This is a genomic window from Klebsiella sp. BDA134-6, assembly GCF_015601345.1.
In the GTDB taxonomy this organism is placed as follows: domain Bacteria; phylum Pseudomonadota; class Gammaproteobacteria; order Enterobacterales; family Enterobacteriaceae; genus Klebsiella; species Klebsiella grimontii.
The window spans coordinates 1,837,104-1,894,517 of the sequence record NZ_CP064784.1; the positions used below are offsets into that span (position 1 = coordinate 1,837,104).

Here is a 57,414-nt window from a genome sequence, read left to right on the forward strand (position 1 = left end):
TGCGGCTAACGCCTTACCCGGGCGACCAAATTGCATGAACTCGTAGCCCGGATAAAGCGTTTACGCCGTAATCCGGGATCGTTAGCTAAACAGGGCGCTAATCGACGCGCTGCCGAGGCTGTGGAAATGGACGTTAAAGCCTACCATCGCGCCGCTTGCGCCCTCATCGACGTCAATCTTTTCGACGTCCAGCGCGTGGACGGTAAAGATATAGCGATGGGTCTCGCCCTTTGGCGGTGCCGCGCCGCCGTACCCGGCCTGGCCAAAATCGGTGCGGGTCTGTATCGCTTCTTCGGGCAGTTCCGCCTGCCCGGAGCCCGCTCCCTGCGGTAGCACGCGGGTATCGGCCGGCAGGTTGGCCACCACCCAGTGCCACCAGCCGGAGCCGGTCGGCGCATCGGGATCGAAACAGGTCACCACAAAGCTTTTGGTTCCGGCCGGGACATCGTCCCACGCCAGATGCGGCGAAATATTATCGCCATCGTAGCCCATACCGTTGAAGACATGACGATTGGGCAGCTTCTCGCCATCCTGCAAATCATGACTGATTAATTTCATCGTCTCTCCTCGCATTAATTCACTGATTAGCAAAGAAGTGTAGCGCGTGAGGCGCGCCTTTACCGTCGCTTATTCGCTAAAAAATGTTTCATCCTGAACAGCGATGTTAACCGCCCGCGTCAGGCGGCTTAGCTGTGCCGGCGTAATGATGTACGGCGGCATCAGGTAGATAAGGCGCCCGAACGGGCGGATCCACACGCCTTGCTCGACGAAAAAGCGCTGCAGAGCGGCCATGTTGACCGGCCGATGCGTCTCGACCACGCCAATGGCTCCCAGCACCCGCACATCGGCAACCTGCGCGGATTCGCGCGCCGGCGCCAGCTCGGCGTTGAGCTGCGCTTCAATGGCCGCCACCTGCTGCTGCCATTCGCCGCTTTCCAGCAGGCGCAGGCTCTCGGTCGCCGCCGCGCAGGCCAGCGGGTTGCCCATAAAGGTCGGGCCGTGCATAAAGCAGCCGGCTTCACCGTCGCTGATGGTTTCCGCCACCTGACGAGTGGTGAGGGTGGCGGAGAGCGTCATGGTGCCGCCGGTCAGCGCTTTGCCGAGGCACAGAATATCCGCCGCGATAGCCGCGTGCTCGCAGGCGAACAGCTTACCCGTTCGGCCAAAGCCAGTGGCAATCTCATCGGCAATCAGCAGAATGCCTTCCCGATCGCACATCTTGCGGATCCGCCTGAGCCACTCGGGATGGTACATCCGCATGCCTCCCGCCCCCTGGACAATCGGCTCGAGGATCACCGCGGCGATTTCATGACGATGGGCGGCCATCAGCCGGGCGAACGGCACGATATCCCGCTCATCCCATTCACCGTCAAAGCGGCTTTGCGGCGCCGGGGCGAAGAGGTTATCGGGCAAATAACCCTGCCACAGGCTGTGCATTGAGTTCGCCGGATCGCAGACCGACATCGCGCCGAAGGTATCGCCATGATAGCCGTTGCGGAAGGTAAGAAAGCGTCGGCGCGGGTCGCCCTTCGCCTGCCAGTACTGCAGCGCCATTTTCATCGCTACTTCAACGGCGACGGAACCGGAATCGGCGAGGAACACGCACTCAAGGCTTTCCGGCGTCATCGCCACCAGCTGGCGGCACAGGGCGATCGCGGGAGGGTGAACGATCCCGCCGAACATCACGTGCGACATCTGCTCAATCTGCGCTTTCATCGCCGCGTTCAGCCGCGGGTGGTTGTAGCCGTGAATAGCCGCCCACCAGGACGACATGCCGTCAACCAGCTGCCCGCCGTCGGCGAGGGTCAGCTCACAGCCGTGGGCGGCCACGACCGGATAGACCGGCAGCGGCGAAGTCATTGAAGTGTAAGGGTGCCAGATGTGGCGCCGATCGAAAGCGAGATCGTCCGTTGTCATAATCGACTTGTAAACCATTTTGAAAACATTTAGGTTTACGAGTATAAACCGAACCAACAATTAACAAAACCCTTGGGAGAGGCTAATGGCTCACCACCTCCGCTGGACAATGTCGCAAGTTACTGAGTTATTTAATAAACCCTTTCTGGACCTGCTGTTTGAAGCGCAACAGATCCATCGCCAGCACTTCGACCCGCGCCAGGTTCAGGTCAGCACGCTGCTGTCGATTAAGACCGGCGCCTGCCCGGAAGACTGCAAATACTGCCCGCAAAGCGCGCGCTATAAAACCGGCCTCGAATCCGAGCGCCTGATGGAAGTTGAACAGGTCCTGGAGTCGGCGCGACAGGCGAAACAAGCCGGTTCAACCCGCTTCTGTATGGGGGCGGCGTGGAAGAATCCGAACGATCGCGATATGCCGTATCTTGAGCAGATGGTGAAAGGGGTGAAAGCGCTGGGGCTGGAAGCCTGCATGACCCTCGGTACGCTCAACGATAGCCAGGCGCAGCGCCTGGCCGGCGCCGGTCTGGATTATTACAACCACAACCTTGATACCTCGCCGGAGTTCTACGGCAATATCATCACCACCCGCACCTACCAGGAGCGCCTTGATACCCTCGACAAGGTACGCGATGCCGGGATTAAAGTGTGCTCCGGCGGGATTGTCGGGCTTGGCGAAACGGTTAAAGACCGCGCCGGGCTGCTGCTGCAGTTGGCCAATCTGCCGACGCCGCCGGAAAGCGTGCCGATCAACATGCTGGTGAAGGTTAAAGGCACGCCGCTGGCGGACAACGACGACGTGGATGCCTTTGATTTTATTCGTACTATCGCCATTGCGCGCATCATGATGCCAACCTCGCACGTGCGTCTTTCCGCCGGGCGCGAACAGATGAACGAACAGACCCAGGCGATGTGCTTCATGGCCGGAGCGAACTCGATTTTCTACGGCTGCAAGCTGCTGACCACGCCAAACCCGGAAGAGGACAAAGACCTGCAGCTGTTCCGCAAGCTGGGCATTAACCCGCAGCAGACCGCGGTGCTGGAAGGCGATAACGCCCAGCAGCAGCGCCTGGAGCAGGCGCTGATGAATCCGGATACCGAGGAATATTACAACGCGGCGGCGCTATGAGCTGGCAGCACCGTATCGAGCTGGCGCTGGAGGAGCGGCGAGCGGCGGATGCCTTGCGCAGTCGCCTACCGGTGACGCTGGGCGCAGGACGCTGGCTCAGCCGCGAAGGACGGCGCTGGCTCAATTTTTCCAGCAACGATTATCTTGGCCTCAGCCAGCATCCGGCTGTCGTCAAGGCCTGGCAGCAGGGCGCGGAGCGCTACGGCGTCGGCAGCGGCGGCTCCGGCCACGTCAGCGGCTATAGCGAGGCGCACCGCGCGCTGGAGGAGCAGCTGGCCGACTGGCTGGGCTATCCGCGCGCGCTGCTGTTTATTTCCGGCTTTGCTGCGAACCAGGCGGTAATTGCCGCGCTGGCGGGCAAAGAGGATCGGATTGTCGCCGACCGTCTCAGCCACGCATCGCTGCTGGAAGCCGCCAGCCTGAGCCCGGCGCAGCTGCGACGCTTTCAGCACAATGACTGCCGCCATCTTGACGAGTTGCTGGCGAAACCGCTTACTGGCCAGCAACTGGTGGTGACCGAAGGCATTTTTAGCATGGACGGCGATAGCGCGCCGCTGGCGGAGGTTTGCCAGGCGTCGCGGGTCGCGGGCGCGCTTCTGCTGGTTGACGACGCGCACGGTATCGGCGCGCTCGGCGAAGAGGGGCGCGGCAGCTGCCATACGCAGCAGATACTCCCGGATCTGCTTATCGTCACCTTCGGTAAAGCGTTTGGCGTCAGCGGCGCGGCGGTGCTGTGCAGCGAGGCGCTGGCGGATTATCTGCTGCAGTTTGCCCGCCATCTGATTTACAGCACTGCCATGCCCCCGGCGCAAGCGGTGGCGCTGAGCGCCGCGCTGGCCGTGATTCGCAGTGACGAGGGTCAGCAGCGGCGGGAAACCCTAGCCGGCCATATCGCCGACTTTCGCCGGGGAATGTCCCACTATCCCGGTGAACTCACCGATTCTGGCAGCGCGATTCAGCCTCTGATCGTCGGTGATAACGCGCGCGCGCTGCGGCTGGCGGCGCGTCTGCGCGAGGAAGGCTGCTGGGCGACGGCAATCCGCCCGCCGACGGTCCCCGCCGGCAGCGCGCGGCTGCGCCTGACGCTGACCGCCGCGCATAAGTCTGCCGATATCGCTCGCCTGCTGGAGGTGCTGCATGACGGCGGTGAATAAGCGCGCCATCGCGGCGGCGTTTGGCCGCGCGGCGGGGCATTATACCCAGCACGACGAATTACAGCGTCTAAGTGCCTCTCTGCTGCTGGAACAGCTGGATATCAAGACCTTTCCTGAGGTGCTGGACGCGGGCTGCGGCCCCGGCAGCATAAGCCGTTTCTGGCGCGATGCAGGGAGCCGGGTGACGGCACTGGATCTTTCCGTCGACATGCTGGCGGAAGCCCGCCGCGGAAACTGCGCGCACCGCTACCTGGAGGGCGACATCGAAGCGCTGCCGCTGGCGGACGGTAGTGTTGACCTGGCGTGGAGCAATCTTGCGGTTCAGTGGTGCGACAATCTCGCTACCGCCGTTGATGAGCTGTCCCGGGTGGTACGGCCCGGCGGGCGCGTCGCGTTTAGTACGCTGCTGTCAGGTTCTTTACCTGAGCTCAATCAGGCCTGGCGAGCCATCGATGCGCGGCCGCACGCCAACCGTTTTCTCAGCGAGCAGGCGGTGCGCCAGACGCTGGCCGGTCGCCGCGCCAGCGGCCACGTCCACGCCATCACGCTGCCGTTTGCCGACGCGCTCAGCGCGATGCGCTCGCTTAAAGGCATTGGCGCGACCCATCTACACCACGGGCGCGGCGCGGCTACGCTCAGCCGCGGCAAGCTGAGGCAGCTTCAGCTCGCCTGGCCGCAGCAGCAGGGCCAGTGTCCGCTGACGTATCATCTTTTCACAGGAGTTATCGAACGTGATTAAACGTTTTTTCGTTACCGGCACCGACACCGAGGTGGGTAAAACCGTCGCCAGCTGCGCTCTGCTGCAGGCGGCCAATCGCGAAGGATTTAAGAGCGCGGGCTACAAACCGGTGGCTTCCGGCAGCGAATATACGCCGCAGGGTCTGCGCAACGAGGATGCGCTGTCTTTACAGCGCAATAGCCGGGTGGCGCTACGCTACGAGCAGGTCAACCCGTTCACCTTTGCTGAGCCGACGTCACCGCATATTATCAGCGCCGAAGAAGGGAGGCCGATCGACGCCGCCGCGATCTCTGCAGGCCTGCGCGGTCTGGAAGCGCTGTCTGACTGGCTGCTGGTGGAAGGGGCAGGGGGCTGGTTTACGCCGCTTTCGCAGACGCTGACCTTTGCCGATTGGGTACGGGAAGAGCGGCTGCCGGTGATTTTAGTGGTCGGCGTTAAGCTGGGGTGCATCAACCATGCGATGCTTACCGCTCAGGCGGTGCTTCAGGCCGGGCTGCCGCTGGCGGGCTGGATAGCCAATGATATCCAGCCGCCGGGCAGGCGCCACTCTGAGTATCTGGCGACGTTGAAGCGCGTACTGCCCGCGCCGTTGCTCGGCGAGATCCCGTGGCTGGCGAATGCGGTTCAGCGTGAGGATCTGGGACAGTATCTCGACCTCAGCGCGCTGGATCGGGCGTCATCCACTTCGCCAGCAGTGGAGTATCCAGTTGGTTAACGTCGCCCTGAGCGACGCTGCGTCCGCAGTGCAGTAGACAGAAACGATCCGCCACCCGGCGAATAAACGGCAGATGCTGTTCGGCGATCAGCACCGTCAGGCCAATATCGCGGTTCAGACGCATCAGTAAATCCCCAAGTTTGTGCAGGAAACGCTGGCCGCCGCCGCGTGAGGGCTCGTCGAGGATCAGCAGGCGCGGGCGGGTTATCAGCGCTCTCGCCAGCGCCAGCTGGTACTGGTCGTCGGCGGTCAGGGTAATCCCTTTACTTTGCCGCAGAGCGTACAGCTCGGGAAACAGATCGTAAATCTCTCCGGCGACCGCTGATGCCGGTTCACCGCCCGCCGCGAGGGCGATGTGCAGATTTTCCTCGACGCTCAGCTGTGAAAAAATCCGTTTATCCTGCGGGACGTAGCCAATGCCTATGGCGCTGCGCGACTGCGCGGAGAGCGGCATCAGATCATAGGGCGCCGATCCGCCGTCCTGCCAGGTCATACTGCCGCTGGCCACCGGCAGATGGCCGGTAATGCAATTGACGAGCGTGGTTTTACCCATCCCCTGAAGCCCCATTACGCAGGTGCATTTACCGGGCCTGAGCTCGAGGTCGACATTCCACAGCGTGTGCTGGCTTCCGTAATAGTGATTCACGGCACGTAGACTCAACATAGACGTTTTCTCCTTTCCTGGGATAGCAGGCGACAAGAAGATTCTGCAAATCTCTTGCCAGGAAAAAGAACTCTCGGTATTTGCTGGTCTATACAGGTGCTGCCGGGCGAAAGCGGATCGGCCTTGCACTTTCCCGGTGCCCGCGCGCTGAAACGTGGTGCAAAAATCTCGCTACTCTTCGTCGATAAACAGCAAAAAAAATTCAATTAATTTTTTTCGCGGCGGGTTTTGCCGAGGCGATCGGTTTTGTGCGGGTGGCACGGGTCATGGGCTGCAGACAGTTATCCACTATTCCTGTGGATAACCTTGTGCATTAGAGTTAGAAAACTTGCGGTAAGCTAGAGAGTACGCGGCCTGCGGGCGAATTGGCGCGAAACCCGTCTTTTATTAAATTCTATTAAATATCAATTGATTAGATAAAAGCAATGCCTGTAAGAAAAGTGTCACCGGCTGCCATAAAACATTCATCCCCTCGCTTGACAAATGTTAAATGACAATACTTTTTGGGGATAACCCTACAGAGTGGCGGATTATCCCGTAAAGCGCTTTTTATTTGCCCATGTTGGCGGTAAAAAGCGCCAATTAGCCCGGATACGATAATAGGGTACTGGCTTTATATCCAGTGTTTTTTATTGGCAAAAGCTGAGCTGACGAGTAGAATTAAACACCTGCCGTTCAACCCTTCTTCAGGTTCTGATTGATGAGTAAACCGTTCAAGCTGCATTCTGCTTTCCGTCCCTCCGGCGACCAGCCGGAAGCCATTCGTCGCCTGGAAGAGGGGCTGGAAGATGGCCTGGCGCATCAAACGCTGCTCGGGGTAACCGGCTCAGGTAAAACGTTTACCATCGCCAACGTTATTGCTGACCTGCAGCGCCCGACGATGGTGCTGGCGCCGAACAAAACCCTGGCGGCGCAGCTTTACGGCGAGATGAAAGAGTTCTTCCCGGAGAACGCGGTGGAGTATTTCGTCTCGTACTATGACTACTACCAGCCGGAAGCCTATGTGCCAAGCTCGGACACCTTCATCGAGAAAGATGCGTCGGTGAACGAACACATTGAACAGATGCGTCTGTCGGCGACCAAAGCCCTGCTGGAGCGTCGCGACGTGGTGGTGGTGGCGTCGGTCTCCGCTATTTACGGCCTGGGCGACCCGGACCTCTATCTGAAGATGATGCTGCACCTGACGGTGGGCATGATCATTGACCAGCGCGCTATCTTGCGCCGCCTGGCCGAGCTGCAGTATACCCGCAACGATCAGGCCTTCCAGCGCGGTACCTTCCGCGTGCGCGGCGAAGTGATTGATATCTTCCCGGCGGAATCTGACGACGTCGCGCTGCGCGTTGAGCTGTTCGATGAGGAAGTTGAGCGCCTGTCGCTATTCGATCCGCTGACCGGTCATATCGAGTCGACGATCCCGCGTTTCACCGTCTACCCGAAGACCCACTACGTCACCCCGCGCGAGCGTATCGTCCAGGCGATGGAAGAGATTAAAGTGGAGCTGGCGGAGCGGCGTAAGGTGCTGCTGGAGAACAACAAGCTGCTGGAAGAGCAGCGCCTGAGCCAGCGTACGCAGTTCGACCTCGAAATGATGAACGAGCTGGGCTACTGTTCGGGGATTGAAAACTACTCGCGCTACCTGTCGGGCCGCGGCCCGGGCGAGCCGCCGCCGACGCTGTTTGACTACCTGCCGGCCGATGGTCTGCTGGTGATTGATGAATCCCACGTTACGATCCCGCAAATCGGCGGCATGTACCGCGGGGACCGGGCGCGTAAAGAGACGCTGGTGGAGTACGGTTTCCGTCTGCCGTCGGCGCTCGATAACCGGCCGATGAAGTTTGAAGAGTTTGAGGCCCTGGCGCCGCAAACTATCTACGTGTCGGCGACGCCGGGGGCCTATGAGCTGGATAAATCCGGCGATGAGGTGGTGGATCAGGTCGTCCGTCCTACGGGGCTGCTGGATCCGGTTATCGAAGTGCGTCCGGTGGGCACCCAGGTCGACGATCTACTCTCGGAAATTCGCATCCGCACCGCGATCAACGAGCGCGTGCTGGTCACGACGTTGACCAAACGGATGGCGGAAGATTTAACCGAATATCTGGAAGAGCACGGCGAGCGGGTTCGCTACCTGCACTCGGACATCGACACCGTGGAGCGCATGGAGATTATCCGCGACCTGCGCCTCGGCGAGTTTGACGTTCTGGTGGGCATCAACCTGCTGCGTGAAGGTTTGGATATGCCGGAAGTCTCGCTGGTGGCGATCCTTGATGCTGATAAAGAAGGCTTCCTGCGCTCTGAACGCTCGCTGATTCAGACCATTGGCCGCGCGGCGCGAAATATCAACGGCAAAGCGATTCTCTACGGCGATAAAATCACCCCGTCGATGGCGAAAGCGATCGGTGAAACCGAGCGCCGCCGTGAGAAGCAGCAGGCGTACAATGAAGAGCACGGCATTGTTCCGCAGGGGCTCAACAAGAAAGTGGTCGACATTCTGGCGCTTGGACAGAATATCGCGAAAACCAAAACCAAGGGGCGCGGCAAGTCCCGCTCACCGGTTGAGGCGGATACGGTCGCCCTCACGCCGAAGGCGCTTCAGCAGAAGATTCACGAGCTGGAAGGGCAGATGATGCAGCACGCGCAGAACCTGGAGTTCGAAGAGGCGGCGCAAATTCGCGACCAGCTTCACCAGTTGCGCGAGCTGTTTATCGCCGCTTCGTAGCGGAGTAATCGCCCGGGCCTTACAGGTCTTCGGGGTGATGGACGGGATGTGTTGTTCGCATGTCGGGTAAGGCGCTAGCCGCCACCCGACAGAAAAGCGGGCCCTGCGACAAAACGAGGTGGCCGGAATGCTTTGGTTATTTATTGCCCCTCTGTCGCGATTTTCCCTGATGCTTAATGTTGGCTTAATCTTGTTTGGCGAAACTATCCTCACTTTACTGAGGATAGCGCCATGCAAAAATTAACCTTCCGCGAATACCTGGCAGTCACCTGCGCGTTTGTTATTGTCGTTGCCTTTTTCCATCAGTGGGTGCTGACGTTCTGACGCGAAGCTTTAGGGAAGAGTACCCAGGCGCGAACGCCGGGGCCGGGCTGACGGTTATGTAAAAAGAACTGCGCGTCGTGCAGCTGGGCGATGCGGGTGACGATGCTTAACCCAAGACCAATACCGCCGTAGCGGCTGTCCATGCGAACGAACGCTTTGCTTAATTCACCGCTTTTCGCCTCATCGATTCCCGGGCCTTCGTCTTCGATCGCCAGAATTGGCGTTGGGCCGGGCGCTATCGACACTTTAATCGTCGACCCCGTCGGGCTATAGCGATGGGCGTTTTCCACCAGATTTCGCAGGATTACCTGCACCAGCGTGGCGTCGCCCGAAACCACCGCTTCACCCTCTTTTTCGCTGAACACCAGCTTTTGCTGGCGCTGCTGCAGCATCGTTTCGAGCTCGTCCTGCAGCGGCTCGAAAACATCCTCTTTTAGCGCAACCTGCTGATAGCTACCGGCGGAGAATGACTGGCCGACGCGCGCCAGCTGAAGCAGTTGAGAAATGCTGTTGGTCATTTGATCGAGACGCTGTATCAGCGGGTCCACGCTAACGTTGTGCACTTTCGCCAGCAGCTCCAGGTGCAGACGCAGCCCGGCCAGCGGCGTGCGTAGCTCATGGGCGACGTCGGCGGTAAACAGACGCTCGCGATCGAGGGTTAAATTCAGGCGGGACACCAGCTGATTAATCGCGGTGGTCACCGCGGTGACTTCAGGAACCGATTCCTTCAGCGTGATAGGCTGCAGATTGTCCGGGGTGCGGCTTTCCAGCTCAAGCTGCAGTCTGGAAAGCGGCCTGGTGATTTTTTTAACCGCCAGCAGGGAAATATACAGCGCCAGGCCAATAATCAGCAGGCTCGGGATCAGCAGGCTGGCTACCGCTTCGCGAACCTCGTGCTCAATATGCTTCTGATTGTTATGCCCTTCGATGGCGCTGGCGACCAACAGCTGTATCTGTTCCTGGCTTTCATGCCACAGCCAGAACACGCTGATGAGCTGACAAACGGCCAGAATAACGCCAATTGTCAGCAGCAGCCGATGACGCATAGTCCAGTTTTCACTGACAAAAAAAGCCATAGCGTTATTCGGTCTCCGCGTTATCAACCAGCATATAGCCAAAGCCCCGAACGGTGCGGATGCGTGATTTGCCGACTTTATCGCGCAGATTATGGATATGCACCTCCAGCGTGTTGGTGGCCGGTTCGTTGTCCCAGCTGTAAATATCGTTATAGAGAATTTCGCGATGCACCGGGCTGCCCGCCTTCATCATCAGACGAGAAAGCAGGGCGTACTCTTTGGGGGTTAAATCCAGAGACTGTTCGCCGATCCAGACCAGTCGCCGGGTGACGTTCAGGCGTAAATTGCCGACGGTCAGTTCGTTATCGCCCTGATTGTTGTGACGACGCAGCAGGGCACGAATGCGCGCGTTAAGCTCTTCCAGCGCAAACGGTTTAACCAGGTAGTCATCCGCGCCGGTATCCAGGCCGCTGATGCGGTCATCCACGGTATCGCGGGCGGTGAGGATCAGCACCGGCTGGCTGAACTTCTCCCGTCGCATGCGCGCCAGGAAGTGCAGGCCGTCCTCATCCGGCAGGCCGAGGTCGAGGACCACCAGGCTATAGTGATTGCTGGCCAGAGAGAGCGCTGCTTCGTGGGCGGTTGACACGCCGTCGCAGACGTAACCCTCGCTTTGCATCGCCAGGATTAATCCCTGTAACAGGAGCGCATCGTCTTCAATGACTAAAATTTTCATCGGCCTGCCTCTCTACATGGCGTTAAGATATCGTCTGTTGCCTGGTACTCGCGGGTGCTGACCCCGAGCAGACCGAGCAGGGTGGAGAAGAGATTATCCTGCGAATACGCTTGCGTTTTCGCTTTTTGCTGCAAACACTGGCTGGACACGCCATAGCGCTGTTGATAATCCGCGGACAGCCACAGCAGCATCGGGACGTGTTTTTGCGTCTCCGGCGCGATGGACCACGGCAGCCCGTGCAAATATACCCCATCCTCGCCAAGCGACTCGCCGTGATCCGACAGATACACCAGGCTGGTGGTAAATTTATCCTGCTTTGACTGGAGTAATTTTATCGCTTTGTCGACCACATAATCGACATACAAAATCGTATTGTCGTAGGTATTGGTGAGCTGCTGCTGGGTACAGCTCTGAATTTCGTTGGTATCGCAGGTCGGCGTAAACTGTTTAAACTGCGCCGGATAGCGATTGTAGTAGGTCGGACCGTGGCTGCCGATGGTGTGCAGAACAATAATCCCGTCCTGCTGAAGATTGTCGATATAGCTATCCAGGTTATGGAACAGCACCTCATCGTAGCACTCGCCGTCGATGCACTGGCCGCTCAGCTTGAGATCGGTGACGTTCTGGTGCGGCACCCGATCACAGGCCCCTTTACAGCCGCCGTCGTTATCATTCCACTGCACCTGAATTCCCGCCCGCTGCAGGATATCCAGCACGCCTTCCTGGTGGTGCGCCAGCTCTTCATCATAGTGGGCGCGCGGCATATTAGAGAACATGCACGGCACGGAAACCGCGGTTGCGGTGCCGCAGGAAGTGGTGTCGGGGAAATAGATAACATTATCCTGTTTCAGGCGCGGGTTGGTCTCGCGGGTGTAGCCGTTCAGGGAAAAGTTGGCCGCCCTTGAGGTTTCGCCTAATACCACGATGGTCAGGTTTTTCCGCGGTCCGCTGCGCATCTCCGGTTTCTGAACCGCGTCTTCGCCAATTTTGACCAGCGGAAGATTGTCCATTCTGTTATGCGCATACCATGAATTCACCGCCACAATGCTGTTTGACGGGCTCAGGGACTTCACCAGCTCTTTGTTATTGCGAAACAGCGAGGCGTAATCCTTATAAAAAAATGCCGCGACCAGAATAATCAGCAGCGCTGAAACCACGATGCTCGCCAGCCTTACCGCCACGCTGCGCCACAGGGTGGCCGGTTTGCGGATTTTAACCCACCAGGCCGCGACCACCGCCAGCACGCCGGTGAGACCCAGTATCAGGACCATTCTGCCTGAGAGAAGCGCAAAGCTTTCGGCGGGCGTAGTATCAAGAATATTGGTGATCATCGCCCGATCGATAATCACCCCGAAGGTCCAGATAAAATACTGGGCCGAGGCGCTCAGCAAAATAAACAGGCTGATGACGAGGCGGTCAAGCTTCAGGAACGACGCTATCGTGGTGATGATATTCATCACGCTGATGGCCACAATCGGCATACTGAGGAACACCAGCCAGTTGTGCAGACCGTTGACCGGCAGCAGGGTAAACGCCTGGCGATAGAAAGCGATATTCAGCACCAGACCGATATAGCTGGCGAAAAGAATCAAATAGACCGTACGGTTAAGCATTGGCCGGCGTAAAGAAAATAACGACATAGCGAACGTCCACATAAAGAGATGTTCGCTATGCTGCCCGTTTTTTTTTAAGACAACCTTAAGATTTTAAGCCAGCCTGATTTTGTCCCGACAATAAGCCTGTTTTGAGGATTAGCCTAATGCCTGAATCGCTTTATCCAGCGCGCGGCGTAATAGCTGCCGATCGTGGCGGTAGGGCACATCGCTGGCGTCCAGGGGCGTCTGAATGACGACCCGATTTTCAATCCCTGCGACATCGGCCTTCGGGCCGACAACTAGCGCGTCAATCACCCGTTTACCGATCTGCTTTTCCATAATGGCCACTCTGTCCGCCAGCGTCAGGCTGGCTGCCGGGCTGTGCTCTTTGCCCAGGTTATCGATAAATACCATCGGCGCGGGCGTGCGGCGTAGCGCCTGCGCCATCTCATCGAGGAGCAGAATCGGCATCAGGCTGGTATAGAAGCTGCCGGGGCCAATCAGGATTAAGTCGGCTTCGGCGATGGCTTCTATCGCTTCGCGAGTGGTGGGGACCGGCGGCGAGAGCATAAGCTCGCGCGGCACGCTGGCAAGCTGATCGATATTCACTTCGCCGTAGACTTCATGCCCTTCGTGGTCAATAGCCATCAGATCGACCGGTTGTTCCGACATCGGGATCAGAAACGCGTCAACCTTAAGGAGATTTCTGATCAAATTGATCGCTTCAAGCGGCCGGACGCTCAAGTGATCCAGCGCCTTAAGCATCAAATTACCGAGGTTATGCCCGGAAAGTTCGCCGTTGCCGCTAAAACGGTACTCAAACATCGCTGACGCTACGCTAGGTTCGGCGATAAGTTGATTAATACAGTTGCGCATATCGCCCCAGGCGATGCCGCCTTCCGCGCGACGAATGCGTCCCGTAGAGCCGCCGTTATCGGTGGTGGTGACGATGCCGGTAAGGCGTGAACCGAGCGAAGAGAGGGATGACATCACCCGGCCCAGGCCGTGCCCGCCGCCGAGAGCCACAACGCGATCAAGATCGGCGAAAGTACGATTGCGCATAAAAATCCTTTATAACAATTAATCGGGCTCACAGTAACCGATCTACCCCTAAAAGACGATGGGCGGGACCTGACAAACTGACCGACATCAATGCAAAAGCGTGGTTTTTAGCTATTCTGTAGCGAAAATGCGCGATCGTAGCGATATGTAATTGAATATATAACGAAATCGGAAATGGCGAAACCGTTATTAAAGCGCTACTATCGGCATAACCCGTTAACACTCTAGCCTCTGTGCCTGTGTCAAAAGATATGGTGCTTTGGCCGTGACAACTTCGGTTGCCACCAGGGCGCGGAAAGAAATGACCGCGTCTCCCGTATTTGGAAAGGTGTCTATGGCTTCACAGCTTACCGATGCATATGCGCGGAAGTTTTACTATCTGCGCTTATCAATTACCGACGTCTGCAACTTTCGTTGCACCTACTGCCTGCCCCATGGCTATAAGCCCGGCGCCGTCACCAATAATGGCTTCCTCAGCGTCGATGAGGTTCGTCACGTCACTCGCGCATTCTCCGCCCTGGGGACGGAAAAGGTACGCCTGACCGGCGGTGAGCCTTCGCTGCGTCGCGATTTTACCGACATCATCGCCGCCGTGCGGGAAAATCCCTCCATTCGCCAGATTGCGGTCACCACCAACGGCTACCGGCTGGCGCGGGATGTTGAAAGCTGGCGCGATGCCGGGCTGACGGCGATTAACGTCAGCGTGGACAGCCTCGATGCGCGTCAGTTTCACGCCATCACCGGGCAGGACAAGTTTCGTCAGGTGATGGACGGCATTGATGCCGCCTTTGCCGCTGGCTTCGAAAAAGTGAAGGTTAATACCGTGCTGATGCGCGACGTTAACCATCACCAGCTCGACACCTTTCTGGCGTGGATCCAGCCGCGCCGCATTCAGCTGCGTTTTATTGAATTGATGGAAACCGGCGAAAGCAGCGATCTGTTCCGCCGCCATCATATCTCGGGCATGGTGCTGCGCGATGAGCTGCTGCGCCGCGGCTGGATCCATCAGATCCGCCAGCGTAGCGACGGCCCGGCGCAGGTGTTTTGCCATCCGGACTATGCCGGGGAAATCGGCCTGATCATGCCTTATGAAAAAGATTTCTGCGCCACCTGCAACCGCCTGCGCGTCTCTTCCGTGGGTAAATTGCACCTGTGCCTGTTCGGCGAAGGCGGCGTCGACCTGCGCGATCTTCTCGCCGATGAGCAGCAGCAGCCGGCGCTGGAGGCGCGCATATCCGAGGCGTTAACGCACAAAAAGCAAACTCATTTCCTGCATCAGGGCAACACCGGTATTACGCAGAACCTGTCGTATATCGGCGGATAATTCATTTTAAGGAGCGATCAGATGAGCCAGGCCAGCGCTGAGTTTATCCCGACCCGTATTGCTATTCTCACCGTCTCCAGCCGACGCGGCGAAGAGGACGACACCTCCGGCCACTGGCTGCGCGATGCGGCAGAGGAGGCAGGCCATGTCATCGTCGATAAGGCGATTGTGAAAGAGAACCGCTACGCTATTCGCGCCCAGGTATCGGCGTGGATTGCCGGCGATGAGGCGCAGGTGGTGCTGATTACCGGCGGCACCGGCTTTACCGACGGCGACCAGGCGCCGGAAGCGCTGCTGCCGCTGTTTGACCGCGAAGTCGAAGGCTTCGGCGAGGTGTTCCGCATGCTCTCATTCGAAGAGATCGGTACCTCGACCCTGCAGTCCCGCGCTGTTGCCGGGATCGCCAACCGTACGCTGATTTTTGCGATGCCTGGCTCAACCAAAGCCTGTCGTACCGCGTGGGACAATATTATTGCGCCGCAGCTCGATGCGCGTACGCGTCCGTGCAACTTTATCTCTCACCTTAAGAAGTAATTTATGTCACAGCTGACCCATATTAACGCCGCCGGCGAAGCGCACATGGTCGATGTTTCGGCGAAAGCGGAGACGGTTCGCGAAGCGCGCGCCGAGGCCTATGTTGAGATGCAGGCTACGACGCTGGCGATGATCATCGACGGCAGCCATCACAAAGGCGATGTCTTCGCCACCGCGCGCATCGCCGGGATCCAGGCGGCAAAGCGCACCTGGGAGCTTATTCCGCTGTGCCATCCGCTGATGCTGAGCAAAGTTGAGGTCAATCTGCAGGCGCAGCCCGAGTATAACCGGGTGCGCATTGAATCCCTGTGCCGCCTGACCGGGAAAACCGGCGTTGAGATGGAAGCGTTGACCGCCGCCTCTGTCGCCGCGCTGACGATTTACGATATGTGCAAAGCGGTACAGAAAGATATGGTGATTGGCCCGGTGCGCCTGCTGGCGAAAAGCGGCGGCAAGTCCGGCGATTTTAAAGTGGAAGATAGCCATGATTAAGGTTCTTTTTTTTGCTCAGGTGCGTGAACTGCTCGGCACCGATTCCCTGACGCTCGATCCGCACGGGCTTTCCACGGTTGAAGCCGTTCGCCAGCAACTGATCGCCCGCGGCGACCGCTGGGCGCTGGCGCTGGAAGAGGGCAAACTGCTGGCGGCGGTAAATCAGACGCTGACCACCTTCGATCATCCGCTGGCGGCCGGTGATGAAGTGGCGTTTTTCCCGCCGGTTACCGGAGGATAAGATGACGCAGACGCGTATTATCGTCAGCCATGACCGCTTTAAGGTCGGCGACGAATACCCCTGGCTGGCCGAGCGCGATGAAGACGGCGCGGTGGTGACCTTTACCGGTAAGGTTCGCAACCACAACCTTGGCGACAGCGTGAAAGCGCTGACCCTTGAGCACTATCCGGGGATGACTGAAAAATCGCTAGCGGAAATCGTTGAGCTGGCGCGCGAGCGCTGGCCGCTGGGGCGGGTCACGGTGATTCACCGTATCGGCGAGATGTGGCCCGGAGAAGAGATTGTTTTTGTTGGCGTCACCAGCGCCCATCGCGGCAGCGCGTTTGCGGCGGGGGAGTTTATTATGGATTACCTGAAAACCCGCGCGCCGTTCTGGAAGCGCGAGGCGACGCCGGAAGGCGAGCGCTGGGTTGATGCGCGAGATAGCGACCGTGAAGCGGCAGAACGCTGGTAGTGTGGTACGCTTAGAAGATAAATTTCGTTAATCAGGAGACAGTCATGGATAGATATCCTCGTTCCGGGGCGATCGTACAGGGTCGCAGCGGACTTCAAACTTTTATGGCGCAGGTGTACGGCTGGATGACGGTCGGGCTACTGCTCACGGCGTTTATCGCGTGGTTTGCGGCCAACACCCCTGCGGTGATGATGTTTGTTTTTTCCAGTAAAATAACCTTTTTCGGCCTGATCATCGCTCAGCTGGGGCTGGTATTCGTGCTCTCCGGCATGGTGCAGCGGCTGAGCGCGGGAATGGCGACCACCCTGTTTATGCTCTATTCGGCGCTCACCGGGCTAACGCTTTCCAGTATTTTCATCGTTTATACCTACTCGTCGATTGCCAGTACCTTCGTGGTGGCCGGCGGGATGTTTGGCGTGATGAGCCTTTACGGCTATACCACTAAACGCGACCTGAGCGGCTTCGGCAACATGCTGTTTATGGCGCTGATCGGTATCCTGCTGGCGTCACTGGTTAACTTCTGGCTGAAGAGCGAAGCGCTGATGTGGGCGGTGACCTACATCGGGGTTATCGTATTCGTCGGTCTGACCGCCTATGACACCCAGAAGCTGAAAAACATCGGCGAGCAGATTGACGTTCGCGATGCATCAACGCTGCGTAAATACTCGATTCTTGGGGCGCTGACGCTGTATCTGGACTTTATCAACCTGTTCCTGATGCTGCTGCGCATTTTCGGCAATCGTCGTTAACTCGTTCCCGAAGGCGATGCTGCGCATCTGTCCGGGCTACTGGATCTCAGACGGTGGTGAACCTGCAGCCCCGGTCAGCATTCGCGACCGGGGCTTTTTTTACTTTTCTCCCGCCAGCTTGCGCTGGTTTTTCTCCCGCAGATGTTTCGCCCGACTCTCCAGAATCAGGTAGCCGATGGTCGCCAGCAGCAGCGGCAGGAAGTAGTACAGCGCGCGGTAGGCGAGCAGGGCGGCGATAATCGCGCCGCGCGAAATCTCTTCCCCGGAAAGCATGGCGATAAACACCGCCTCTAGTACGCCAATGCCTGCCGGAATATGCACGATAACCCCCGCAATGCTGCTGACCAGCAGTACGCCGAGCACGAGGAAATAGTCCACCTGCGGCCCCAACAGCAGCCAGATAATCGCCCCCATCGCCATCCAGTTCAGGCTGGAAACCGCCATCTGCAATATCGCGAAGCGCCAGGACGGCAGAACCAGCCGCTGACCTTTTATCGTCAGATGGCGCTTTTTAGCAAAGGCGCAGGCCCACAGGTAAAACGCGGAAATCAGCAGTAAAACGACGCCCAGAATTTGCAGCGACGACTGGCTGATATACCAGCGATCGGGAACCTTCACCATACCGGAGCTAAAAATAATGCCGCCGAGCAGAATATAGCCCAGCCAGTTGGTGGTAATGCTCAGCGAAAAAATTCGGGTAATGGTCGCCCCGCTCAGGCCGAGGCGCGAGTACAGCCGATAGCGCATACCAATCCCACCCACCCAGGTACTGAGCGTCAGGTTAAAGGCGTAGCAAATAAATGACACCAGCATTACCTGGCGTTTAGCCAGCTTGTGGCCGCAGTAAGCGCGCCCAAGCAGATCGTAGCAGCCATAGATCAGGTAGCTGGCGATAACTAACCCGATGGCGCTGAGCAGCGCCATACGGTTGTAATCGCGAATCACTTTCCACACGTCCTGCCAGTCAATTTTCTGGGCGTAGACCACCAGCAGAACGACGACGGCGATAAAAAAGAGCACCGTCAGGATTTTTTTCGCCATCCGCCAGCGAGGGTGAGATTTCGCCATCAGGATTTCACCTCCTGATTTTCCGGGTCTACGCGATCCTGAGTTTCAATCTCCGGCTGTACCGGGGGCTGAACCCGCGACAGCAGCGGCGTATGGGCCGGTAGCCATCCGACCCAGGCAGGGAAGTGGCGCAGGAAGTGGAACGCCAGCACGCTAATACCGAGCCGCCACCAGGTGCGTTTCGACAAAATGCGCTTATCGACCTCGCGGCAGTCGTTAAGGATTAAGCCATTGAGATTATCGCGCAGCGTCTGGTTAAACTCGCGGTCGTGAATCACCAGATTAGCTTCCAGATTCAGCGACAGGCTGAGCGGGTCGAGGTTGCTGGAGCCGACGGTGGCCCAGTGGTCGTCCGCCAGCGCCACTTTGCCGTGCAGCGGACGGCGGCGGTATTCGAAAATCTGCACGCCGCCTTTAACCAGATAGTGATAGAGCAGGCGCGCGCCGAATTTGACAATGGGAATATCCGGTTCGCCCTGCACGATAAGCTTGACGCGCACGCCGCGTCGGGCAGCGTTGCGCATGGCGTGCAGCAGGCGATAGCCGGGGAAAAAGTAGGCGTTGGCGATAATCACTTCCCGGCGGGCGGTGGTCAGCATCTTCAGATAGTGACGTTCAATATCGTCACGATGATCCTGATTATCCCGCCAGATAAACAGCGCCTGGGCCTCGCCGGGGTTGCGGTTGATTTCAGGCTTATGCCGACGCCGCTGCCACCAGCGGCGGGTCGCCTCATTGGTGGGCAGGTTTTCCAGTTCAAATTGCAGGATATCGAGCACCACCGGTCCTTCGACCTGCACGGCATAATCCTGTTTGGCCTCCGGACCGTAATCGGTCATATGCTCGGCGGAGTAGTTAATTCCGCCAACGAAGGCGGTTACGTCGTCGATCACCACGATTTTACGATGCATGCGGCGGAATAAATTAGTGCGCATGCCGAGCAGTCGCGGGCGCGGGTCGTAGTAGCGAAAAATCACGCCAGCCGACGTCAGCTCGCCCACAAAGCTTTCGCTCAGATCCGGCGAGCCGTAGCCGTCCAGTAACACCTCGACGCGGACGCCGCGCTGGGCCGCTTTTAACAGAACGGCATGGAGCTGTTTGCCGACGTCATCTTCAAACCAAATAAAGGATTCCAGGATCACCCGCTGCTGCGCGCGACCAATGGCGGCAAACAGCGCCGGATAATAGTTATCGCCATTTTCTAATAGCCGAATGCGGTTTCCTTCCTGCCAGCTGCATTTCACAGATGTATCTCCACGCTAAGCGGTGCATGATCGGACAAATGACGCCACTGTTTTAACGCCAGCGCCTTTGGCTGGCTGGCATAGGCGTTTTTTACGTAGATGCGGTCGAGGCGCAGCAGAGGGAAGCTGACCGGGAAAGTTCGCGCCGGACGCCCTCTGGCGCGGGTAAAAATCTCCTCCAGCCCGGCCTGGGTTTTAAGCTGGCGGTTAGCCTGCTGCCGCCAGTCGTTAAAATCACCGGCCACCACTACCGGTTCGCCCGCGGGTAAACCGTTCACCCACTCCGCCAGCATCGTCAGCTGGGCCTGGCGCTGATGAGAACGCAGCCCCAGATGCGCGCAGATCACATGGATAGCGATCCCGCTTTCCGGCGGCACAATGCGGCAGTAAAGCAGCCCGCGCTTTTCGCTGTTGCCCACCGAAACATCGAGATTTTGATAATGTTCAATGGGAAAGCGGGAAAGTACCGCATTGCCGTGATGTCCTTCCGGATAAACGGCGTTGCGGCCGTATGCGTAATCGCTCCACATGGTATCGGCGAGAAACTCATAGTGGGTGGTATCCGGCCAGTTTTCGATATGCAGCGGATGAATTTCGTGCGCCCCCATCACCTCCTGCAGGCAAACAATGTCGGCGCTGACGCTGCGCACCGCTTCGCGTAATTCGGGCAAAATAAAGCGGCGATTGAACGCAGTAAAGCCTTTATGGGTGTTAATTGTCAGCACGTTTAACGAAAATCGCGGCATTTGTTCGTCCTTATTTCTCTGGGCAATGTCACTTTCCTGTAGGAAATAGTGTAGTAGAGGTCACAAAAAGATGCGGTGATACGGAATTTTCCGTAAAGTGCGGTACTCTGAGTAGCAGAGAAAAATCCTTCAGGAGAGAAGCCATGAAGTGGCAACAACGTGTACGCGTCGCAACGGGTCTTAGTTGCTGGCAGATTATGTTGCATCTACTGGTCGTGGCAGTACTGGTGATGGGTTGGATGAGCGGCGCGCTGGTGCGCGTCGGATTAGGTTTGTGCGTACTGTACGGCGTCACGTTAGTGTCGATGCTGTTTTTGCAGCGCCATCACGATGAGCGCTGGCGCGACGTCGGTGATTTCCTTGAGGAACTCACCACTACCTGGTACTTCGGTACCGCGGTGATCGTGCTGTGGCTGCTGTCGCGTGTACTGCACAATAACCTGCTGCTGGCCCTCGCCGGGCTGGCAATACTGGCAGGTCCGGCGGTGGTTTCACTGCTCGCGAAAGATAAAAACAGATACGCTAAATCGTTCGGGCTACAACAAGGCGGCAACGCAGCGAATCCCCAGAAGCATAGATAACTATGTGACTGGGGGAGCAAGGCGAGCCAACGCAGTTGTGGTTCGAACGATGACGAGTATTACGCGATCTTTCTTCGGAACATCGCATACGCCGCTGAGCCGGTGGTGGCCGCTATGACCAGTAGCGGCCACAAACTCCCCCACACGATTTCCAGACTCGCATCCTTCAGATAGATCTGCTTGGTGATATCGGTGAAATGACGTATCGGGTTTACCCACGTCAGGTTCTGCAGCCATACCGGCATATTCTCCACCGGCGAAACGTAGCCGGAGAGCAAGATCGCCGGCATCATAAAGACGAATACGCCGATAAACGCCTGCTGCTGCGTGGAGCACAGCGACGAAATCAACAGGCCGAATCCTACCAGCGACAGGCCGTAAACGATCATCGTGAAGTAAAACAGCAGCAATGAGCCGGCAAACGGAATTTGATAGGCCCAGATGCCAATCCCCAGCACGATGGTTGCCTGCAGGGTAGCGACGATCAGCGCCGGGACCGCTTTACCGATAAAGATTTGCCAGGTTGCCAGCGGCGAGACCAGCAGTTGGTCGAGCGTGCCCTGTTCGCGCTCGCGGGCAACGGAGAGCGAGGTGACGATCATAACGCCGATGGTGGTGATCATGGCGATCAGCGACGGCACCACGAACCATTTGTAATCGAGATTCGGGTTATACCAGTTGCGCACCACCAGCTCGCTATTGTTCGGTTTAGTTTTACCTTCCAGCAGGTCCTGCTGATAGTTTTTGACGATCTGCTGGAGATAGTTCGCAGCAATTTGCGCGCTGTTAGAGTTGCGCCCGTCCAGCAAAAGCTGGAGCGGGGCGGTCTGGTTGGTGTCGAGGTTGCGCGAAAAATCTGCCGGGAAACGCACGACCAATAGCGCTTTTTGTTCATCGATAGTTGGTCTTATTTCCTGCGGGCTTTTCAGTAGCAGAACGTGGGTGAAGGCTTTGGCGCGGGCGAAGCGCTGGGTCAGTTCCACGGCGTGCTTGCCGTTGTCTTCGTTATAGATGGCAATGGTGGCGTTCGTCACCTCCAGCGTGGCGGCAAAGGGGAACAGCAGCACCTGGATCAGCACCGGCATAATCAAAATCGCCCGCGTCTGCGGCTCGCGCAACAGCGACTGCAGCTCTTTGCGGATTAACGTCCATAAGCGATGAAACATCTTATATTCTCTCTTTATGCTGCTTCGTATCCCCGGACTGCGCTGCGCTTATCCGGGCTACCCGTTTGTCAGCCTTTGTAGCCCGGGTCAGGCGTTCGCTAATCCAGACGCCGTTTGGTTTTCAGCCACGTCAGGCCAATAAACATTACCGCCGAGGCGATTAAAAACATCACATTCACCAGCAGCACCACCGGGATATTGCCCGCCAGAAACAGGCTTTGCAGGGTGCTGACAAAATAGCGCGCCGGGATCACGTAGGTCACCGCGCGGATTATCGCCGGCATGCTGTCGATCTGAAAAATAAACCCGGACAGCATAATTGACGGCAGGAACGCGGCGTTCAGCGCCACCTGCGCGGCGTTAAACTGGTTGCGGGTAATGGTGGAAATCAGCAGCCCCATTCCCAGGGTGCTCAGCAAAAACAGGCTGGTGATAAAAAACAGAATCACCAGCGAACCGCGAAAGGGCACGCCGAGAATAAACACCGCCACCAGCATACACAGCAGCATCGCCAGCATGCCGAGGAAATAGTAGGGGATCAGCTTGCACAGCAGCAGCTCGGCGCGGGTAATCTCGGTCGACAACAGCGCCTCCATGGTGCCGCGCTCCCACTCGCGGGCCACCACCAGCGAGGTCAGGATCGCGCCGACCACCGTCATAATGATGGTGATCGCGCCGGGGATAATAAAATGCTGGCTGATCGCGGCCGGGTTAAACCAGTAGCGCGTCTGCACGTCGATTAGCGGCTCGAAGGTTTCGCCGCGATCTTCCGCCCGCTGCTGCTGCCAGATTTGCCAGATGCCTTCGACGTAGCCCTGGGCGAAGTTAGCGGTATTCGGTTCGCTGCCGTCAGTGATGAGCTGGATCGGCGCATCGTCGCCGGGGCGGGCCATCTTGCGGTCGAAATCCACCGGAATGGTTACCAGCGCGCGAATGCGTCCCGCCTGCATCATCTGCACCAGTTCCTGGCGGTTATCGCTGATGGTGGCGTCGATATAGGGGGAGCCGGTCATGGTATGGACAAAATCCAGCGCCTCTTCGCTCTGCTGTTCCAGCAGCACGCCCACCCGCAGCTTGCTGGAGTCGAGGTTAATCCCGTAGCCAAAGATAAACAGCAGCAGCAGGGGGATGACCACCGCAATCAGCCAGCTGCTGGGGTCGCGGACAATCTGCCGCGTCTCTTTCACGCACAGGGCGCGCACGCGCCGCCACGATAGCAGTTTAGCGCTCACCGGCGTTCTCCTTATCCCAGTCGTGAATGAGGGTGATAAACGCCTGCTCCATCGTCGGGTCGGGCTGTTTATCATCCGCCGCCAGCGCCTTCAGATCGTCCGGCGTGCCGCTGGCGATCAGCTTGCCGTGATAGACAAGGCCGATACGATCGCAATACTCCGCTTCATCCATAAAGTGGGTGGTGACCATCACCGTCACGCCTTTATCCACCATGCTGTTGATATGCAGCCAGAATTCGCGGCGGGTGAGGGGATCAACCCCGGAAGTGGGTTCATCAAGAAACAGGATATCCGGCTCGTGCATCAGCGAGCAGGCCAGCGCCAGGCGCTGCTTATAGCCGAGCGGCAGGTCGTCAGCGGCCTGCCGGGCGATGCTTTTCAGGCCAAATGCCTCGCTCATGCTGGCGATTTTATCGTTCTGCGCCCGCCCGCGCAGGCCGTACACCCCGGAGAAGAAACGCAGGTTCTGCTCAACGGAAAGGTTGCCGTAGAGCGAGAACTTCTGCGCCATATAGCCCAGATGCTGACGCGCCTTGCCGGAGCTGACTTTCAGGTCCATGCCCAGCACCAGCGCTTTACCGGAGGTGGGGACCAGCAGGCCGCACATCATCTTAAAGGTGGTGGACTTGCCCGCGCCGTTAGGCCCAAGGAGGCCGAAAATCTCCCCGCGCTTGACCTGAAAATCAACGTGGTCGGTGGCGGCAAAATCGCCGAATTTCTTGGTCAGGGTCTGCGCTTCAATCACCGTGTCCTCATGGGAGCCTTCCACGGTGTGGATGATGTTGCCCAGCGGCGATTCGGCGGTCCCGGCGCCGCCCAGCAGGTCGATAAAGGCGTCCTCAAAGCGCGGTGCGGTTTCGGCCACCTCGAGCGGCGGCATACCGTTAGCGTTCTGGACTTCACTGATGTTGGCCTCTTTTTTAAGGATCAGGCGTACCGATTTACCCTGAATTACGCCATCGCTGACCTGCGGCAGTTTCAGCGTCCGCTGGAGCAGACGGCGATTATTCTCCTCGCCGCTGGAAATCAAAAAGCTGCGTCCGGCCATGGTCTGCGTCAGCTCTTTTGGCGCGCCCTGATAGAGCAACTGGCCCTCGTTCATCAACAGCACGTCCCGGCACTGCTCGGCCTCATCAAGATAAGAGGTGCTCCAGAGGATCAGCATTCCGTCGCCTGCCAGTTCGTGCACCATCTGCCACAGTTCGCGGCGAGAGATGGGGTCGACGCCGACGCCGGGTTCATCAAGCAGCAGGACTTTCGGTTCGCCGACCAGGGTGCAGGCCAGACCAAGTTTCTGCTTCATGCCGCCGGAAAGCTTGCCCGCCAGCCGGCCGGTAAAGGGGCCGAGGGAGGTAAATTCCAGCAGCCTGGCGAAGGTTTTTTCCCGCGCCTCGCCGGTCACGCTGCGCAGATCGGCGTAGAGCGTCAGGTTTTCCATTACCGTCAGATCTTCGTACAGGCCGAATTTCTGCGGCATATAGCCGAGCACTGCGTGCAGGGCGCTATCGTCGGCAATCGGGTCGTAGCCGATCACCGTTGCGCTGCCTGCGTCAGCTTTCAGCAGCCCGGCGAGCATGCGCATCAGGGTGGTTTTTCCGGCGCCATCCGGGCCCACCAGACCGGTCACATAGCCGGAATGAATAGTGCAGTCCAGCGGCGCGACGGCCGGGCGGTCCATGCCGGCAAAGCGCCGGGTCAGGCCGCTCAGCGTAATGACGTCCTCGCTCATTGGCCGTTTCCGTGACTGAAGGTGACGGTGACCGGCATCCCCTGGCGCAGCGCGTCGTCGGCATCGGTGACCACAATACGCAGGCGATAAACCAGATCGGTGCGCAGGTCCGGCGTCTCCACGGTTTTTGGCGTGAATTCAGCGGTAGGGGAGACGAAGCCGATTTTGCCGCGGTAGGGTTTATCCGGGCGACTATCGGTGAAAAGCAGCACTTCGCGACCCGGCTGGGCCTGGCCAAGATTTTTTTCATCGATATAGGCGCGTACCCACACCGGATGGGTTAACGAGAGCGTCATCACCGTGCCGCCGGCGCTGAGCATGCTTCCCGGTTCGACGGCGCGGGTCATCAGCGTTCCGTCGGACGGCGAGATCAACGTGGTATCGTGCAGATCCAGCTTCGCCTGCGCCAGCGCGGCCTGCGCCTGCTCAAGGCTGGCTTTGGCCTGGGCGATTTCCTGCGGACGATTCCCCGCGCGATACTGGCGCAGCTTATCCTGCGCGGACTTCAGCGTCGCCTGGGCCTGATCGCGCGAGGAGCGGGCATTTTCCAGGTCGTTAGCGGAGATGGCGCTGCTTTTGCGCAGCCCCAGCTGGCGTTGGTAAAAGTTCTGCGCGTAGTCGTAAGCCGCCTGCGCCTGGTTGACCGCGGCGGCGGCCTGGGCAATCTCTTCCGAACGATACCCCGCCATCATCAGGTCGTACTGCGCCTGGGCGGTGGACACGTTGGCCTGCGCCTGTTGGAGCGCGTTCTCGTACGGCGCGCGGTCCAGCTCGCCCAGGGTCTGTCCGGCTTTAATCGCATCGCCCTCGTCGACGCTGAGCGACGCCAGCCGCCCGCCCACGCGGAAGCTGAGGTTGACGGTACGAATATCCACGTTGCCATATAGCGTGAGCGCTTTCTGCTGGCTGCTCTGGTACCACCACCAGCCTCCGCCAATGACAGCAGCCAGCAGGAGAAGCAGCACAACGACGATGAGCGGTTTTTTCATGACTCCAGACTCCTTTGCGATAATCCTTCCAGAACGAAATCAATATGGCAGGTGATAACCTCAATAATTTGCGCGGTTTTGTCCCGATCGAACTCGGCCCAGCCCGCGCGGCGTAGTACCGTTTCCCGTCCAAGGCGAAAAGCGAGAACTTCGCCCAACAGCGCGTGGGTGTGAAGCACCATTTGCGTGCTGTCGGCGTTCAGGCCGGTATAGGCGGCGATTAAACGTGTCAGGTAGCAGTGTAGTGGAGCAATCACCTGATCGTGGATGAGCCGGTAGGCCGGCGTCGGCGACAGCTGCTCGCGGGAGATGAATTTGCTCAAATTGACGGTGTCGTCCTGGGTCAGCAGCAGGATCATATTCTGGCAGGCGCCAAGTATCAGGCTGCGCATCGCGGCTTTATCGGGCACAGGCTCAGTGAACAGCGCTTCCGCCGCCTGCGCGTGGGGGCGGAAATTGTGTTCGATAAAATCAGCGATCCACTGGGCGCAGGCGAGGTAGAGATCGTCTTTGGAACCAAAATAGTAGGTGATGGCGGCGATATTTTGCCCGGCCTGGGCGGCGATATCGCGGGTCGTGGCATGCAGGCCGTATTCGCCGAACTGGGCGATTGCGGCGGCGATAAGCTGGCTTTTCGCCTGCTCGCCCTTGCTGGTAATAGGAGTTGTTGTCATCGCGCTGGAAAAGTTAATCAATCGATTGATTAACTCTAGGCCCAGGTTTGCGGTTTGTCCACCGTTTGCTGCTAGATATGAAATCCTTCGTGGCTTAGCTCTTCGGCAACCCAGTTAAAGAAGATCTTCACTTTCTCTTTTTGCTCATTCGGGTGCGGTAAAACGAAGTGATGGGCATTAACCGGCATACTGACGTCGCGGCTAAAGACGGGTTCCAGGTGACGTTGACGAACGCTCTGCCCGGCCAGCAAATTACTCTCAAGAATAACCCCCATCCCCATGCGCGCGGCCTCGATACTCATATAGGAGCGGTCAAAATTAAAAATAAAATTTTTATTCCAGCCGCGAACCTTATGCCACGACAGCCAGTTGCTCCAGCCGATCAGCGTGCTATCGGAATGAATAAGATCGCACGCCAACAAATCTTCAATGGACTGAACGTTGCGCCCGGCTAAATAAGTCGATGAGGTGAAGGGCAGCATGCGTTCGTTTTTTATGGTCTTGACCACCAGGGTCGGCCACTGTGAGAGACCGTGGCGAATATCAATATCAATATTATCGCGGGAGAACTGAATGCTTTCATAAGAACAGGTCAGGCTAATTTTAAGCTCCGGCCATGCCTGGCGAAACTTATTAAGTCGGGGCATCAACCACAATAAGCCAAAGCTCGGCGCTGAATGAATCCGTAAATAATCCTGGTGAATATCATTAATCACCTGGTTAGTGGCCTGACCAATAATATTTAAGGCTCCGGAAACTTCTTTAAGATATTTTTCACCAATGGTGGTTAAGACCATTCCTTTACTGCTGCGGGAAAATATCTTCTTTCCCAGATACTGTTCCAGGCTGGCTATCTGATGACTGACTGCTGAAGCTGTAATATTGAGATTCTCTGCTGCCAGGTTCAGGCTGCCGGTATCGGCCACTTCAATAAATGCCTGAATATTGCGTAAGGATGGCATCGGCAAGCTTTTATTTGGCAGCGGCTGGTTCATGATTTCCTCCGGTGAGTGGAATAATTAGGGTGATTTATTTACTCAAAAAACAGTACATCCAGCGGTTATCCCATAAAATGACGGTCAGGATAGCATAGCCGGGAAATAACACATGGCGTAATCCGTGATGAACTTAACAGTTTTAAATGTGAAGCTCTCGAAAAAAAATAATTGACAGGAATTTGAATGCAGTCACGAAGCAAATTTTTCTCAGTCATAATTGAGGTTTTTTGAATACCCTTTCTTTTTGGGATTGTTATATTGCAAGCACAGGCCTGATAACAAGGCGCGATGCGGTAAGGTTCGCGACAAAAAGCATAAAAATAAAGAGGATACCCTATGTCACGTATAGATACTGTGGTCTGTACTGACGCCAGGAAAACAAAATATCGTTTTGTGGTTTTGACGATGATTTTCCTGGTGTATGCCATAAATTACGCCGACAGAACGAATATCGGTGCGGTACTGCCGTTCATTATTGATGAGTTTCATATCAACAACTTTGAGGCCGGTGCCATCGCCAGCATGTTTTTCCTGGGCTACGCGGTCAGCCAGATCCCGGCCGGCTTTTTCATTGCCAAACGCGGCACCCGGGGACTGGTCGCGCTGTCGATTTTCGGCTTTTCCGCTTTTACCTGGCTGATGGGCACCGTGAGCTCGGTGTTTGGCCTGAAGATGGTGCGGCTGGGACTGGGGCTTAGCGAAGGGCCATGTCCGGTAGGCCTGGCTTCAACCATTAATAACTGGTTCCCGCCGAAAGAGAAAGCCACGGCAACGGGCGTCTACATTGCCGCCACCATGTTTGCGCCGATAATCGTACCGCCGCTGGCGGTATGGATCGCGGTAACCTGGGGTTGGCGGTGGGTCTTTTTCTCCTTTGCGATACCGGGGATTGTGGCGGCGGTGGCGTGGTACCTGTTGGTTAAGTCAAAACCCGCAGAGAGCGGATTTGTTTCGCAAAGCGAGCTGGAAGAGATTAACGCCGGGCGTGAAAGCGATAAAAACACCGTACGGCAAAATATATTAATTGCCGATTGCTTTATCTGGCTGGATAAATTTATTCGGGTGAAAAAGCTTACCCCTATTGATACGGCGAAAGGATTATTTACCTCGAAAAATATTCTTGGCGACTGCCTGGCTTATTTTATGATGGTTAGTGTGCTGTACGGATTATTAACGTGGATCCCGCTGTATTTGGTTAAAGAACGCGGGTTTGATGTAATGAGCATGGGCTTCGTGGCAAGTATGCCGTGCATTGGCGGTTTTATAGGCGCGATTGGCGGTGGATGGATTTCGGATAAGGTATTAGGCCGGCGACGTAAACCGACAATGATGTTTACGGCGATTTCCACCGTGGTCATGATGCTCATTATGCTAAATATTCCCGCGAGCACCTGGGCGGTCTGTGTCGGATTATTCTTCGTCGGTTTATGTTTGAATATTGGCTGGCCGGCCTTTACCGCCTACGGTATGGCCGTTTCGGATAATAAAACCTATCCGATCGCCTCTTCTATTATCAATAGCGGCGGTAACCTCGGCGGATTTGTTGCCCCGATGGCTGCGGGCTTTTTACTCGATAAAACCGGCAGCTTTAATTCTGTATTCACCTATTTTGGTATCTGCGCCGCAATAGGTCTGGTGGTGATTCTCTTTCTCGATGAACCACAATAACGGAAATATATCCTGTTAATTAATCTGACGTCATGTCATGGAGTGAAAATATGTTATTAAAAGATAAAGTCGCCATTATTACCGGCGCGGCCTCGGCACGCGGTTTGGGTTTTGCCACCGCCAAATTATTTGCTGAAAACGGCGCCAGCGTGGTCATTATCGACCTCAATGGCGAAGCCAGCAAAGCGGCAGCCGCGGCCTTAGGCGAAGGCCATCTTGGCCTGGCGGCGAACGTTGCCGATGAAGTTCAGGTTCAGGCGGCGATGGAACAGATTCTCGCGAAATATGGCCGGGTCGATGTGCTGGTGAATAATGCCGGGATTACTCAGCCGCTGAAGCTGATGGATATTAAGCGCGCCAACTACGACGCGGTGCTGGATGTCAGCCTGCGCGGCACGCTGCTGATGTCGCAGGCGGTTATTCCGACGATGCGGGCGCAAAAATCGGGCAGCATCGTCTGTATCTCTTCGGTTTCCGCCCAGCGCGGCGGCGGTATCTTCGGCGGCCCGCACTACAGCGCGGCGAAAGCCGGGGTGCTCGGCCTGGCGCGGGCGATGGCGCGCGAGCTTGGTCCGGATAACGTCCGCGTTAACTGCATTACTCCGGGGCTGATTCAGACCGATATCACCGCCGGTAAGCTGACCGACGACATGACGGCCAATATCCTTGCCGGGATCCCGATGAACCGCCTTGGCGATGCGGTGGATATCGCGCGCGCCGCCCTGTTCCTCGGCAGCGATCTCTCTTCCTACTCGACCGGTATCACCCTGGACGTGAATGGCGGCATGTTAATCCACTAAGCGAGGCAAGCAGATGAAAATCACAGAATTACAAAAAGTTGCCGCGGCGGCGTGGCGTATCCGCCGCTATGCCCTGCAAATGGGCGAGGTTCAGGGACAGGGCTACATCGGCCAGGCGTTAGGCTATGCGGATGTGCTGGCCACTGCGTTCAGCCACGCGATGCGCTACCGCCCGGAAGAACCGGAGTGGGAAGGGCGCGACCGCTTCCTGCTCTCGCACGGCCATTACGCCATCGCCTATTATGCGGCGCTACTGGAAGCGGGAATTATCCCGCAAGAGGAGCTGGAGACCTACGGTTCCGACGACAGCCGCCTGCCTATGTCGGGTATGGCGACCTATACGCCTGGAATGGAGATGTCCGGCGGCTCGCTGGGGCAGGGGCTCTCCATTGCCGTCGGGATGGCGCTCGGCCTGCGGCAGAAGCGCAGCGCATCCTGGGTTTATAACTCCATGTCGGATGGCGAGCTGGACGAAGGGTCGACCTGGGAAGCAGCGATGTCGGCGGCCCACTACGGCCTGACGAACCTGATAAACATCGTTGATGTGAACAAACAGCAGGCGGACGGCGATTCGCGCAAAATCCTCGGCTTTGAGCCGCTGCATGAAAAATGGTCCGCCTTCGGCTGGTACGTGCAGCGCGTGGACGGCAACGATCTGGCGGCGGTGATTACCGCCTTCGACAACGCGAAAAATCATGCGGGCAACCAGCCGCGGGTGATTTTATGCGACACGCTGATGGGCAAAGGGGTGCCGTTCCTGGAAACCCGCGATAAGAACCATTTTATCCGCGTCGATGCCGACGAATGGCAAAAGGCGATTGCGGTGCTGGACGCCAACAAACCGGAAGGAGTGCTGTAATGAGCCAGAGTAAACCACGTTTAAAGACGTCAGCGATGATCGCCTCTATTGCTGATGAAGGCCAGGCGACCGTTTCCGCCCCGTTTGGCGTCGCGCTATCGAAGCTGGCGGCGCAGCGCCCGGAAATCGTCGGGATGACCGCGGATCTGTCAAAGTATACCGATCTGCATATCTTCGCCCAGGCCTTCCCGGATCGCTTCTTCCAGATGGGGATGGCGGAGCAGCTGCTGATGGCGGCCGCCGGAGGAATGGCGAAGGAGGGATTTATTCCCTTCGCCACCACCTATGCCGCTTTTGCCACCCGCCGCGCCTATGATTTTATCCATCAGGTTATCGCCGAAGAGCATCTGAACGTGAAGATCTGCGCGGCGCTGCCGGGCCTGACCACCGGCTACGGGCCGAGCCATCAGGCAACGGAAGATCTGGCGATTATGCGAGGCATCCCCGGCATGGTCATCGTCGATCCCTGCGATGCGCTGGAGATAGAGCAGGCGGTACCGGCGATTGCCGACCACAGCGGTCCGGTGTATATGCGTCTATTGCGCGGTAAGGTGCCGCTGGTGCTCGATAAATATGATTATCAGTTTGAGCTGGGCAAGGCGAAGCTGCTGGAGGACGGTAACGATGTGCTGATTATCTCTTCCGGGCTGATGACCATGCGCGCCCTGGAGGCGGTTGAACAACTGCGGGCCGATAATATCAGCGCTGCGGTGCTGCACGTACCCACCATCAAACCGCTCGATGAAAAAGCGATCGTTACGCAGGCGTCGAAGCCCGGTCGTCTGGTGGTGACCGCGGAAAACCACACGTCGGTTGGCGGGTTAGGGGAGGCGGTTGCCGCGTTGCTGATGCGCAAAGGCGTACGCTGCGAACTGGATACCGTCGGTTTGCCCGACGAATTCCTGCTGGCCGGAGCGCTTCCGACGCTGCACGACCGCTACGGCATTTCCACCGCGAAGATGGTCGAAAAAATTAAGTATCGCCTGCGTTAGTGGTTTTCGCCGCCGCGTTATGCGGCGGCGCTCGTTATCGCCAGGACGGGGAGCAGTGGTTTGTTAGCCAGAGGATTCTTTTCGGCAGATTTTATGCGGTTCATCACAAAATCTGCTAGACTGCGCAGCTTCATGGCATTGTGGTTTTTGCCATCTCTTTCGCAATAATCTCCCTGAAAACTACGCCTGTGAAGGGCCGGGGCGGTTCGGAGTTGTTATGTCTTTTGATTCCCTTGGCCTGAATCCTGAAATCCTGCGCGCCGTCGCTGAGCAGGGCTACGTTGAGCCAACCCCTATTCAGCAGCAGGCCATCCCGGCGGTATTACAGGGTCGCGATTTGATGGCCAGCGCCCAGACCGGTACTGGTAAAACGGCGGGATTTACGCTGCCTCTGCTTCAGCACCTGGTCCAGAAAGAACCGCACGCTAAAGGCCGTCGTCCGGTACGCGCGCTGATCCTGACCCCCACGCGCGAGCTGGCGGCGCAGATTGGCGAAAACGTGCGGGATTACAGCAAATACCTTAATGTTCGTTCGCTGGTGGTGTTCGGCGGCGTGAGCATTAACCCGCAGATGATGAAGCTGCGCAGCGGCGTCGATATCCTGGTGGCAACGCCCGGCCGCCTGCTGGATCTTGAACATCAGAACGCCGTGAGCCTGGACAAAGTTGAAGTGCTGGTGCTGGATGAAGCCGACCGTATGTTGGATATGGGCTTTATTCACGATATTCGCCGGGTACTGGCGAAGCTGCCGGCGAAGCGCCAGAACCTGCTGTTCTCCGCAACCTTCTCCGACGAGATTAAATCGCTGGCGGAAAAGCTGTTGCATAATCCGCTGGAAATTGAAGTCGCCCGCCGCAACACTGCTTCTGAACAGGTGAGCCAACTGGTGCATTTTGTCGACAAAAAGCGCAAGCGCGAGCTGCTGTCGCAGATGATCGGTGAAGGCAACTGGCAGCAGGTGCTGGTCTTTACTCGCACCAAGCACGGCGCTAACCATCTGGCGGAGCAGCTTAATAAAGACGGCATCCGCAGCGCCGCCATTCATGGCAACAAGAGTCAGGGCGCGCGTACCCGCGCGTTGGCTGACTTTAAATCCGGTGGCATTCGCGTGCTGGTGGCGACCGATATCGCCGCGCGCGGTCTGGACATTGAAGAGCTTCCGCACGTGGTGAACTACGAGCTGCCAAACGTACCGGAAGACTATGTGCACCGTATTGGTCGTACCGGTCGCGCCGCGGCAACGGGCGAAGCGCTGTCGCTGGTCTGCGTAGATGAACATAAACTGCTGCATGATATCGAACGCTTGCTGAAAAAAGAGATCCCGCGTATCGCCCTTGCGGGCTATGAGCCGGATCCGTCGATCAAAGCCGAGCCGATTCAGAACGGTCGTCAGCAGCAGCGCGGCGGCGGCCGTGGTGGCCAAAGCCAGGGCCGCGGCGGCCAGGGACAAGGTCGCGGTCAGCAGTCCGCCCCGCGTCGTACCGATGGCGAAGCGCCTAAAGCGCGAACTCAGGACGGTAAACCTCCTCGCCGTCGTCGCCCGCGCAAACCCGCGGCGGCTGAGTAACCCTATCCCGTCATTCCTGCGGGCATAGCCGCGAACGCGCGGCCATGCCCCGGATGGGTTATCCGGGTAAGGCTCCTTGCCCGGCATGCTCTTCGCTCACGTTGAACCTCGAGCGAGATTCCAGTTTGCTCAGAAAGACATTCCTCCCGATGGCTAAAAAATGGCACAATAGTGGCTGTTTATACAGTATTCAGGTTTTCTCATGGCTTTGACCGCAGCGCTGAAAGCGCAAATCGCCGCCTGGTATAAGGCGCTTCAGGAACAAATTCCTGACTTTATTCCCCGTCCTCCGCAGCGGCAGATGATCGCCGATGTGGCGAAGACGCTTGCCGGGGAAGAGGGGCGGCATCTGGCGATAGAAGCTCCGACCGGCGTCGGCAAAACCTTGTCATATCTGATTCCCGGTATCGCCATTGCCCGAGAAGAACAAAAAACGCTGGTGGTCAGTACCGCCAACGTTGCTCTGCAGGACCAAATCTACAGCAAAGACCTACCATTGCTGCGCAAAATCATTCCCGACCTGCGCTTTACCGCCGCCTTTGGTCGCGGGCGCTACGTCTGCCCGCGTAACCTGGCCGCCCTTGCCAGCACCGAGCCCACGCAGCAGGATTTACTGGCCTTTCTTGATGACGAACTCACGCCCAACAACCAGGCGGAGCAGAAGCTGTGCGCGACGCTGAAAGCGGATCTCGATAGCTACAAATGGGACGGCCTGCGCGATCATACCGATAAAAACGTTGATGATTCATTATGGAGCCGCCTGAGCACCGACAAAGCCAGCTGCCTGAACCGTAACTGCCACTACTACCGCGAATGCCCCTTCTTCGTCGCCCGCCGGGAAATCCAGGAAGCGGAAGTGGTGGTGGCTAACCATGCGCTGGTGATGGCGGCCATGGAGAGCGAAGCGGTGCTGCCGGAACCTAAGCATCTGCTGCTGGTGCTGGATGAAGGTCACCATCTTCCGGAGGTGGCCCGCGATGCGCTGGAAATGAGCGCGGAAATTACCGCCCCGTGGTACCGCCTGCAACTGGATCTTTTTACGAAGCTGGTCGCGACCTGCATGGAGCAGTTTCGCCCTAAAACAACGCCGCCGCTGGCCAATCCCGAGCGCCTGAATGGGCATTGCGAGGAGCTCTACGAACTCATCGCCTCCCTGAATAACATCCTCAATCTGTACATGCCGGCCGGGCAGGAGGCGGAGCACCGCTTCCCGATGGGAGAGCTACCGGCGGAAGTGATGGAAATCTGCCAGCGGCTGGCGAAGCTTACCGAGACGCTGCGCGGTCTGGCGGAGCTGTTCCTTAACGATCTGGGCGAAAAAACCGGCAGTCACGATGTGGTACGTTTGCACCGGGTTCTGCTGCAGATGAACCGCGCGCTGGGGATGTTTGAAAGCCAAAGTAAACTCTGGCGGCTGGCATCGCTGGCGCAGTCCTCCGGCGCGCCGGTGACCAAATGGGTTACCCGCGACCTGCGGGACGGCCAGTTGCATATCTGGTTCCACTGCGTGGGGATCCGCGTCAGCGATCAGCTGGAGAGGCTGCTGTGGCGCAGCGTTCCGCATATCGTCGTCACCTCTGCGACGCTGCGTTCGCTGAATAGTTTTTCGCGTCTGCAGGAGATGAGCGGGCTGAAAGAGAAGGCGGGAGATCGCTTTGTGGCCCTGGACTCGCCCTTCAACCACGTCGAACAGGGCAAAATCGTCATTCCGCAGATGCATTATGAACCGCTTATCGATAACGAAGAGCAGCATATTGCCGAGATGGCCGCCTATTTTCGGGAGCAGGTCGAGAGCAAAAAGCACCTCGGCATGCTGGTGCTATTCGCCAGCGGAAGAGCGATGCAGCGCTTTCTCGAACACGTTACCGATCTGCGCCTGCTGCTGCTGGTTCAGGGCGATAAGCCTCGCTACCGGCTGGTCGAGCTGCATCGCAAACGCGTAGAAGGCGGCGAGCGCAGCGTACTGGTTGGGCTGCAATCCTTCGCGGAAGGGCTGGATTTAAAAGGCGAGCTGTTAAGTCAGGTGCATATTCATAAGATTGCTTTCCCGCCGATAGACAGCCCGGTGGTGATTACAGAAGGCGAATGGCTCAAAAGCCTCAACCGCTACCCGTTCGAAGTTCAGAGCCTGCCCAGCGCGTCATTCAACCTGATTCAGCAGGTTGGCCGCCTGATCCGTAGCCATAGCTGCTGGGGAGAGGTGGTGATTTATGACAAACGCCTGTTGACCAAAAACTACGGTAAGCGCTTATTGAATGCATTACCCGTATTTCCGATAGAGCAGCCAGCCGTCCCTGAGGTTATAGTAAAAACTAAAACAAAACAGACGCGTCGCAAACGGCGTTAGCGGTGCAGTGTCGACGATGTGAGAAGCTCAGAGGAGCCTGCAATGGACTACAGCAAAATCATTAAAGAAGTCGGGCGCGGCAAAAACCACGCCCGCGACCTTGACGTGGAGACGGCGCGCGCGCTCTACTCGCGAATGCTTAACGGCGAGGTGCCTGAGCTCGAGCTCGGCGGCATTCTCATTGCCCTGCGCATTAAGGGAGAAGGTGAAGCGGAGATGAAGGGCTTCTATGAAGCGATGCAGAATCATACGATGAAGCTGACGCCGCCGGTCGCTAAACCGATGCCGATAGTGATCCCCAGCTACAACGGCGCGCGCAAGCAGGCCAACCTGACGCCTCTGCTCGCCGTGCTTCTGCATAAGCTTGGCTTCCCGGTGATTGTTCACGGCGTAAGCCACGATCCCACCCGCGTGCTGACGGAAACGATTTTTGAACTGATGGGGATCCCGGCGACGCTTCAGGCAGGCCAGGCCCAGGCGCGGTTAGACAGCCACCAGCCGGTTTACGTGCCGGTCGGCGCATTTTGTCCGCCGCTGGAAAAACAGCTGGCGATGCGCTGGCGCATGGGGGTGCGTAACAGCGCCCACACGCTGGCCAAGCTGGCGACGCCGTTTGCTGAAGATGCGGCGCTGCGCCTGTCGAGCGTTTCGCATCCTGAATACGTTGGCAGGGTGGCGAAATTCTTTGCCGGGATCGGCGGCCGGGCGCTGCTGATGCACGGAACCGAAGGCGAAGTTTACGCCAATCCGCAGCGCTGTCCGCAGATCAGCCTGATTGACGCGGCCGGTACGCGGGTGGTTAACGAACGTCAGGATGGCGCAGCGGAGCAGGCGCTCGTCTTGCCGGCGTCAAAAGATCCCGAAGTGACCGCGCGCTGGATCGAGCGCTGTTCTGTAGGGAGCGAGCCGTTGCCGCAATCGCTGAAAATTCAGCTGGCCTGCTGTCTGGTGGCGACCGGCGTCGTTTCCTCTCTGGAGCAAGGGCTGGCGAAGGTGGCTGAGAGCTGGTAACCGTATCGGCAGGCAAAAAAAAGCCCGTCCAGTGGCGTGGACGGGCAAGGCAAGGGTATTAAAGGATCTTACAGGGTTAAAACAGTGGCATTACAGAGTGTTGCTACAGGAAATCTGGCGATTATTTATAGATAACCGCGGTACCGCTCAGTTTGTTGTTGCTGTTAGCGGAGGTAATGCTATAGCCGGTCGCGCCAGCGGCCTCTGCTTTTTCAGCCAGTTTGGCTTCCAGTCCATCCAGCGTCGTCGCGCCTTCAGCAGAAACCACACCGATTTTGTTCATGCTCTCTGCCTGAGCCGATGTTACCGGCTGAGCGGCGAACGCGCCGAAAGACAGAGCGGAAAGGGCGATAGCGGCAGCAGCGTATTTGATGTTTTTCATAATTAATCTCTCGCAGGTTGTTCTGTATAGGGGACGATGTTCCGTCGATGTGATAAGTATCACGGTTTTTAGCGGGAGATAAAATCGAAGGAAATTAACAATCTCTATCTAATTTTTTGAATGATTATTAATTTATTGAATATTAATAAATTATTTAAGCCGCTGGCGGCGAAACAGGTTGCGGCGGCGTCCAGCAGGCTGGAAGGGCACATTTTGCCACTCCGTTTGCCAAAAAACGTGCGCGAAAAGTTAATGCGATATGCGGTAATGAACGGTAAACATCGGTCAGCGAAGCTGGCTGTCTTTGGATCCTCTGCGATTATATCCCGAAAATGTATTGTTATGTAAATCTTTCTCCTGTTGGCATTTAACGCAGTATTTGACTCCCGCCACCGCTCGTCGGCGCGCCTCAGGAATCGGCTCTCCGCATTCTTCACAAAATTTGTTGCTTTCCCCCGATGACAGCTCATTTCGCGCCCGGGCTATCGCGTCGTTGATGGTGCTGTCGATCTGTTCCTGCACCGCGTCATCATTTGCCCAACCTGATGCCATAGTTCACCTCGCTATCTCGTCTCTCTTTAGTATAGAGAATATGGGGGTAAAAAATGAGCAGGCAAGGTTCAGATCTCTGACCATTCGCGCAGCAGGTTATGGTACAGATTAAGCAGAGATAGCACTTCGTCGCTTTCGCCGTGGCGGCTTTTTAATTTCTGAATATTGCCATCCAGTTCAAACAGCATACTGCGGCGTTTATCGTCACGGATCATTGACTGAATCCATAAGAACGAGGCGACGCGGATGCCTGAGGTCACCGGGGTGACGCAGTGCAGGCTGCTCGAAGGATAGAGCACAAGGTCCCCGGCCGGGAGCTTAACCGCGTGCTGCCCGTAGGTATCGTTGACGACCAGCTCACCGCCTGCGTAACTTTCCGGAGCGCTTAAAAAGAGGGTGGCGGAAAGATCGGTGCGCATCCAGCCGCCCTGCGCCAGGCTGCGCACCGCGCCGTCGACGTGGAAACCATAAGTTTCGCTCTGCTGGTAGCGGTTGAACAGCGGGCTGGAAATGGCCTTCGGCAGCGCGGCGGCAAAAAAAAGCGAACTGCGGTTTAGCGCCGCCAGCACGTTGCCCTGAAGCTTGGCGTAGAGGTTGCTGCGGGTGTCCACCTGCTGATTATTTTTGACCTGAGCGCCCTGGTCGCCGGTCGTCACGCGCCCGTCAACCCATTCCGCCTGCTGAAGCTGAGCGGTAAAATCGTCCACTTCCTGAGGGGTGAGAACGGCGGGAATATGGTACATCATCGTTTTATCTCCTGAGAAAACGGGGCGTTGCCGCCCCGCCGGTGATCAGAAATGCATATTGGCGGTGAGCAGGAAGGTCCGCGGCTCGCCCGGGTGATAACGGTAGCCGCTCTTGTTAATCGAGGCGACGTAGTCGGTATCAAACAGGTTATAGACGTTCAGCTGCAGGTCGAAATTACGGTTAATGCGGTAACCGACTTTAGCATCGGCCACCCAGTAGCCTTCGGTATAGGAAGGCGTGCCGACCGCACCGTCGCTGCCGCGATGCATGCTGCCGACGTATCGTGCGCCGGCGCCGACGGCGATCGCATCGGTGGCCTGGTACTGGCTCCAGAGGGTAAACGCGTGCTCTGGCGTATACGGCAGCGCGCTGGTGCCATCCTGGGCGGTGTTCGCGCCTTCACGAACGCTGGCATGCTGTTGGGTATAGCCGCCAATTACCTGCCAGTCAGGGGTGATGTTACCGGCCAGCGAAATCTCATAGCCTTCAACGCGCTTCTTACCGTACTGCGAATAGCTGCCGTCATCGTTCTGCTCGACTTCGTTTTCAATATCGGTGCGAAAGAGGGCGGCGGTCAGCAGCAGGTGTTTATCCATCAGCTCCCACTTGGTGCCGAGCTCGCTGGTTTTGGCCTTCTGCGGTTTAAAGTCGGTTCGGTTGGCGCTGCTGCCGGTGCCGCTTTGCGCGAGGGTAAAGTTGCTGCCTCCCGGCGGCTGCTGGGAAACGGCGTAGTTGACGTAGAGGTTGCCGTTATCGGTCAGGTGGTACAGCGCGCCGGCCTTCCAGTTCACCAGATTACCGCTGGTTGAGGTATCGACGGTGGTGACGGGAGTATTTTTCGCGACCCCGGCCGGGCAGGCGATGGCACCGCGTCCGGTACCGCCGCACAGGCTGGCGCTATCATATTTGGTCTGGTAATTGTCCAGACGGATCCCGCCGTTAAGTTCGAAGTCCTGGGAAATTTGCAGGGTATCGAAAGCATAGATGCCGAAGGTATCCGTTTGTCCGTTGGCGTTGGCGCCGCTGCGGTTCAGGCCGCCGATGGAGATGTCGCTGTTCGGATGGTAAATATTCACCGCCGGAGGCGTGAGCGGATATACCCCGTAGTTGGTCTGGGTTTCACGGGTGAACTCCACGCCGGTGCTGACGTCATGTCCGATAGCGCCGGTGTAGAACTTCGATGTCAGGTTAGTCTGGTTGGTCAGGATCTTGTTGCTGGTGTCTTTGGTATTCGCCAGGCGCGACCAGGTCCAGGTGCCCACATCGTTGGGGTTTGGCTGGGTAATGTTTGACGCTCCGCCCATCACCGCGGTCATCAGATAATCTTGCTTCACGCGAGACCAGCGGGTGGTATTGCGGATCGTCGTCGTGTCGCTCAGGTCGTGCTCGAAACGCATCGTCACAGTATCGGTCGTGGAATCATCGTAGTCGGAGTCGGTGCCGTAGAAGTTGCTGGTGGCGACCTTGCCGGAGTGATTCAGCGCCGAGGTGCCGGCGTTGGGAGCAGAATAGCCCGGCAGCCCGATGGTAGGGATGCCGCCGTCGGGGGTGTTGTGCTGGGTCACGTGCAGATAGTTAAGGTAAAGGCGGTTCTCGGTGCCGAGACCAAATGCCGCTGATGGCGCGACGCCGTAACGCTCGTTTTTCACCTTGTCCCGGCCCGCGTCGTGGGTTTTCTCGCCCATCAGATTCAGACGCACCGCACTGGTTTCGCCAATGGCCTGGTTAATATCCAGCGTGCCGCGTCGGAACCAGGCGCTGCCAGCGCTGGCGGAGGCGTCGATACCGGAATCGAGGCGCGGCTGTTTGCTGATCATATTGATCGAGCCGGTCGGCGCGCTGCGCCCATAGTCGGAGCCTGAAGGTCCCTTGATGACTTCGACCTGTTCGGTATTAAACGTATCGCGGCTGACGCTGCCAATATCGCGGATACCGTCGACGTAAATGCTGTTGGAGGTGTCCGCACCGCGCATGTAAATGGCGTCGCCGGTGGTCGAGTTGCCGTTTTCACCAGCAAAGAAAGCGCCGACGCCGGGAACGTTTTTCAGCGCGTCGGTGAGGTTAGTGACCCCCTGATCCTTCATCACCTGCTCTGAAACCACGGTAACCGTTCGCGTGGTGTCGGCGATCGGCCGAGAAAATTTTGGATCGGCGGAGCGGGTCGGCGCGTAAAGCGATGGCGTCTGCGCTTCGACCACCAGCGTTTCTCCACTATTATTTTCAGTGCTATCCGCTGCAAGTAGCTGGCCGGTCGGAGAAAGACTCAGACATAAGCCAGTGAAGAGAGTGAGCGAGTTAAAACTGCTGAACGGCAAATTGTTATTTTTTTCCATTTCAATAAGTGACTTATCGTTTTAATTAGGCCATAACGACCGCAGACGAAGCGTTGCTTCGCCCCGACCACTGCAGGTGTTTTTTACAAAAGCAATGATTTTGATAATGATTGTGATAATCATTATCAAAAACGAACGAATTTTTATCACTCATTTATAAAAAAATAAATACATTTATTTACATTGACTGCAATTTTTCTACATAAAGCGTACGGGGGAGCTTAAAGCGGGGAAACGGAAATCAGCAGCCCGGCATGGGCAACGGAGAGATTGCCGGCCGGGAAGTAGGCTTAGCGGGCGTCCGGACGAATAAGATCAAAACGCAGGCTTTCGTCGATGCCGTAATAGGCGCTTGGTCCTCCGGCGCGCAGGATCGGCTGGGCTTTGGCGGTCTGGTAAATTCCGTCATCCAACAGCGATTCATCGATGTGCACCGCCACCACTTCGCCCAGCACCAGCCAGGTGTCAACCGCTTGCCCTTCGGCGGTGTTTAACTGGATGCATTGCGAGAGACGACACTCGAAGTTTACCGGGCTTTCGGCGACCCGCGGCGCGCTGACGATGCGGCTGGGAGCGGCAGTCAGCCCGGCGCGGATGAATTCATCTTCGTTATGGGGGAGGGTGGCGGAGGTTTCGTTCATCGCGACCGCCAGAGGGCGGGTGGCCAGATTCCAGACGAACTCTTTTGTCTCAACAATATTCTGCACGCTATCTTTCCAGCCGCTGCTGGCAAAACCAATAATGGGCGGCCGATAGTTAAAGCAGTTGAAAAAACTGTAGGGGGCGAGGTTACGCTGGCCGCTGTTATCAACGGAAGCTATCCAGCCGATGGGCCGCGGCCCGATAATAGCGTTCAGCGGGTCGTGAGGCAGCCCGTGTCCGTGCGAAGGTTGGTAGAAGTACATACGACACCCGTGACAAAAAAAGAGATATCCAGACTCACTTATTTACCGCGCCGCCGTCAACGGGTATCTTACGCGGCTGTTCAAAGGAGATTGCCATGAAAGCCCAGAAACCGGGGTTACACCCGCGTAACCGTCACCAACAACGCTACGACCTGCCCGCGCTGTGCCAGGCCCACCCTGAGCTACAGGGCTTTATCACCCTTAACCCGGTGGGTGAGCAGACCATCGACTTCGCCAATCCGCTGGCGGTGAAGGCGCTGAATAAAGCGCTGCTGGTGCACTTCTACGCGGTGAAACACTGGGATATACCAGATGGCTTTCTCTGCCCGCCAGTGCCGGGCAGAGCGGATTACATCCATCATCTCGCCGATCTGCTGGCGCTGGATAGCGGGACCATCCCGGCCAACGCCAGCATTCTCGATATTGGCGTTGGCGCAAACTGCATCTATCCGCTCATCGGCGTGCACGAGTACGGCTGGCGCTTCACCGGCAGCGAAGTGAACGCCGAGGCGTTCGCCAGCGCCCAGGCTATCGTCAACGGTAACCCAGGCCTCGCTCGCCAGATCCGTCTGCGCCGTCAAAAAGACGCCAAAGCGATTCTGAGCGGCATTATTCATAAAAATGAGACCTACGACGCGACCCTGTGTAACCCGCCGTTCCATGATTCTGCCGCCAGCGCGCAGGCGGGCGGTGAGCGTAAACGTCGCAACCTGGGGCTGGGCGAGGAGAGCGTGCTGAACTTTGGCGGCCAGCAGCAGGAGCTGTGGTGCGAAGGGGGCGAGGTCGCTTTTATTACGCAGATGATTAAGGAAAGCCAGCAGTTTGGCCGTCAGGTGAAATGGTTTACCTCGCTGGTTTCTCGCGGCGACAATCTGCCGCCGCTCTACCGTGCGCTGACCGACGTCGGTGCGGTGAAAGTGGTGAAAAAAGAGATGGCCCAGGGGAATAAGCAGAGCCGCTTTATCGCCTGGACCTTTATGGACGAAGCCAAACGCCGTCGGCCTTTATAACGTCGGCTCGGTGGGAGCCGGCGGTCCCACCGGCGCTGGCATCGGCAGGACCTGGTAAGTTTGTACCGGCGCCCGCACGCCCGCGAGGTCAAAGTGTCGTTTTACCTGAGTATCAAGGGCGAAACGGACCGTCCACTGCTTCAGCGGCAGAGTAGTAAAGGTAACGCGAAGGGTGAAAGCGGTGTTGCTTAAGCCCACCAGCCCGGCGAAAGAGGGCTCGCCAATGATCAGCCCGCGGATTTCTTCCTGCGCCATCACTTCCGCGACCGCGTCTTTCAGCGCCTGGTTGGCCTTATCCAGATCTTCTTGCCGGTCAACATCATAGTTGGCCACCACCGAGCCGATACCGCGCACGAAGTTGGCGAAGGTGGTTATCGAAGACCATGGAATAATATGATAGGCGCCGGTATCCTGGCGTACGCCGACGGAACGAATCGACATGCGCTCCACCGTTCCGGTTAACGGCCCAATCGTCACGAGGTCGCCGGTGTTCATGCCGTTCTCAAACTGGATAAAAATCCCGGTAATAATGTCTTTGACCAGGGTTTGCGCGCCGAACGAAATCGCCAGGCCCAGCGCGCCTGCGCCGGCCAGCAGCGGGGCAATATTCACGCCCACTTCCGAAAGCAGGATCATGATAGTAATGGTGCTAATGACCACCGCCAGCGCGTTGCGAAACAGCGTCAACAGCGTTCGGGCGCGGGCGCTGGGTAGCGGGCGGCCGTGAATATCCGATGCCAGCCGGTTCTCAATCAGGCTGGCGAGCAGCGTCCAGCCAATCGCCGAGAAGAAGAGGATCAGCGCGATACGAATCAGCACATCCACCGCTTTTTGCCCGCTGCCGTTATGCATCCACTGCCAAAAATCGAACAGGCCCCACGCGCTGAGCAGCAGCATAATCGCCACGCAGACCGTTAATATCCGCGCAGCTTTCAGCGAGGCGGAGATCCAGCCGTTAAGCCGTTTTTGCAGTTCAGGATAGTTGCGCTGAGTTTCCGGCGACAGGGTGATGGTTTTCGCAATCCAGCGCGACAGAATACCGGAGACCAGCGCGGCGGCGCCGATGATGGCCAGGCTTCGCAGCGTCGCGCCCATCATAAATTTCAGGCTATTGCCGGGGTCGAACAGCGAGAAGAAAAACAGCACGATAAAATAGGCGCAGGCCAGCCAGTGCCAGATCAGCGCAAAGGCGCGGATAAACAGGCTAAAGAAGGCCAGCGAGCGGTCGGCGAGATGGATGAGTCCCTGGGTAATCAATTTCTTATTGTGAAATATCAGATACAGCGCCCAGAGCGTAATGCACAGCATAATCATCACGTTGGCCAGCGCGCCAAACTGTACGTTGACCTGGTTGGAGATAATTGGCACCGCGACGATGAGCCCGTAGCCAATCAGGCTGCTCAGCGCGCTGAGGCGCAGGTTCCAGTATTTCGCCGCTTCATCGCTGAGGTTGAATGGCCGTAGCTCCGGGATGCGCGGGCAGAAAATAAGCCGCAGAATGGCCTTGAAAAATTCAATCAGCGCGAAGGCGTTGAGAAACAGGCTTTGCTGGAAGGCGATAGTGGGATTATTACCGTTCAGGCGATCGCTTAAAAGCTGGCCCACGAAGAGGGTGAGCGCCAGCAGAAGCAGGTCGAAAATAAACGCGCCGGCGATGGTTGCAGGTAGCTGAAGCCAGTTGCTGCGGTCGCGGTTTTTATGCCGTCCCCAGTGACCCATCTTGCGATATAACGGCAGGGCCGCCAGGCGTACCAGCCACCAGAACGCAAAGACCAGGCCCGCCAGCAGCAGGAAATGCCAGGCGGCGCTGGTGAAGGTTTGAGAATTAAACGCTTTGTGCGGAGAACCGGTGATGTTGCGCCACAGCTGGGAAAAACGTGACGAGAGCTGTTCACCGTATTCGCGGCTGATCTGGGTGACGTTCTCCAGTACCGTGGTCTCGTCTTTTATTTCCGGCGGCGTCAGCTTCGGTGTGCTGTCCGGCGGCGGCGTGGCGGCGGCTTTCCGCAGCTGATCGATAAGCTCTTGACGGGCATCGGCGTTTTCAAGCACGTCGGCCAGCGCGCCGTAGGCCGCTTTCTTCTGCGCCAGATCGGGTTCACTACTGCTGGATTGGTCCGCTGTGCTTGCCGGAACGCCGGGCAGCGTCGCGGCCCAGAGCGGAGCAGTGAAGAGTAGGGCAAGCAGTAACAAAATCCGCGACACAGGCACCTCCATTGCATCTCAAACCAATAAGTATAGAAGGTGAGATCCGCTGAGCGAGGTTGGGATGATTCTGGAAAGCGGCCCTCCCGCGAAGGGAGAGCCGGGGGGATATGTTTTACCAGCTGTATCGGACGTTGAGGCTGCCGTTAAGGTCATCGTAATGATTGCTGCCTTTCTGACCCGTCACCATTCCTGTTACGCTCCACTGATTATTGAGATTCACCTCAATTCCCGCTTTGAGTTCGGCGCGATTTGCCGGTAAATCCATCTGAACGTCAGTATGATTAAATGCAACGGAGATATCATCGTTGGTATGCAACCAGTTGACTTCCGCAAAGGGTTGAATGACAGAGGTGCGATTTTTATATAGCTTGCCATCCACGCGCAGACCGAGGCGGGAGGCCCAGCTGCTGCTGCTTTGCCCATCAATACGCGTTCTTCCCTTGTCGACAACGGTATCAGCAGAATAATTCTGCCAGATGATTTGCGCCTGTGGCGTCAGGCTAAACTGATGCCCCTCTTTCAGAGGAACATCGTATCGATATCCCGCTTCCAGCGAGGCCGTATGGGTGTGGGAATCATAGTCCGTTGAGCCAATATCCCCGTTTTTCACTGTGTTACTATACATCCCGTACTGGTACCAGCTGTCAATGTATAGCCCTCGGTGCGTTTGGGAATCGGCAAACCAGGTCGAGTAAATGCCTACGTTGTACCCGGAAACGTTGCCGCTGGCTGACAGTTGACTGCCATCCATACCTCGATTACCGGTACTGTCAGTGTCGGCATTGATATAGCTGCCCATAATGCCTGTGACCAGGCTTTGTTCACTGTTATCCCAGGCGAGTATGTCCCCGCCTATCTGGATTTGAGAGTAGTTGTTGTTAATATCAACGTTGCCGCTAACGGCCTGGGAATCGGCACGTCCAGCTTTAAACCGCATCCACATATTGCCATTAGCGGTTCGAAGCTGACTGCCTTCGCGATCGTAAAGCGTTTGCATTTGCAAGTTGCGTACCATCCACTGATTACCAAGATATGCCCCTATATCAGCGCGATATTGATGCGAACCTGATGGGGTGGTATCGCCATGGTTACCCTCATCAGGCTTAACCGGGTCGACGTTGCCGTCATTGCCGTCATCAGGCTTAACCGGGTCGACGTTGCCGTTGTTGCCGTCATCAGGCTTAACCGGGTCGACGTTGCCGTTGTTGCCGTCATCAGGTTTAACCGGGTCGACGTTGCCGCTGTTGCCGTCATCAGGTTTAGGATCTACAGGTGCGTTTGATTGCGAGCGTAGATACCAGTCTCCGGTATCCTTGTACAAACGGTATTCATACAAGCCAATTTGGACCTGATTTCCCTGGGTGAAGACACCGTTTGAATTTCCTGAAATGTCAATTAATTCAATACCTTTATTCGTCAATTCACCCTTGCCATCCACGTTAGTGATATAGACGGTAGAATTACCGTTTGAATCACCGGAGATCGTCAGTTTATCGGTTAACGAGTTATCGCCACCTAACCGGGTATTGAAAAAGAGGTTGCCGTTATTGCCGGTATAGTCGCCATTGATGGTCAGGTTGTTGCCAACCTCTCCGCTTTTGCTCATGGCAAGATTGCCGCTATTAAAGACGTTACCATTAACAATGCCGCTACCGCCGAAACGAGCTGCTGATGCGATGTTAATTTTTTGCTTACTTCCAGCGGAGCCAATTATTCCGCTGTTTTCCAGCCATAGGGTGCCCTCTTTAACGTGAGTATCACCGCTGTAGGTATTGGCCGCGGAGAGAATCAACGTACCGTCGCCCAGTTTAGTCAGTGATTTCCCATCCCAGCCGCTGCTATTGGTTGAGGACAGCGTATTTGTGACATCATCGAGATGATTATGTACTGTAAATTCGCCGTTCGCTGCACTTAGCGTAAAGGTTCCGTGCGCATCGGTTGCGGCATTGTGTTTATCTGCATACCAGGAAAGTGCAGTGACTAACTCATATTGCGCTTTATTGTCAGGATTAATTCGTCCATCTAGGGTTAAAAAGTCGGTTTCTTTCGCATCTATTCCGGCAACGGTGAAATTATTGAAGTCTCCGTTGATTTCATTTTCTGCGCTAATAAGCGTAAAGGTGTATGGCGTGGTTATTAAAGAATTATTAATATTACCGATGCCACTAATATTCAACGCCCCATTAAGGCTGCTGTAGCTTGTGACAATAACCGGTTCACCAACGCCGTGATTCAATTGTATGTTGAGTACGCTGCTGTCGGTGAGCATTAATTTCTCGGCATAAAGAGAACCAGAAGCGGTATTGAGATTAATGACACCAGCGTTAGTAAGATTACCGATCGCGGAATCGCCGTGAACATTCCAGAGGCTGGTTTTGTCCAGGTCGACCGTGACATTGCTGTTTCCGGCCTGAATAGCACCGCTCAGGGTACTGTCATTTTTGGCGCGGAATATAACGTTATTCCAGTTGTTCTCATTAACCGTCAGCAGATTTGCAGCACTGACGTTTTGCAGATTATCCACGGTAATATCTGCGGCACCTGCATTGACATAAAATGCACTTCCGTCCTTTGCTGTGGCGGCAACGCTGCCGCCGGTGATATTTAGCGAATTGACCTCATCGTCGTAATAAGCATATGACGAATCCAGATAATAGGCCGCGCTATCGCCAGTTATCTGGCTATTCGTTAATGATGCCGATGCCGAATTCCAGCTTTTGTCCAGTAATACACCAGATGCTCTATTACTGAACACATTTAGATCATCACCCGTAAGTGTTCCTTTGTCACTGATTCTGAGTCCATGGGCATATTTTCCCTGAGTTTCTATCGATATCTGTTTTAATTCAACATCTGAATGGTAAACATCGATTCCGTTAGCATTATTTCCAATGGTTTTAATGCTTCCGCCCGTTACCGTAATATGACTGCCTTCCCGGGAGTATATTCCGGCAGCAATAGAACCTGAGGTCAATATATCGACATCATTAAGTAATATTTTGGCAAAATATGCATAGGTTGCATGAGCCTCGTTACCTGAGGTTTCCAGATGAGAATTATTTATGGTGGTTTGGCTTGTATTGTCAGCTTCTAATCCATAAGCAAATTCACCGTGAGTCAGTACGTCAATATTATCCAGATAAACATTCGCATTATCCAACGCAATTCCATAGCCATGATCGCCAGACGTGGTCACTTTACTGTTTACTAAGTGAATATCACCACTGTTGGTAAACAGTCCCAAAGCGTTATCACCTTTAGTTGATATATTGACATTGCTGAGTTGCAAAAGAATATTGCTGCTGTTTCTGACTCCATCAGAGTAGTTTCCGCTAGTCTGTATGCTGCTATCACTCATGACGATATTTCCACGTGAGAATAATCCATAAGACCACTCACCCGAGGTAGATATTGTGACGCTGTTCAGGTCGATTGGGCTATCCACATCCCCAGAATAGATACCATTAGCATAATCACCTGTGGTTGTAATACTGCCACCTGTAGTATTGATAGAGCCATTGAAGCTTGCTGACAAGCCGTCAGAATTGTTACCCGAGGTTAAAATCGTCACGTCTTTCAGCGTAACTACACTGTTGTTATAGGATGTTAGTCCATGTGAATATATTCCTGCAGTGGCTACGCTACCGCCTGTCATTGTAACATGAGCGCCATTGTTGGCTGATAGCGCAGTACTCCAGTCACCTGCCGATGAAACAGATACGTTATCGAGGTCAATGATGCTTTCTGATGAAGATGCAAGGACGCTGGTTGCTGAATATCCTTCAGTGATGATACTGCCGTCCGTCAGCGCAATTTTTCCACCATCATAGGCAATCAGACCGCCAGCCCGGTCCCCTGCTGTCGTAATCGTGACATCATTGAGGGTGGCTATGCTGTTAACATCAGAAGTAGATACTGCAAACGAATTTTCACCTTGGGTAGCGATTGAACCGCCGCTGAGGGATATCTGGGCTCCTGAAACTGCGGTCACCGCCGATGAGCTATTGCCCGCGGTGAGTATTGACCAACCCTGATTATCAAGCGTTAGGCTACTATTGGCTCCGTCAATGTATATGCCATTAGTTTGCGAACCTGAGGTCCTGATCGTGACGACACCCTCGTCACTGATAACAATTTCCTCATTACCCCAACCCCATGCTGAGATTGCAGTTGCTCCTCTGCTATTGGGATCGTGGTTGCTGGAAAGATAGGTTCCGCTTAATTTATATTCACCAGAATTATAAGTTGTAAAAGTGCGGTCTTCCGCCAGGGCGACGCCAGACACGCATAAAAATGATGCCGCCAGAACGTTGATTCGGGTATGGCTGAGAAGGCGTCCATTACTGCTGGCAAATTCCGGCGCGACGACAAACATATTACGTGTAGCGCTCCAGACGATATTAAAGCTTCGGTTCATAGTTCATCATTCCCTAATAAACGGTGCGGCTAAGAAAAGCTGTTTAGCTATAGAAGCATGATATTTTTACTTTTTATTGTGAAATGATTTTGTTTTTGATGCTCATCACAAAAAGAATATGAATGCTTTTGCGTCATGCTGAACTGAAGAGGGGGGAGTCGGTGGAGAATGCAGGAGCGAAAAGTTTATAAAGTGATAATTATTGGCGAAGAGCACACTTCATATATCCACGGTGTAGATAATAGCTATTCAATGACTCTTGGTGTGGATGAGTTTAATAACTCCGGGTTATCATATTTAATAAGAATAATATCAATTGATCCCTTGCACGTTTGTCTTTCTTAACAGGAGAGGAGACTTTCTCAACGCAGTGATTCTGGAAAGCGGCTCTCCCGTGAAGGGAGAGCCGGGGGGCATCAGGCTACGTGCTGCAAAAACTCGCGCAGGCGCGGGCTGGGCGGGTTATTCACCAGCATCTGCGGATCGCCATCTTCCGCAATGCGCCCTTTATCGATAAAAATCAGGCGCGACGCCACTTTTTCTGCGAAGCCGATTTCGTGGGTAACGATAACCATGGTCATGCCTTCTTCGGCCAGATCCTGCATCACTTTCAGCACTTCATGACGCAGTTCAGGGTCAAGCGCGGAAGTCGGCTCATCAAACAGCATCATTTTGGGTTTAACCGCCAGCGCCCGGGCAATGGCCACGCGCTGCTGCTGTCCGCCTGAAAGCTCAGAAGGGTAGTGGTGCGCACGTTCCGCGAGGCCCACTTTCGCCAGCAGGTCTTTCGCCAGTTTTTCCGCCGCCGCTTTATTGGCGCCGCGAACGCGCAGCGGGCCGAACATCACGTTTTCCAGCGCCGTCAGGTGCGGGAACAGATAAAACTGCTGGAACACCATACCGGCTTCCTGGCGAATCAGCCGCTCGTCAACCTTCGGGTCGTTGACCTTCAGACCGTCGACGATCAGATCGCCGCTGGTAATCTCTTCAAGTTTGTTAATACAGCGCAGCAGGGTCGATTTACCGGAGCCGGACGGCCCGATAATCACCACGACTTCGCCCTGGTTGATCTTCAGATCGATATCATGCAGCACCTTGGTTGGACCAAAGTGCTTGGAAACGTTTTTAAATTCAATCACAGGATTTTCATCCTTCTTTCAAGACGACGCAGAACAAAGCTCAGCACCAGGGTGATGATCAGATAGATAACCGCAACGGCGCTCCAGATCTCCAGCGCGCGGAAGTTACCGGCAATAATTTCCTGGCCCTGGCGGGTCAGTTCGGCCACGCCGATGACGATAAACAGCGAAGTATCTTTGATGCTGATAATCCACTGGTTGCCCAACGGCGGCAGCATACGGCGCAGCGCCAGCGGCAGGATCACGTAGCGAATGGTTTCCCGACGAGAGAGGCCCAGCGCGAGGCCGGCTTCGCGAAAGCCTTTATGGATCGACAGCACCGCGCCGCGGGTGATTTCCGCAATATAGGCGCCGGAGTTGATCATAATGGTGACCACCGCCGCGGAGAACGGGTCGATACGCAAATCGCTAAACGCCATGGGTAGAGCGAAGTAGATGAACATCACCTGCACCACAATCGGGGTGCCGCGGATGATTTCGATAAAGACCAGCGCGATGTGGTTGGCAATCCAGCCGCCGAAACAGCGGGCAAAACCGGCCACCAGACCGATTATCAAACCGCCGACCAGGCCGAGGACCGAAATCCACAGCGTCATTTTGGCGCCTTCCAGCAAAATAGGAATGGCGGGCCAGATGGCACTCCAGTCAAACTGCATAATGTGTTCCTGTTACCGTCTCGAAAACAGAGGAATACCCTCTGAGAAAACTATTCAGGCCTGCTGAGGGGGTAGCCCGGAGTGCTCCAGGTCTACCAGACCACAGCTGGCCTGGAAGAGATAATCGCTAATTATTATTTGGGTTCAGTACCGAACCATTTTTTATAAATTTCGTTGTAGGTGCCGTTCTCACGCAGCGTTTTCAGTGCGCCGTTCACTTTTTCACGTAGCTCATCGCTGCCTTTCGGGAAAGCGATACCGTAGTTTTGCGCTTCCAGCGATTCGCCTACCGCTTTGAACTTGCCGTTGCCCGCAGTTTTGATGAAGTAAAGGATGTTTGGCGTATCGTGGAGGACCGCATCGGCACGACCGGTGCCCAGTTCCATATAGGCGTTATCGATGTTCGGGAACTGGCGCAGATCTTTAGTTTTGATATTCGCTTTTGCGTAATCGACGGAACCGGTGCCGCCTTTCACAGCAACCACTTTACCGTTCAGATCCTTGACATCCTTAATATCATTGTTATTGGCGTTGACCATGACCAGCAGGCCGCTTTTGTAGTAGCCGTCTGAGAAGTCGATGGCTTTTTTACGCTCGTCGGTAATGGTGATCCCCGCCAACGCGAGATCGATGTTTTTGGTTTGCAGCGCCGGAATAATGCCGCTGAAGTCCATTGGCTTCAGGGTGTAATCGAGCTTAAGCTCTTTTGCAATCGCTGCCCACAGGTCAACGTCGAAACCAACATACTTATCGCCCTGCTTAAATTCGAACGGAACAAACGCCGTATCGGTCGCAACAACCAGTGTTTTATCAGCGGCGTGAGAAGAAACCGCAAAAGCCAGGGTCAGTGCAGCCAGTGAAACTTTAAATACAGACTTCATAGCATTTCCTTTTTTATCCACGGGACGATCCCCTGCGAGAACAAGTTGCCTTATGAAAATATCATGCCAGTTTTACAACCTGTTGTTTTATAACAACCAGGATGAATCCTGTTGCACAATTTTGATAACGGACAACATTAAATGCACCAATATGGGGCGTTACTTTGGTGCATCATAAGAGCATCGCATAACACGAGCATTTTTAGCGCAAACCCTGATGTTAAAACAATCTCGGCGTAACGATTGTGTGAGGTGATTATTACAATTGATTTACTTTTGCACGTATTTTGAACATTCTCATGCACTGAGGTGGTGCGTGGCGGGGGGGGGGTAAAAAAAGCCGCCAGCGTGGCTGACGGCAATTGGCGTTACTCGATATTGGCTTCGATGAACCACAGGAATTTATCCAGGTCGCGGGAGGCGGCGGTGAAGATATCAGCGGTGTCTTCATCTTTCGCTTCGTCGATGGCTTTACGCACATCGTTGGCGACGATGGCATAGCGGTCGGCCAGCTCTTTCAGATGGTCCTGGACGCTATGGATATCCAGCGGGTAGCTTTTCAGCGGGCTTTTGCTATTGATGACCTGAGTGGTACCCAGCGCTACGCCACCAAGCTGTACGGCACGTTCTGCCATCGTATCAAGGTGGTCGACGAGCGCAGTGCGGAAGCCGTCCAGCATCTCATGAACGGCAATAAAGTTTGCACCGCGCATATTCCAGTGAGCCTGTTTGGTAATCAAAGACAGGTCAATGAACTGGATCACCTGGCGATTCAGCAGCTCAACGGTCGCTTTCTTCGCGCTATCAGCGACGTCGTTACGGGTATAGAGCAGATTCGTTGCTTTAGTTTTAACCAGTTTTGCGGTACTCATAGTGTCATATCCTCTTGATATTTGTACTCGTCATACTTCAGATTCGAATTATTCGGAGCGTCTCATCCCAATAACTTGCGGAATTAAGTATAGCAACGGATTTGAGCTTTGCAGCGGAGGTAGTCTCTATCGGTCTGATAGCGCAGGGCTGTTAGTCAGAAAAAATAGTTTATAAATTAAGGAGATGATTAATTTTCTCGTCAATCAGCTCCTTTCCGCTAGCTGATGTCGACCTTCTGTATCTTCGTTTCCCGACGCATTGTCAGCGTGGATCCCATCGAGGCAAGAATAATCGCCCCCAGCGCCAGCGTTTGGGTCGCGGTTAGCGTTTCGCCAAGAAACACCATTCCGGAAAGTGCGGCGAGAGCCGGCTCCATGCTCATCAGGGTGCCAAAGGTCTTGCTGGGCATGCGGGTCAAGGCAACCATTTCCAGAGAGTAGGGTAGCGCGGTTGATAAAATGGCGATCCCGAGCCCCGGTAGCAGCAGTCCCCACTGAAATAGCGTATCGCTGGCCTGCATCATCCCCATCGGCACAAAGACCACCGCGGCGATTAGCGACCCCATGGCAACCGTTGCCGGGCCATGCTCTTCTCCGGCGCGCTGGCCGGTCAGAATGTAAACCGCCCAGCAGGCGCCCGCGCCGAGCGCCAGCAGCGCGCCAACGGGATCGATCTGCGCCACGCTTTGTCCCAGCGGCAGCAGGAACCATAGCCCGAGCACCGCCAGCGCCACCCAGACGAAGTCGAGGGGACGGCGGGATCCAAACAGCGCTACCGCCAGCGGCCCGGTAAACTCCAGCGCGACGGCGACGCCGAGCGGAATGCGTTGAATCGATAAATAGAACAGGTAGTTCATCGCGCCAAGCGACAGGCCGTAGAGGAGCAGCGGCAGACGCTGCTCCGGGGCAAAGCGCAGGCGCCAGGGTTTGAAGATGACCACCAGGATTAAGGTACCGAGCGCCAGGCGCAGGGCGGTAACGCCTGGGGCGCCGACTAGCGGGAAGAGAGATTTGGCCAGCGAGGCGCCGCTCTGGATGGAAATCATGGCGATTAAAATAACCAGTATCGGCAACCATGCCGGTACCTTACGAGACGAGCCGGGCATCCTTTCTCCTGTCAATTTTGTCAAATGCGGTAAAGGTTCCAGTGTAATTGAATTACCCCGCGCCGGTTGAGCTAATGTTGAAAAAAAGGGTCTTAAAAGCAGTACAATAGGGCAGGGTGCGAAGATAATTTCACCACCAGATTAGGAATAATCTGGATACACGTCTGGCGATTTATGAGCCTTAATAGGAGTATATTTGTAAAAAAGGTTTGTTTTCCAGTTTGTTATAGAAACGTAGAAACCTTTGGTTACATGAAAAAGTACGTTAGACAATGTAAAGTGAAAAGAGTTTCCCAAAAGTTTTTGTTATATTTAAAGCTTAGGACTTATTAGAAACACATTTGAGGTGGTTATGAATAAAATTGCACGTTTTTCAGCACTGGCCGTTGTTCTGGCTGCATCCGTAGGTACCACTGCTTTCGCTGCGACTTCTACCGTTACCGGTGGCTACGCGCAGAGCGACATGCAGGGTGAAGCGAACAAAGCAGGCGGTTTCAACCTTAAGTACCGCTACGAGCAAGACAACAACCCGCTGGGTGTTATCGGTTCTTTCACCTACACCGAAAAAGATCGTTCTGAATCTGGCGTTTACAAAAAAGGCCAGTACTACGGCATCACCGCAGGTCCGGCTTTCCGTCTGAACGACTGGGCTAGCATCTACGGCGTAGTAGGTGTTGGTTACGGTAAATTCCAGGACAACAGCTACCCGAACAAATCTGACATGAGCGACTACGGTTTCTCTTACGGTGCTGGTCTGCAGTTCAACCCGATCGAAAACGTTGCCCTGGACTTCTCCTACGAGCAGTCTCGCATTCGTAACGTTGACGTTGGCACCTGGATTGCTGGCGTAGGTTACCGCTTCTAATCACTTCGGTGATATAAAAAATCCGCCTCATGGGGCGGATTTTTTTTGCCTGCTGTTTATGCGTCTACGTTAATTGATAGTGAATGCGTCGGTACCCAAATGGGTATAGTCCACTTTCTTCAGCTGGAAGTTGGTGATGTAGGTTGGGCCAGCCTTTTGTTCAGAGATGAAACGATAGCGCGGGGCAATCTCCTGAGCGCTGATGCCGGTCCACTGGGAAAAGAAGCTGAGGAAGTCGTTGGCGGAGCGCCGCGCTTTAATGACCTTATGCGCTTTATCATCGCTGGAGAGCACCATAAACGGTACCTGGAAATTCTGCTGATACTTATCGTCGTGCGCCAGGTACTGTACCTCTTTCCCGCGCTCTTTAAATGCCAGACCGTGATCGGAAAAATAGGTCATCGAGAAGGTTTCGCCAGAATTTTGTAGCTGAGTATAAAGATTGCTCAGCAGCGTGTCGGTTTGCGTCATGGTGTAGAGATAGCAGGAAGTCTCTTTCGACTGAACAAAAACCGTGTATTTCCCTTTGGTGCGATCGCAGGCCTGCGGATGTGAGCCCATTAAATGCAGGACAATCAGCTGCGGCTGGGTACGGCGGGTGGCCAGCACCTGTGCGGTCAGCGTTAAGAGCTGCTCATCCTGGGTATTTTTATTAGCCTCGAAATCGCCGTTCTTGAGGAACTGAACTTCATCCGCGCGTTTGGCAATACTGGCAATCGCCGTATCGTATTCGCCAATTTGCCCCTGATTCGAGAACCACCATGTCTGAAAACCGGCGCGGTTGGCGAGGGTCACAAAGTTATCCTGAAACTGCGGCTTATTGTCGACCACCCGGTTGAGGGTTAAACCGAGCGACTTCTGCGTTGAACCGCTGGCGGCAACGTAGTCATTGAACAGATAGCCTTTTACTGAACTGGCGAACGGGGTGTTGTCCCAGTGGCCGCCAAAGGCGCCGAGCGCATCGCGACGGGCGCTCTCGCCAATCACCACCACATACAGATGATACTTCGGCTTCACCGCCAGTACATGCCAGCTATCTTTCATATTGGCGAGCTGCGCCATTCGCGCCTGCTCATCCAGCACTTCATTATTATTCACCACCACATCTTTAACGAAGCGGACGGCGGGATAGCCGGTATCGATAACCTTAAAGACGCCGCCCCAGGCGAGGTTTTGCACCGGCTGGAGAAAGAAAATCGCGGTGCAGAACAGCAGCCCCAGCGTATCCATTTTCCCCCAGCGCGCCGACGTCTCCGGCTTGCGGCGTACGGCAATGACGCCGAGCGCAAAGATAAACACGGCCAGCAGATAGTTGTACCACGGGAAAATAGTCAGGATCTCGGTGGACTCTTCGAGGTTGGTGGCATGCAGCGCCAGCAGCGTATTGAAGTTGGGCGCGCCGTAGGCCTGGCCAAAAGGGTAGTACATGGCCGCCAGCAGCGAATAGACGCCGACCAGCACTTTTTGCGCGCGCGGAAAGCTGCGCCACAGAAGATGCAGCACGCAGGTAAAAGCAACGGTATAGAGCAGGCTAAAGTCGTAGCCCAGCGCCAGGTTAATAAACAGCGATTGTAAAAAATAGAATCCTGTCCATGGGTTCAGTACCAGTCCGCGGGCGACCAGCGTTTCTTTCAGCGTGACATTCATAGTAAACAATCAAAAAAGAGCCATGTGCGTCCCCTGGCATCAAGGGGTAAAACCTGCTGGACAGTGCGTGAAGAGGGTATCTGCGAGCCGCAGTAGTGGCAGGGCTGACAAAAGATAGGGCTTGCAAATGTTAAGGTCAACTATCCATAACGGATTGTTTTGGGAGAAAGCTTACAAAACTTGAAAAAAGTTGCTGAAGCGCTGAGTAATCAGCCAGTCTGGCAGGGAAATATGACAGAAAAATGAAGCGGCGTACCGCGACGCCGCACTAGTTGTTGGGTTTATCCTGTGGGGGTTTGCCGTTGATCAGATCGCACAGCATACCGACAAGCATTAACCGGACTTTAAAAGGAGAATGAGTAAACACGTTTAAGCACCTCTTGAATTCATTCATAACGACCTCCTGTAACTTCGTCCTTCGCTCCTTGAAGGATGTGTGTATTACGTACAGATATAGCACAGGCT

At 55.9% G+C, this 57,414-nt stretch carries 51 protein-coding genes and 1 riboswitch; of the genes, 21 read left to right on the plus strand and 30 right to left on the minus strand.

The window, feature by feature from the left end:
* Nucleotides 1-81: 81 nt before the first annotated feature.
* Together IYV58_RS08445 and bioA are read right to left on the minus strand one after the other, a co-directional pair.
* Nucleotides 82-558: a kinase inhibitor gene (locus tag IYV58_RS08445; RefSeq protein WP_004130651.1), complete on the minus strand. Its 477-nt coding sequence runs from the start codon at nucleotides 556-558 to the stop codon at nucleotides 82-84.
* A 69-nt stretch (nucleotides 559-627) separates the two neighbouring features.
* On the minus strand, nucleotides 628-1,917 hold the full coding sequence (bioA, locus tag IYV58_RS08450) for an adenosylmethionine--8-amino-7-oxononanoate transaminase (RefSeq protein WP_049113319.1): 1,290 nt from the start codon (nucleotides 1,915-1,917) through the stop codon (nucleotides 628-630).
* Between the two features lie 85 nt (nucleotides 1,918-2,002).
* Between bioA and bioB the strand changes: the two genes are divergently transcribed.
* Genes bioB through bioD form a run of 4 tightly spaced genes read left to right on the plus strand, consistent with a single transcriptional unit; the run spans nucleotide 2,003 to nucleotide 5,651 of the window.
* Nucleotides 2,003-3,043, plus strand: a complete 1,041-nt coding sequence (gene bioB / locus IYV58_RS08455) for a biotin synthase BioB (protein WP_049113316.1) — start codon at nucleotides 2,003-2,005, stop codon at nucleotides 3,041-3,043.
* Entirely contained in the window at nucleotides 3,040-4,197 is a 1,158-nt protein-coding gene (bioF, locus tag IYV58_RS08460) for an 8-amino-7-oxononanoate synthase (RefSeq protein WP_123828329.1), read from the plus strand. Before bioB ends, bioF begins: the two co-directional genes overlap by 4 nt.
* Nucleotides 4,181-4,936, plus strand: a complete 756-nt coding sequence (gene bioC / locus IYV58_RS08465; protein ID WP_004130659.1) for a malonyl-ACP O-methyltransferase BioC — start codon at nucleotides 4,181-4,183, stop codon at nucleotides 4,934-4,936. The genes bioF and bioC overlap by 17 nt, the downstream gene beginning before the upstream one ends.
* Nucleotides 4,929-5,651, plus strand: a complete 723-nt coding sequence (bioD, locus tag IYV58_RS08470) for a dethiobiotin synthase (protein ID WP_142468784.1) — start codon at nucleotides 4,929-4,931, stop codon at nucleotides 5,649-5,651. The genes bioC and bioD overlap by 8 nt, the downstream gene beginning before the upstream one ends.
* On the opposite strand, the gene IYV58_RS08475 is transcribed toward bioD, so the two are convergent.
* Complete coding sequence (locus tag IYV58_RS08475; RefSeq protein WP_004135264.1) at nucleotides 5,593-6,315, minus strand: ABC transporter ATP-binding protein; 723 nt, start codon at nucleotides 6,313-6,315, stop codon at nucleotides 5,593-5,595. The two genes, bioD and IYV58_RS08475, sit on opposite strands and share 59 nt — an antisense overlap.
* 700 nt (nucleotides 6,316-7,015) lie before the next feature.
* Between IYV58_RS08475 and uvrB the strand changes: the two genes are divergently transcribed.
* Nucleotides 7,016-9,031 carry an excinuclease ABC subunit UvrB gene (gene uvrB, locus IYV58_RS08480; protein WP_004130663.1) on the plus strand — a complete coding sequence of 672 codons (2,016 nt, stop codon included), beginning with the start codon at nucleotides 7,016-7,018 and terminating at the stop codon, nucleotides 9,029-9,031.
* Nucleotides 9,032-9,333: 302 nt separating this feature from the next.
* Here the strand turns inward: uvrB and pmrB are convergent, their stop codons facing one another.
* The 4 genes from pmrB to yvcK form a co-directional block, all read right to left on the minus strand.
* Nucleotides 9,334-10,431, minus strand: a complete 1,098-nt coding sequence (pmrB, locus tag IYV58_RS08485) for a two-component system sensor histidine kinase PmrB (protein WP_004130664.1) — start codon at nucleotides 10,429-10,431, stop codon at nucleotides 9,334-9,336.
* Between the two features lie 4 nt (nucleotides 10,432-10,435).
* Complete coding sequence (gene pmrA / locus IYV58_RS08490) at nucleotides 10,436-11,107, minus strand: two-component system response regulator PmrA (protein ID WP_004130665.1); 672 nt, start codon at nucleotides 11,105-11,107, stop codon at nucleotides 10,436-10,438.
* Nucleotides 11,104-12,747, minus strand: a complete 1,644-nt coding sequence (eptA, locus tag IYV58_RS08495) for a phosphoethanolamine transferase EptA (RefSeq protein WP_004130666.1) — start codon at nucleotides 12,745-12,747, stop codon at nucleotides 11,104-11,106. Before eptA ends, pmrA begins: the two co-directional genes overlap by 4 nt.
* Nucleotides 12,748-12,858: 111 nt before the next feature.
* A complete protein-coding gene (gene yvcK, locus IYV58_RS08500; RefSeq protein WP_087830014.1) occupies nucleotides 12,859-13,764 on the minus strand; it encodes a uridine diphosphate-N-acetylglucosamine-binding protein YvcK in 906 nt (301 codons plus the stop codon).
* A 208-nt stretch (nucleotides 13,765-13,972) separates the two neighbouring features.
* A riboswitch (molybdenum cofactor riboswitch) is annotated at nucleotides 13,973-14,111 on the plus strand.
* On the opposite strand from yvcK, the gene moaA reads away from it, so the two are divergent.
* From moaA to IYV58_RS08530, 6 genes are all read left to right on the plus strand, one after another.
* Entirely contained in the window at nucleotides 14,099-15,088 is a 990-nt protein-coding gene (gene moaA, locus IYV58_RS08505) for a GTP 3',8-cyclase MoaA (protein WP_049113353.1), read from the plus strand. (Overlaps the previous riboswitch by 13 nt.)
* A 21-nt stretch (nucleotides 15,089-15,109) precedes the next feature.
* Nucleotides 15,110-15,622 (plus strand): molybdenum cofactor biosynthesis protein B, encoded by a 513-nt coding sequence (gene moaB / locus IYV58_RS08510; protein ID WP_004130673.1) that lies wholly within the window; start codon nucleotides 15,110-15,112, stop codon nucleotides 15,620-15,622.
* A 3-nt stretch (nucleotides 15,623-15,625) separates the two neighbouring features.
* Nucleotides 15,626-16,114 (plus strand): cyclic pyranopterin monophosphate synthase MoaC, encoded by a 489-nt coding sequence (gene moaC, locus IYV58_RS08515; protein WP_004130675.1) that lies wholly within the window; start codon nucleotides 15,626-15,628, stop codon nucleotides 16,112-16,114.
* Nucleotides 16,107-16,355 (plus strand): molybdopterin synthase sulfur carrier subunit, encoded by a 249-nt coding sequence (moaD, locus tag IYV58_RS08520; RefSeq protein ID WP_004130677.1) that lies wholly within the window; start codon nucleotides 16,107-16,109, stop codon nucleotides 16,353-16,355. The genes moaC and moaD overlap by 8 nt, the downstream gene beginning before the upstream one ends.
* Before the next feature lies 1 nt (nucleotide 16,356).
* Complete coding sequence (gene moaE, locus IYV58_RS08525) at nucleotides 16,357-16,809, plus strand: molybdopterin synthase catalytic subunit MoaE (protein WP_004130680.1); 453 nt, start codon at nucleotides 16,357-16,359, stop codon at nucleotides 16,807-16,809.
* 44 nt (nucleotides 16,810-16,853) lie between these two features.
* Entirely contained in the window at nucleotides 16,854-17,558 is a 705-nt protein-coding gene (locus IYV58_RS08530) for a Bax inhibitor-1/YccA family protein (RefSeq protein ID WP_004130681.1), read from the plus strand.
* Nucleotides 17,559-17,657: 99 nt separating this feature from the next.
* On the opposite strand, the gene IYV58_RS08535 is transcribed toward IYV58_RS08530, so the two are convergent.
* The 3 genes from IYV58_RS08535 to IYV58_RS08545 are packed head-to-tail and all read right to left on the minus strand — an operon-like array spanning nucleotide 17,658 to nucleotide 20,616.
* Nucleotides 17,658-18,626, minus strand: coding sequence for a lysylphosphatidylglycerol synthase transmembrane domain-containing protein (locus IYV58_RS08535; protein WP_049113351.1), 969 nt, complete (start codon nucleotides 18,624-18,626; stop codon nucleotides 17,658-17,660).
* Entirely contained in the window at nucleotides 18,626-19,870 is a 1,245-nt protein-coding gene (clsB, locus tag IYV58_RS08540) for a cardiolipin synthase ClsB (RefSeq protein WP_004135240.1), read from the minus strand. The genes IYV58_RS08535 and clsB overlap by 1 nt, the downstream gene beginning before the upstream one ends.
* Nucleotides 19,867-20,616: an endonuclease/exonuclease/phosphatase family protein gene (locus tag IYV58_RS08545; RefSeq protein ID WP_004130684.1), complete on the minus strand. Its 750-nt coding sequence runs from the start codon at nucleotides 20,614-20,616 to the stop codon at nucleotides 19,867-19,869. The genes clsB and IYV58_RS08545 overlap by 4 nt, the downstream gene beginning before the upstream one ends.
* Nucleotides 20,617-20,759: 143 nt before the next feature.
* Between IYV58_RS08545 and IYV58_RS08550 the strand changes: the two genes are divergently transcribed.
* Complete coding sequence (locus IYV58_RS08550) at nucleotides 20,760-21,197, plus strand: YbhQ family protein (protein WP_004130686.1); 438 nt, start codon at nucleotides 20,760-20,762, stop codon at nucleotides 21,195-21,197.
* Nucleotides 21,198-21,256: 59 nt separating this feature from the next.
* On the opposite strand, the gene IYV58_RS08555 is transcribed toward IYV58_RS08550, so the two are convergent.
* The 6 genes from IYV58_RS08555 to IYV58_RS08580 form a co-directional block, all read right to left on the minus strand.
* A complete protein-coding gene (locus tag IYV58_RS08555; protein ID WP_004130688.1) occupies nucleotides 21,257-22,363 on the minus strand; it encodes an ABC transporter permease in 1,107 nt (368 codons plus the stop codon).
* Nucleotides 22,364-22,461: 98 nt separating this feature from the next.
* Nucleotides 22,462-23,595, minus strand: a complete 1,134-nt coding sequence (locus IYV58_RS08560; protein WP_004130690.1) for an ABC transporter permease — start codon at nucleotides 23,593-23,595, stop codon at nucleotides 22,462-22,464.
* Entirely contained in the window at nucleotides 23,585-25,324 is a 1,740-nt protein-coding gene (locus IYV58_RS08565; RefSeq protein WP_049113347.1) for an ATP-binding cassette domain-containing protein, read from the minus strand. The genes IYV58_RS08560 and IYV58_RS08565 overlap by 11 nt, the downstream gene beginning before the upstream one ends.
* Nucleotides 25,321-26,313 (minus strand): secretion protein HlyD, encoded by a 993-nt coding sequence (hlyD, locus tag IYV58_RS08570; RefSeq protein ID WP_004130694.1) that lies wholly within the window; start codon nucleotides 26,311-26,313, stop codon nucleotides 25,321-25,323. Before hlyD ends, IYV58_RS08565 begins: the two co-directional genes overlap by 4 nt.
* Complete coding sequence (cecR, locus tag IYV58_RS08575; protein ID WP_004130696.1) at nucleotides 26,310-26,987, minus strand: transcriptional regulator CecR; 678 nt, start codon at nucleotides 26,985-26,987, stop codon at nucleotides 26,310-26,312. Before cecR ends, hlyD begins: the two co-directional genes overlap by 4 nt.
* 71 nt (nucleotides 26,988-27,058) lie before the next feature.
* Complete coding sequence (locus tag IYV58_RS08580; protein ID WP_004130698.1) at nucleotides 27,059-27,982, minus strand: LysR substrate-binding domain-containing protein; 924 nt, start codon at nucleotides 27,980-27,982, stop codon at nucleotides 27,059-27,061.
* Nucleotides 27,983-28,321: 339 nt separating this feature from the next.
* Here IYV58_RS08580 and IYV58_RS08585 point away from each other — a divergent pair, with 339 nt between their 5' ends.
* The 7 genes from IYV58_RS08585 to ybiB all read left to right on the plus strand — a co-directional run bounded on the left by IYV58_RS08585 (nucleotide 28,322) and on the right by ybiB (nucleotide 37,229).
* Complete coding sequence (locus IYV58_RS08585) at nucleotides 28,322-29,653, plus strand: MFS transporter (RefSeq protein ID WP_123828322.1); 1,332 nt, start codon at nucleotides 28,322-28,324, stop codon at nucleotides 29,651-29,653.
* Nucleotides 29,654-29,703: 50 nt separating this feature from the next.
* Nucleotides 29,704-30,453, plus strand: a complete 750-nt coding sequence (locus IYV58_RS08590) for an SDR family NAD(P)-dependent oxidoreductase (RefSeq protein ID WP_004130709.1) — start codon at nucleotides 29,704-29,706, stop codon at nucleotides 30,451-30,453.
* Between the two features lie 13 nt (nucleotides 30,454-30,466).
* Nucleotides 30,467-31,312, plus strand: coding sequence for a transketolase (locus IYV58_RS08595; protein ID WP_004130711.1), 846 nt, complete (start codon nucleotides 30,467-30,469; stop codon nucleotides 31,310-31,312).
* Nucleotides 31,312-32,304 (plus strand): transketolase family protein, encoded by a 993-nt coding sequence (locus IYV58_RS08600; protein ID WP_004130713.1) that lies wholly within the window; start codon nucleotides 31,312-31,314, stop codon nucleotides 32,302-32,304. Before IYV58_RS08595 ends, IYV58_RS08600 begins: the two co-directional genes overlap by 1 nt.
* Before the next feature lie 217 nt (nucleotides 32,305-32,521).
* A complete protein-coding gene (gene rhlE, locus IYV58_RS08605) occupies nucleotides 32,522-33,871 on the plus strand; it encodes an ATP-dependent RNA helicase RhlE (protein WP_004130715.1) in 1,350 nt (449 codons plus the stop codon).
* 202 nt (nucleotides 33,872-34,073) lie between these two features.
* Entirely contained in the window at nucleotides 34,074-36,218 is a 2,145-nt protein-coding gene (gene dinG / locus IYV58_RS08610) for an ATP-dependent DNA helicase DinG (RefSeq protein ID WP_087830020.1), read from the plus strand.
* Between the two features lie 42 nt (nucleotides 36,219-36,260).
* Nucleotides 36,261-37,229, plus strand: coding sequence for a DNA-binding protein YbiB (ybiB, locus tag IYV58_RS08615; protein WP_004130720.1), 969 nt, complete (start codon nucleotides 36,261-36,263; stop codon nucleotides 37,227-37,229).
* Nucleotides 37,230-37,350: 121 nt separating this feature from the next.
* On the opposite strand, the gene ybiJ is transcribed toward ybiB, so the two are convergent.
* From ybiJ to IYV58_RS08640, 5 genes are all read right to left on the minus strand, one after another.
* Entirely contained in the window at nucleotides 37,351-37,611 is a 261-nt protein-coding gene (ybiJ, locus tag IYV58_RS08620; protein WP_004130722.1) for a DUF1471 family protein YbiJ, read from the minus strand.
* A gap of 285 nt (nucleotides 37,612-37,896) precedes the next feature.
* Entirely contained in the window at nucleotides 37,897-38,163 is a 267-nt protein-coding gene (locus tag IYV58_RS08625) for a DksA/TraR family C4-type zinc finger protein (protein ID WP_004130731.1), read from the minus strand.
* Nucleotides 38,164-38,231: 68 nt separating this feature from the next.
* Nucleotides 38,232-38,909, minus strand: coding sequence for a PKHD-type hydroxylase YbiX (gene ybiX, locus IYV58_RS08630; protein WP_004130733.1), 678 nt, complete (start codon nucleotides 38,907-38,909; stop codon nucleotides 38,232-38,234).
* A gap of 45 nt (nucleotides 38,910-38,954) precedes the next feature.
* Complete coding sequence (locus IYV58_RS08635) at nucleotides 38,955-41,243, minus strand: catecholate siderophore receptor Fiu (RefSeq protein ID WP_139529694.1); 2,289 nt, start codon at nucleotides 41,241-41,243, stop codon at nucleotides 38,955-38,957.
* A 290-nt stretch (nucleotides 41,244-41,533) separates the two neighbouring features.
* Complete coding sequence (locus tag IYV58_RS08640) at nucleotides 41,534-42,148, minus strand: flavin reductase family protein (RefSeq protein ID WP_004130736.1); 615 nt, start codon at nucleotides 42,146-42,148, stop codon at nucleotides 41,534-41,536.
* A gap of 95 nt (nucleotides 42,149-42,243) precedes the next feature.
* On the opposite strand from IYV58_RS08640, the gene rlmF reads away from it, so the two are divergent.
* A complete protein-coding gene (rlmF, locus tag IYV58_RS08645) occupies nucleotides 42,244-43,158 on the plus strand; it encodes a 23S rRNA (adenine(1618)-N(6))-methyltransferase RlmF (RefSeq protein ID WP_170100685.1) in 915 nt (304 codons plus the stop codon).
* Here the strand turns inward: rlmF and ybiO are convergent.
* From ybiO to rhtA, 7 genes are all read right to left on the minus strand, one after another.
* The gene (gene ybiO / locus IYV58_RS08650; RefSeq protein WP_112165377.1) at nucleotides 43,153-45,363 is read right to left on the minus strand and encodes a mechanosensitive channel protein; all 2,211 of its coding nucleotides are present in this window, start codon (nucleotides 45,361-45,363) and stop codon (nucleotides 43,153-43,155) included. The genes rlmF and ybiO overlap by 6 nt on opposite strands.
* Nucleotides 45,364-45,478: 115 nt before the next feature.
* Nucleotides 45,479-49,783 (minus strand): autotransporter outer membrane beta-barrel domain-containing protein, encoded by a 4,305-nt coding sequence (locus IYV58_RS08655; protein ID WP_195729524.1) that lies wholly within the window; start codon nucleotides 49,781-49,783, stop codon nucleotides 45,479-45,481.
* A 416-nt stretch (nucleotides 49,784-50,199) separates the two neighbouring features.
* A complete protein-coding gene (glnQ, locus tag IYV58_RS08660; protein WP_004130746.1) occupies nucleotides 50,200-50,922 on the minus strand; it encodes a glutamine ABC transporter ATP-binding protein GlnQ in 723 nt (240 codons plus the stop codon).
* On the minus strand, nucleotides 50,919-51,578 hold the full coding sequence (gene glnP, locus IYV58_RS08665) for a glutamine ABC transporter permease GlnP (protein WP_004100490.1): 660 nt from the start codon (nucleotides 51,576-51,578) through the stop codon (nucleotides 50,919-50,921). The genes glnQ and glnP overlap by 4 nt, the downstream gene beginning before the upstream one ends.
* 134 nt (nucleotides 51,579-51,712) lie before the next feature.
* On the minus strand, nucleotides 51,713-52,459 hold the full coding sequence (gene glnH / locus IYV58_RS08670) for a glutamine ABC transporter substrate-binding protein GlnH (RefSeq protein ID WP_004130748.1): 747 nt from the start codon (nucleotides 52,457-52,459) through the stop codon (nucleotides 51,713-51,715).
* A gap of 368 nt (nucleotides 52,460-52,827) precedes the next feature.
* Nucleotides 52,828-53,331, minus strand: coding sequence for a DNA starvation/stationary phase protection protein Dps (gene dps, locus IYV58_RS08675; RefSeq protein WP_004130751.1), 504 nt, complete (start codon nucleotides 53,329-53,331; stop codon nucleotides 52,828-52,830).
* A gap of 218 nt (nucleotides 53,332-53,549) precedes the next feature.
* On the minus strand, nucleotides 53,550-54,437 hold the full coding sequence (gene rhtA / locus IYV58_RS08680; RefSeq protein ID WP_195729525.1) for a threonine/homoserine exporter RhtA: 888 nt from the start codon (nucleotides 54,435-54,437) through the stop codon (nucleotides 53,550-53,552).
* Nucleotides 54,438-54,789: 352 nt separating this feature from the next.
* Here rhtA and ompX point away from each other — a divergent pair, with 352 nt between their 5' ends.
* Entirely contained in the window at nucleotides 54,790-55,302 is a 513-nt protein-coding gene (gene ompX, locus IYV58_RS08685) for an outer membrane protein OmpX (protein WP_195729526.1), read from the plus strand.
* A 69-nt stretch (nucleotides 55,303-55,371) separates the two neighbouring features.
* On the opposite strand, the gene IYV58_RS08690 is transcribed toward ompX, so the two are convergent.
* Together IYV58_RS08690 and mntS are read right to left on the minus strand one after the other, a co-directional pair.
* Nucleotides 55,372-56,949 (minus strand): phosphoethanolamine transferase, encoded by a 1,578-nt coding sequence (locus IYV58_RS08690; RefSeq protein ID WP_004130758.1) that lies wholly within the window; start codon nucleotides 56,947-56,949, stop codon nucleotides 55,372-55,374.
* A 268-nt stretch (nucleotides 56,950-57,217) separates the two neighbouring features.
* Nucleotides 57,218-57,343 (minus strand): manganase accumulation protein MntS, encoded by a 126-nt coding sequence (mntS, locus tag IYV58_RS08695; RefSeq protein WP_004130761.1) that lies wholly within the window; start codon nucleotides 57,341-57,343, stop codon nucleotides 57,218-57,220.
* Between the last annotated feature and the right edge of the window lie 71 nt (nucleotides 57,344-57,414).

Bases quoted from the DNA above. Each gene is read 5' to 3' on its own strand.
- IYV58_RS08445 (WP_004130651.1), bottom strand. From the start codon at position 558: ATGAAATTAATCAGTCATGATTTGCAGGATGGCGAGAAGCTGCCCAAT.
- bioA (WP_049113319.1), bottom strand. From the start codon at position 1,917: ATGACAACGGACGATCTCGCTTTCGATCGGCGCCACATCTGGCACCCT.
- bioB (WP_049113316.1), top strand. From the start codon at position 2,003: ATGGCTCACCACCTCCGCTGGACAATGTCGCAAGTTACTGAGTTATTT.
- bioF (WP_123828329.1), top strand. From the start codon at position 3,040: ATGAGCTGGCAGCACCGTATCGAGCTGGCGCTGGAGGAGCGGCGAGCG.
- bioC (WP_004130659.1), top strand. From the start codon at position 4,181: ATGACGGCGGTGAATAAGCGCGCCATCGCGGCGGCGTTTGGCCGCGCG.
- IYV58_RS08475 (WP_004135264.1), bottom strand. From the start codon at position 6,315: ATGTTGAGTCTACGTGCCGTGAATCACTATTACGGAAGCCAGCACACG.
- uvrB (WP_004130663.1), top strand. From the start codon at position 7,016: ATGAGTAAACCGTTCAAGCTGCATTCTGCTTTCCGTCCCTCCGGCGAC.
- pmrB (WP_004130664.1), bottom strand. From the start codon at position 10,431: ATGGCTTTTTTTGTCAGTGAAAACTGGACTATGCGTCATCGGCTGCTG.
- pmrA (WP_004130665.1), bottom strand. From the start codon at position 11,107: ATGAAAATTTTAGTCATTGAAGACGATGCGCTCCTGTTACAGGGATTA.
- eptA (WP_004130666.1), bottom strand. From the start codon at position 12,747: ATGTCGTTATTTTCTTTACGCCGGCCAATGCTTAACCGTACGGTCTAT.
- yvcK (WP_087830014.1), bottom strand. From the start codon at position 13,764: ATGCGCAATCGTACTTTCGCCGATCTTGATCGCGTTGTGGCTCTCGGC.
- moaA (WP_049113353.1), top strand. From the start codon at position 14,099: ATGGCTTCACAGCTTACCGATGCATATGCGCGGAAGTTTTACTATCTG.
- moaB (WP_004130673.1), top strand. From the start codon at position 15,110: ATGAGCCAGGCCAGCGCTGAGTTTATCCCGACCCGTATTGCTATTCTC.
- moaC (WP_004130675.1), top strand. From the start codon at position 15,626: ATGTCACAGCTGACCCATATTAACGCCGCCGGCGAAGCGCACATGGTC.
- moaD (WP_004130677.1), top strand. From the start codon at position 16,107: ATGATTAAGGTTCTTTTTTTTGCTCAGGTGCGTGAACTGCTCGGCACC.
- moaE (WP_004130680.1), top strand. From the start codon at position 16,357: ATGACGCAGACGCGTATTATCGTCAGCCATGACCGCTTTAAGGTCGGC.
- IYV58_RS08530 (WP_004130681.1), top strand. From the start codon at position 16,854: ATGGATAGATATCCTCGTTCCGGGGCGATCGTACAGGGTCGCAGCGGA.
- IYV58_RS08535 (WP_049113351.1), bottom strand. From the start codon at position 18,626: ATGGCGAAATCTCACCCTCGCTGGCGGATGGCGAAAAAAATCCTGACG.
- IYV58_RS08545 (WP_004130684.1), bottom strand. From the start codon at position 20,616: ATGCCGCGATTTTCGTTAAACGTGCTGACAATTAACACCCATAAAGGC.
- IYV58_RS08550 (WP_004130686.1), top strand. From the start codon at position 20,760: ATGAAGTGGCAACAACGTGTACGCGTCGCAACGGGTCTTAGTTGCTGG.
- IYV58_RS08555 (WP_004130688.1), bottom strand. From the start codon at position 22,363: ATGTTTCATCGCTTATGGACGTTAATCCGCAAAGAGCTGCAGTCGCTG.
- IYV58_RS08565 (WP_049113347.1), bottom strand. From the start codon at position 25,324: ATGAGCGAGGACGTCATTACGCTGAGCGGCCTGACCCGGCGCTTTGCC.
- hlyD (WP_004130694.1), bottom strand. From the start codon at position 26,313: ATGAAAAAACCGCTCATCGTCGTTGTGCTGCTTCTCCTGCTGGCTGCT.
- cecR (WP_004130696.1), bottom strand. From the start codon at position 26,987: ATGACAACAACTCCTATTACCAGCAAGGGCGAGCAGGCGAAAAGCCAG.
- IYV58_RS08580 (WP_004130698.1), bottom strand. From the start codon at position 27,982: ATGAACCAGCCGCTGCCAAATAAAAGCTTGCCGATGCCATCCTTACGC.
- IYV58_RS08585 (WP_123828322.1), top strand. From the start codon at position 28,322: ATGTCACGTATAGATACTGTGGTCTGTACTGACGCCAGGAAAACAAAA.
- IYV58_RS08590 (WP_004130709.1), top strand. From the start codon at position 29,704: ATGTTATTAAAAGATAAAGTCGCCATTATTACCGGCGCGGCCTCGGCA.
- IYV58_RS08595 (WP_004130711.1), top strand. From the start codon at position 30,467: ATGAAAATCACAGAATTACAAAAAGTTGCCGCGGCGGCGTGGCGTATC.
- IYV58_RS08600 (WP_004130713.1), top strand. From the start codon at position 31,312: ATGAGCCAGAGTAAACCACGTTTAAAGACGTCAGCGATGATCGCCTCT.
- rhlE (WP_004130715.1), top strand. From the start codon at position 32,522: ATGTCTTTTGATTCCCTTGGCCTGAATCCTGAAATCCTGCGCGCCGTC.
- dinG (WP_087830020.1), top strand. From the start codon at position 34,074: ATGGCTTTGACCGCAGCGCTGAAAGCGCAAATCGCCGCCTGGTATAAG.
- ybiB (WP_004130720.1), top strand. From the start codon at position 36,261: ATGGACTACAGCAAAATCATTAAAGAAGTCGGGCGCGGCAAAAACCAC.
- ybiJ (WP_004130722.1), bottom strand. From the start codon at position 37,611: ATGAAAAACATCAAATACGCTGCTGCCGCTATCGCCCTTTCCGCTCTG.
- IYV58_RS08625 (WP_004130731.1), bottom strand. From the start codon at position 38,163: ATGGCATCAGGTTGGGCAAATGATGACGCGGTGCAGGAACAGATCGAC.
- ybiX (WP_004130733.1), bottom strand. From the start codon at position 38,909: ATGATGTACCATATTCCCGCCGTTCTCACCCCTCAGGAAGTGGACGAT.
- IYV58_RS08635 (WP_139529694.1), bottom strand. From the start codon at position 41,243: ATGGAAAAAAATAACAATTTGCCGTTCAGCAGTTTTAACTCGCTCACT.
- IYV58_RS08640 (WP_004130736.1), bottom strand. From the start codon at position 42,148: ATGTACTTCTACCAACCTTCGCACGGACACGGGCTGCCTCACGACCCG.
- rlmF (WP_170100685.1), top strand. From the start codon at position 42,244: ATGAAAGCCCAGAAACCGGGGTTACACCCGCGTAACCGTCACCAACAA.
- IYV58_RS08655 (WP_195729524.1), bottom strand. From the start codon at position 49,783: ATGAACCGAAGCTTTAATATCGTCTGGAGCGCTACACGTAATATGTTT.
- glnP (WP_004100490.1), bottom strand. From the start codon at position 51,578: ATGCAGTTTGACTGGAGTGCCATCTGGCCCGCCATTCCTATTTTGCTG.
- glnH (WP_004130748.1), bottom strand. From the start codon at position 52,459: ATGAAGTCTGTATTTAAAGTTTCACTGGCTGCACTGACCCTGGCTTTT.
- dps (WP_004130751.1), bottom strand. From the start codon at position 53,331: ATGAGTACCGCAAAACTGGTTAAAACTAAAGCAACGAATCTGCTCTAT.
- rhtA (WP_195729525.1), bottom strand. From the start codon at position 54,437: ATGCCCGGCTCGTCTCGTAAGGTACCGGCATGGTTGCCGATACTGGTT.
- ompX (WP_195729526.1), top strand. From the start codon at position 54,790: ATGAATAAAATTGCACGTTTTTCAGCACTGGCCGTTGTTCTGGCTGCA.
- IYV58_RS08690 (WP_004130758.1), bottom strand. From the start codon at position 56,949: ATGAATGTCACGCTGAAAGAAACGCTGGTCGCCCGCGGACTGGTACTG.
- mntS (WP_004130761.1), bottom strand. From the start codon at position 57,343: ATGAATGAATTCAAGAGGTGCTTAAACGTGTTTACTCATTCTCCTTTT.